This is a genomic window from Streptomyces sp. NPDC050704, assembly GCF_040654355.1.
Taxonomy (GTDB): domain Bacteria; phylum Actinomycetota; class Actinomycetes; order Streptomycetales; family Streptomycetaceae; genus Streptomyces.
Genome location: NZ_JBFAHW010000092.1, coordinates 1 through 41,906 on the forward strand (window position 1 = coordinate 1; position 41,906 = coordinate 41,906).

The window sequence follows — 41,906 nt, forward strand, 5'->3', positions numbered from 1 at the left end:
ATCACCGGCCTGCCGCTGCGCGAGGTCAGTGTCACCGAGCGCGGGGGCCTGCGCATCGGCGCGCTGGTACGGATGTCCGAGGCCGCCGCCCACCCCAAGGCGCGCACCCTGTACCCGGTCATTTCCGAGGCGCTGGAGCTGAGCGCGTCGGCTCAGTTGCGGAACATGGCCACCATCGGCGGCAACATCATGCAGCGCACCCGCTGCATCTACTTCCGTGACGTGAGCGCCGCCTGCAACAAGCGCGACCCCGGCTCGGGCTGCGCGGCGCGGGAAGGCTTCAACCGCACCCACGCGATCCTCGGCACCTCCGACGACTGCGTGGCCACCCACCCCTCCGACGTCGCCGTGGCCTTCGCCGCACTGGAGGCCACCGTGCACCTGCTGGGCCCGGACGGGGAGCGCCGAGTTGCCTTCGCCGATTTCCTGCTGCGGCCCGGCAGCACCCCGAACCGCGAACAGGCCCTCCGCAAGGGCGAGTTGATTTCCGCCGTGGAAATACCGGCCCTTCCACGCCCGCTCAAGTCGGGCTACCTGAAGGTGCGCGACCGGCAGTCGTACGAGTTCGCGCTGACCTCGGCGGCGATCGCGCTGCACATACGCGGCGGGGTGATCCGGGAGGCGAGGGTCGCCGCCGGAGGCGTCGGCACCGTGCCATGGAAGCTGCCCGCCGTCGAGCAGCACCTCATCGGCGAACGCCCCTCGCCGGCGCTGTGGGCCGAGGCGGCGAAGCATGCGGCGCAGAGGGCCCGCCCGCTGGAGCACAACCGTTTCAAGGTCGAACTCCTCAAACGCACCGTCGAGCGCCAGCTGCGCATCGTGGGAGGTACCAAGTGAGCCCGCAGCCACAGGCAGCCGTCGGCGCGCCGCTGTCCCGGGTGGACGGCCGCCTCAAGGTCACCGGCAGGGCGACGTACGCCGCTGAACACGACATCAAGGGCGTCGTCCACGCCGTCATCGTGGACAGCACCATCGGTCGCGGGCGCATCACCGGCATCGACACCCGTGCGGCCCTCGCCCAGCGCGGCGTCATCAAGGTCATCAGCCACCTCAACGCGCCCAGGCTGGCCTACCGCGGCAACCCGGAGAACGACTGGCCGGACAGCGAACAGCTGCGGATCTTCCAGGACGACAAGGTTCTCTTCCGCGGCCAGCCGGTCGCCGTCGTGGTGGCCACCACCCTGGAAGCCGCGGAGCACGCCGCGCACCTGGTCAAGGTCCGCTACGACGCCGAGAAGACGTCGACCGACATGGCCACCGCACCGGCTGGTGAACCCGTGAACTACGCGCGGGGCGACGCGGACACGGCGTACGAATCCGCCGCCGTACAGGTGGACGCGACCTATCAGCAGGCCCGTGCCCATCACAACGCGATGGAACCGCACGCCACCATCGCCCGCTGGGACGGCGATCAGCTCACTCTGTGGGACAAGACCCAGTGGCCGATCGGCACGCAGAAGGACGTCGCCGCCGTGTTCGGCATCCCGAACGAGTCGGTGCGCGTCATCTCGCCGTTCGTCGGCGGCGGGTTCGGCAACGCCATTCGCGCCTGGCCCCACATCGCCACCGCGGCGGTCGCCGCCCGCGAGACCGGCTGCCCGGTCAAGCTCGTGCTGTCCCGCAGGCAGCTGTACTTCGGGGTGGGCTACCGGCCCTCGTACGAGTACCGGGTGCGCCTGGGCAGCGACCGGCGCGGCCGGGTGAGCGCCATGGTCCAACACATCAAGTCGGAGACCTCGACGTACGAGAACTTCGTCGAAGGCGTCCTGCACGTGGGGCAGATGGTCTACAACGCGCCCCACGTCCGCCAGGACCACCGCACGGTGCCCCTGGACGTGAACACCCCGATCTGGATGCGCGGCCCCGGCTACGCCACCGCCGCCTTCGCCATCGAGTCGGCGATGGACGAACTCGCCCACAAGCTGGACATCGACCCCATCGAGCTGCGCCGGCACAACGAACCGGAACAGGACCCGTCCAGCGGGCTGCCGTTCTCCACCCGGCGACTGCGCGAGTGCTACACCGTCGGCGCCCGCGAGTTCGGCTGGAACCGGCGCGACCCCAAGCCCCGCTCCACCCGCGACGGCGACTGGCTGATCGGTACCGGCATGGCCGTCGGCACCTACGACGTGGTGCGGAGCGGGGCCCAGGCCCGGGTCAGGCTGAACGCCGACGGCACCGCCCTGATCCAGTCCGCGACCAGCGACATGGGCCCGGGCACCTACACCTCGCAGACCCAGGTCGCCGCTGACGCCCTCGGCCTGACGATGCGTAATGTGACCTTCCAGCTCGGCGACTCCACCATGCCGAAGGCACCGCCCCACGGCGGATCACAGACCATGATCAACATCGGCTCCGCCGTCCAGGACGGCTGCGACAAGGTACGCAAGCAGGCGATCAAGCTGGCCGTCGAGGACGAGGACTCGCCGCTGTACGGCGCCGATGCCGACGACATCGTGGTCCGCGCCGGACGGCTGCACGTGCCGGACAATCCGGCACGCGGCGAGACCTACCGGCAGCTGTTGACCCGCAACAACCGCACCCACCTCGAAGTCCTCGGCTCCTGGACCCCCGGCCAAGCACGGCACTCCATGTACACCTACGGTGCGCTCTTCGCCGAGGTCGCCGTCGACGCCCGTCTCGGACTGGTCCGGGTACGGCGGATGCTCGGCGTCTTCGACGCGGGCCGCATCATCAGCCCCAAGCTCGCCGACAGCCAGGCGCTGGGCGGGATGGTCGGCGGCATCGGCGCGGCGCTCCTTGAGCACACGGTCACCGACCACCGCGACGGCCGCATCGTCAACGCCGACCTCGCCAACTACATGGTCCCGGTCAACGCCGACATCCCCGACCTGCGGGGGATCTTCCTCGACGGCGGCGAAGACCTGGAAGCCGACCCCATCGGCGTCAAGGGACTCGGCGAGATCGTCTACATCGGCGTGGCACCCGCCATCGCCAACGCCGTCTTCCACGCCACCGGCCGCCGCGTCCGCGAACTGCCCATCACCGCCGAGGCGTTGCTCTGAGCCGAGGCCCGAGACGAGCCCCCGGGAAGCCGGTTTCGTGGTGAGACGGCCGCCCGGGGTGCTCACCCAACTGTCCGGCGGCCGACCCATGTCCGGCCGCCGGACCCCCGGGGCCGCCGCGGTGCCACTCCCCTCGACGACACGGCGGCGGCCCACCTCCCCAGAACCTGTCGTCCCACGTCGTCCGACGCCGCCTCACCCGGATCACACGGAGACCCGCCCATGCTGAACATCGCGGACACGCTGTACGACTGGTGCCGCGCGGCACGCCCCTTCGCCCTGGCCACCGTCGTCCAGGTCAGCGGCAGCGCACCCCTGCCGGTCGGCACCGCGGTCGGCAGCGTCTCCGGCGGCTGCGTCGAGGGAGCCGTCTACGAACTGTGCCAACAGATCGTGGCAGACCGCGGCACCCCCGTTCGGGCCCGCTTCGGCTACTCCGACGATGACGCCTTCGCCGTCGGTCTGACCTGCGGCGGCGAGATCGAAGTCCTCGTACAGCACGTCGACCCCGCCGACCAGCCGCACCTCACCGCAGCCCTGGAAACCGTCACGCAAGGCGGTCCCACCGCACTCGCCCAGATCATCGACGGCCCCGAGCACCTCCTCGGCCGCACCCTCACCCTCCTCGGCGACGGCAGCGCGTACGACGGAACCCTCGGCAGCCCGGACCAGGACCGGGCAGTGGCGGCCGAAGCCCGCGCCCTGCTGCGGGCCGGGCGAACCGCCCGGATCGAAGTCGGCGGTGACGCCGACACCTGCCCCGAACGGCTCTCCGTGCTCGTCCACACCCACGCACCCCGCCCGCGCATGGTCATCTTCGGCGCCGTCGACTTCGCGGGCGCACTGAGCCAGGCCGGCCGCTTCCTCGGCTACCACGTCACCGTCTGCGACGCCCGCCCCGTCTTCGCCACCCCCGCCCGCTTCCCGCACGCCGACGAGGTCGTCGTCGACTGGCCCCACCGCTACCTGGAGCGCACGGACGTGGATTCCCGCACCGCCGTCTGCGTACTGACCCACGACGCCAAGTTCGACATCCCCCTGCTGCGGCTGGCCCTCGGCCTTCCCGTCGGATACATCGGCGCCATGGGCTCCCGCCGCACCCACGAGCACCGTCTCCATGCCCTGCGCGAAACGGGCGTGCCCGAGGACCGGCTCGCCCGCCTGCACTCCCCCATCGGGCTCGACCTGGGCGCGTACACCCCCGAGGAAACCGCCATCTCCATCACCGCCGAGATCATCGCCCACACCCACCACGGCTCCGGCCTGCCCCTGACCCGCGGCACCGGACCGATTCACCAGCCCGCCCCGGACGCTCTTTCATCGGCCACACGAACGGCCGCGTGACGACAGGCCTGCCCACTGCGGCACGGCACAGCGATGCCTACCCGCAGGAAATCAGCCGGCGGCGTCAGCTGTCGGCTGACGGTTGGCGGACCAGCAGGCGAGGAAACGCAGCCCGTCGTGGGAGGCGGTACCGGGCTCCGCCGTGAAGATGACGAGGTGCTGATCGGGATCACTGGGGCAGGCGAGAGTCTCCCAGTCGAGGGTGAGGTCGCCGGCCACGGGGTGGCGGAACGCCTTCGTCCCCATGAAGTGGTGGGCCACCTGGTGAGCGGCCCACCACTCCCGGAACTGAGGATCCCCTTCGGACAACTCCTCGACGAGGGCAATCATGCCGGGGTCGTCCGGGTTGTCCGCCGCTTCCATCCTCAGAAATGCCACGCAAGTACGCGCGACGGTTTCCCAGTCCGCATACAGATCCCGCATAGCCGAATCAGTGAAAAGCATTCGCGCGGAATTGCGCTGCCCTTCCGGAACCTGGGAGAAGTCCGCGAGCAAGGCGGCAGCAAGACGATTCCAGGCGAGAATGTCCATGCAGGGGCCGAGAACGACAGCAGGGGTGTCGGTGAGATTGTCGAGGAGCCGCCGCGTCGACGGCCGGACCTTCAGCGTCGAGTGCCGACGTGGCCGCGCGTTCTCCTTCCCGGCCAGTTCGAGCATGTAGTCACACTGGTCGTCGTCCAGGCGCAACACCCGGGCCAGGGCCATCAGGACCGGAGCCGATGCTTCGATGCGGCCCTGCTCCAGGCGGGTGTAGTACACGGTGCTGATCGCGGCCAGCTGCGCCACTTCCTCCCGGCGCAGGCCCGGCACCCGACGCAGCGCCCCGCTCTCGGGCAGACCCATTGCACGGGGGCTCAGCTTTGCACGCCGGACCTTGAGGAATTCACCCAGCTCGCTGAGGTGTGCGTCCCTGCTCATGCCGGACACGGTACTGCGGATGCCGCTCCGGGAGAGCTCAGGTGGGGGGTAGAGATCTGTACCCGGAACGTGCCTTCCGGGCGGAGAGGGTTCACGTCGCTTTCACGATTAATGCTCGGATTTCTTACAGCGATAACCGAGCAAGGGCATGATCTGACGACTCGTCGTTTTCTCTTCGGTGATCGCCATCTGCTCCGGCGAAAGACGGTCGCTCGCATCAAGGACGGGCGCAGTTCGTGGCCGCACCGTCAGCCCCGCCGGACCGCCCCGAGCTGGGCCCGGTGCAGGCCCGGGGCGGTGAATCGCTGCGCCACCGTGCGCAGGACGCGGGCCATCGCCTGGGCGGGTGGGGTGGCGGGGCGTGCCGCGGCGCGTGCGAGGAGGATGCGGCGGGTGGGAGCCGGGACGTCGGAGGCGAACGGCAGGAGGCGCACGTCGCTGCGTCGGCTGGTGAGGGCCAGGCGGGGCGCGAGCGCGATGCCGAGACCGGCGGCGACCATGGCCTGCGCCTCCTGGTAGTCGTGCGACGAGTAGGCGATGTGCGGCTCGAATCCCGCCTGGCGACAGCTTCGGCGCAGGACGTCGGCGACGGGGTGGTTGTCGGCGCGGATGATCCACTCCTGGTCGGCGAGGTCACCGAGGCGCACGGAGGGATGTGTGCGCAGGGGTGAGTCGGCAGGCACGACCAGCACCGTGGGGTCGTCCAGCAGGTGAGTGAGGGCGAGCGCCGGATCGTCGAGGCGGTTCCATTCGTAGTCCCAGAGCAGCCCCTGCTCCACCTCGCCGGCGTGCAGCATCTCCCTGAGCTCCGCGAGGACTCCGGCGCGTACCTCGATGCGGATGCCTGCGTGGCGACGTCGGAAACGCGTGAGCGCCAGCGGCAGCAGGGACGCGCTCGCCGTGGGAAAGGAACCGAGCCGCAAGGTGCCCTGGTCGAGGGCGGTGAAGGAGTCCAGGTCGGCCTGGGCGGCACGGAGTTCCCGGCGGATGGCCTGACCGCGTTCGGCCAGCGCGGCACCCGCCGGGGTGGGGCGGATACCGCGTGGCAGCCGCTCGATGAGGGGCTGCCCTGCCTCCTGCTCCAGCAGGGACATCTGCTGGGAGGCGGCGGAGGTGGTCATGCCGAGGGCTGCCGCCGCGGCAGTGAGTGAACCGCGTTCGGTGGCCTCGGTGAGCAGCAGCAGGCGACGCACGTTGAGCATGCCGACGACTTTAGCTGAGCTAAACCCTGGTGAAGCGAACTGCGATTGTTCCGAAGTCGAGCCTCTGCGAAGGTCTCCGCAATCGCCGAGCGGTTCACCGGCCGCAATGCGCCCGTAACTGCTTCTCGGCCCTCTTTCCCGCCCCTCCGTTGACCCAGGAAGAGCCTCAGACGTGCACATTCCCGCGACCCTGGTACGTGGCGGCACAAGCAAGTGCTGGCTGTTCAACCAGGTCGATGTCCCTACCGACCGTGGCAACCTCGAAAGGCTGCTGGTCGCCGCGTACGGCGCCACCGATCCCGTGGAACTGGACGGGGTGGGCGGGGCGACCCCCACCACGTCGAAGGCGGCCGTGGTCAGCGCCTCGTCCCAGCCCGGCATCGACGTCGACTACCTGTTCGCCCAAGTCGGCATCGGGACGGGCTCGGTGGAGTGGACGAGCAACTGCGGCAACTGCGCCACCGGCGTCGCCCTGTACGCGGTGACCAAAGGAATGGTTCCGGTCACCGGCGACCGGACGCGCGTGGTGATGCGCAACACCAATACCGGCGCGGTCCTCGAAGGGATCGTCGACACCCCCGGAGGCGTGGTGCACCACTTCGGCCGCCAGACGGTACCCGGCACCCGTGCCGGCGGGGTCGCGGTCGGCCTCACCTTCCGCAACCCCGCCGGTACCACTGCCTTACTGATCCCCACCGGCCGGACCGCCCAGGACCTGCGGGTCGGCGCCGCCGAGCCGGTACGCGTGAGCATGGTGACCGCGGGAGCTCCGGTCGTCCTTGTCGACGCCGCCAGTGCCGGGCGTACCGGTGCCGAGTCACTGGAGCGGATGAGCGCGGACGTCCCCTGGCTGCGCACCGTCCGTCATACCGCCGCACCCCTGATGGGGCTGCTCCCGCCGGGCGAGGAACCGGGCGACGCGGTGCCCAAGGTGGGCCTGGTCGGCCCGCCGGTGCCGTACACCACCACCCTCGGTGAACCGATCGCTGCCGAGGACTACGACGTGTCGGTGCGCATGCTCACCATGAACGCCCCGCACCCCGCGATCGGCCTGACCTCTGCCGTAGCCGTCGCGGCGGCCGGGCTGCTGGAGGGGTCCGTGGTCTCCCGGACCACGGGCGGCCCGACCGACGAGTGGCTGCGCCTCGGTACGCCCGCCGGCGTCGTCGCGGTCCGCTGCACCGATGTGAGGGACGGCCTGCCGCACCGGGTCACCGTGCAACGCGCGGCCCGTCTGCTCGCCGACGCCCGAATCTACGTACCGGAAGCAGGCAGCCCGCAAGCCGCCTGAGCCCCGACGAACATCACCTCGGTCAGGCCGGCTACCGGCCGTCCGCACCGGGATACCCTCGCGCCCCTCGGGGCGCGCCCGCCGTTCCCTCGCCCCAAGGACAAAGATGTCTGCTGAAGTGATCTCCATAGGCGCGCTGCTGGTGATGTTCGTGGTCGGCACCGTGCTGCCGATCAACCTGGGCATCCTCGCCTTCGTCGCCACCTTCGTGGTCGGCACCGCCTCGCTCGGCCTCACCGAGGACGAGATCTTCGAGGGGTTCCCGGCGAAGCTCTTCGTCACCATCGTCGGAGTCACCTACCTGTTCTCCGTCGCCCGCCGCAACGGCACCATCGACTGGCTCGTCGCGGCCGGGGTGCGGCTGGTACGCGGCAAGGTAGGGCTCATCCCCTGGGTGCTGTTCCTTGTGGCCGCCCTGCTGACGGCGTTCGGTACGTTCACCCCGGCCGCGGTCGCGATCCTCGCGCCGATCGGCATGAACTTCGCCTACCGCTACAAGCTCAACCCGCTGGTCGTCGGCATGATGGTGATCAGCGGCGGGCACGCGGGCGCGTTCTCCCCGCTGGCCGTCTCCGGTGCGCTGGTGCTCGACCTCGTCGACAAGACCGATCTGCAGGTCTCCGCCGTGGCGCTGTTCAGCGCCAGCTTCGTGATCAACCTGGTTCTCTCGATCATCACCTACGCCCTGCTCGCCAAGCGTCCCGCCCCGCTGGCCGAGGGCACCGCGGAGGCAGCCGACGACGAGGACCTCGCCGTCTCCGAGAGGCCCGACTGGCGGCAGTGGCTCACCCTCACCTCTCTGGTCGCCCTCGTCGTCGGCGCGCTCGGCTTCCACTTGGAGATCGGCTTCCTCGCGCTGGCTGCCGGCGCCCTGCTGGCCCTGGTGGACATGAAGCGGCAGGAGAAGGCCGTGGACGGTGTCAGCTGGTCCACCCTGCTGCTGGTCGCGGGCATGATGACGTACATCGCCATGCTGGAGAAGGCCGGCATCATCGAGGAGATCTCCGAACACGCCGCCAACCTGGGCGCCCCAGTCGTCGTCGCCCTGCTGCTGTGCTTCACCGTGGCCATCACCTCCGCCTTCGCCTCCTCCACGGCGATCCTCACCGCGATCATCCCCATCGCCGTACCGCTGCTGCTCTCCAGCCACCTCAGCGCCGTCGGACTGATCGCCGCGCTCGCCGTCTCCACGACGATCGTCGACACCTCTCCCTTCTCGACCAACGGAGCACTCGTCCTCAGCAACGCCCGTGGGGTGGACACCCGCCGCTTCTACCGCCAGGTCCTCGGCTACACCGGCGGAATCGTCGCGCTCGGCCCCGTCGTCGCCTGGGGCGCCCTGGTCCTGCCCTGGTCATAGCGCAGAGACCGACGACGGACGGCGGAGCTCAGTAGCTGTCGCACTCGCTCGGCAGAGCGCGCAGTCGCCGCCGGCAGATGAGTGCGTGTCCAAGGGTGAGGATGGCTTGATGATCCGTCAGCCCGCACGCCGGCCTGACGGATCATCGGGGGCTGTAGAGCGGTTACTGCCAGGCGCTGGAGGTCTTGGTAGTCAGCTGCGTTGGTATCTGGCTGCCATCGTGTGGAATACCTTCTTCGGTTCCCAGCGCCTCTCGTCGAGCATCCGGACGACGCCGTAGGAACCAAGGTCTTGCTCCCCGGGCCTGCTGTAACCGGCGAAGGTGAACCAGAGCGCGGTGTCCACGCCTTCGTCCTCGAAGATGTCCAGCAATTCGGTGAAGTAGCGGGCCTGCTCGTCTTCGTCCGGGACCGCGCCGTGCGGCACCTGCCAGGCCATGCCGCCACGTTCTCCCGCGCCCTGGTAGGCGCAGGTTCCGTACTCGGTCACGGCGACGGGCTTGCCGTGGGCGAGGTGCCCACGCAGCTCGTCCCGGAAGCTGTCGGCGTTGTGGGCGGCCCGGTAGGCATCGATTCCGACGAGGTCGAACGCACCCCAGTCGACGAACTCCCAAGGAGCCGAGGCGTAGGTGACCTGGCCGCCGAAGTGCGAACGGACGGTCGCGGCGATCTGGGAGAGGAAGTCGTTGAGGCGTTCTTGCACCGGTCCGAGGGAGGACCACCACTCCATGTCGGCGGCAACCATGGCCCGTATACGGTCGCCATAGGTGTCGCCCGGGAGGAAACCGCCGCAGAACGCGCTGATCTCACAGCCGGCGACGAACACCACCTCGGCACCGGCCTCCCGTACGGCTTCGGCCCGAGCGGCGCAGTCGGCGAAGAACGGGAGCAACTGGTCGCGGGGAAGGTCCACGGGAAAAGGGGCGAACCAGACCTCAAGGCCCGCGTCCGCAGCGTGTCGGGCAGCGATGCTCAACCGTTCAGGCTCTCGTCCGGAGATACGAACGGCGTCACATTGGAGATCACCGGAGATCACCGCCATGTCGTGCCGGACCGTCTCAGGCGTGAAGCTTTTGCGGGAGAGTTCTTCCCCTGGGAGGAACCCTGTGTCGTAGTTGATGCCCCGTGCGCGCACGTCCATGTCCCTTCACTGCCGTCGCCGTGTTCCAGCAAGTCAAAGCCGCGCTCGGGTTCTTGGCCAGAGAGCGGAACGGCTACTCGGAGATGTTGTTTCCGCCGGCCGGTTTCCGTAGCCAGCCGCGGTCGACCATCCTGATCAGCTTTCCGCGCAGCGGCTCCAGCTTGGCCCGCCCGCTGACATCCACTCCCGCCATCCCGTAGACCTGGCGGGCCATGACCGGCAGCACGGGCCCCTGCCAAGAGTCTGGCAGAGGGCCCGTGGTGCAGAGAGCCGACGAGGGCCGGGACCTGTCCCTGGACGAGCGGCATCCTGGCCAACGCGGCTACCGTCTGCTGGTGGCCCGACGGCCCGGCGTCACTTCAGGTGTCGGGTGAAGAACTGGGCCGCGTCCTCCCCCGCGAACTGCGGGACACCGGTGTGCCCGCCCATATTGGCGTGCAGGGACTTCTCCTTGGAGCCGAAGGCGTCGAACAGGTCCAGAGCTGCCTGCCGGTCGTTGCCTTCGTCGTCCCACTGCAGCAGGACGTGCAGCGGAATGGTGACCTGGCGGGCCTCCTCGAACATGGCGCGAGGCACGAAACTCCCGGCGAACAGAACAGCGGCCGAGATGCGCGGCTCGACCACCGCCAGCCGGGTCCCGATGGAGATCACTCCCCCCGAGTACATGACCGGGCCGCCGATCTCGGGCAGCGCCAGGAGAGCGTCCAGGGCGGCCTGCCATTCCGGGACCGCCTTGTCGACCAGGGGGAGGATGAGGGCGTCGATGATCTCGTCGCTGACCGGCTCGCCGGCCTCCATCGCCCGGCGCAGGTCGGCGCGGGCCTGCTCGGCGGCGGCCCAACGGGGCCGGTCACCGCTCCCGGGAAGCTCGATGGTGGCTGCGGCGAAGCCATCCGCCGCGGCGTGCCGGGCCCGCGCCACCAGTCGGGGGTACATCTTGTGCAGTCCGAGCGGGGGGTGGCCGAGCAGGATCAGCGGCGCTGGTACGGATACGGATGCGGGCGTCCACAGGATGCCGGGGATCTCGCCGAGGGTGAATTCGCGCTCGAAGACGGCGTCGTCGAGCCGCTGTTCAGAAGTGAATTGCAAGGTCGTGCCTTTCGGGAGTGCCATTGAACGGCGCTCCCGGACGACCTATCGCCCGACCGTGACCCCGGAGGGGAGCACCCACGTCGAAACGTTCACGGGTACCACCTCCTCGCTCACTTGCACGGCCTCCGGAAACGTAGCAGTGGCTGCCGTGGTTCCGCCAACGGGTTTTCGCGGAGGCTCTGCGGCCGAACACCGCGGCGTCGGAGTCACGCCTGTCACTGGTCGGGAAGCGCACGTCCGCCGCCCTTTGACCTGTGACTTCAAGTTGGCGGAGGCCCATTGACGATGTAGGTGCCGCCCACCCGTGCGTCCCAGACTGCGGCTGGCTCCACTCGTCGGCGAGGCCGGCGCCGGAGGGCTGTCAGGGGTGTCCGCCGCAGCCGCAGCCCGTCATGGTCGCCCCCTCCTGGGGCGGCGGGGTCTGTGCGGCGGCCTCTTCCACCGCCGCGAGCAGCCGTCGGCGTTCCTCCGGCGGGATCCACCTGCCGTCGACGACCACGCCGTGGATGCGGCGGGTGTTGCGGATGTCGCGCAGCGGGTCGGCGTCGAGGACGAGCAGATCGGCGGCCTGTCCGCGGGCCACGGTGCCGACGGCGGGCAGGCCGAGGGTGCGGGCCGCGTCCCGCGTGGCCGCGCGCAGGGCCTCGGCCGGGGTGAGGCCGGCCGCCACGAGCAGCGCCAGCTCGTCGTGGAGGGCGAAGCCCGGGACGAGGAATCCCGTACCGGTGTCGGTGCCCGCCGCCAGCCGCACACCCGCGCCGCGCAGCTCGCTCACCAGCCGGAGCCGGTGCTCGAAGATCCGGCGGATCTGCCGGGCCTGCTCGGGGGTGCGCCCGCCGGTCAGGGCCGTCAGCTGGTCCGGCCAGCTCTCCGTCTGCCAGGCGGGCAGGTACTTCCACTCCTCGGCCCGGGACGGAACGTCGTCGGGCAGCTCCAGCGTGCGGTGCACGCTGAGCGTGGGGACGACGGCGGTCCCGTCGGCCGCCAGACTCCGGAAGAGGCCGTCCGCCCGGTTCCGGTCGTAGCCCTGCACCGCCCGCCATTCGAGGGGATGCACCTGCTGGAACCAACTGTGGTAGCGGGACAGGCTGCTGGGGTCGCGCGGGTCGATCCGTACGGCCGCCAGGCGGCGCCGTATCTCCTTCTCGTGCCGTGAGGTCGCCAGGAGCAGCGCGTGCAGGTGCTCGATGGTGCGGTGGCCGGTGGCGCTCGCCTCCGCGATCCGTACGGTGTCGGGGCAGTGCCCGAGGTGAGGAATGCCCTGGCGCCGTGCCTCGTCCGCGATGGCGAAGTAGGCCTCGCGGGACAGGCGGGAGTACACCTTGACGAAGTCCGCACCCTCGCGCTTGACCCGCCGTACGGCGCGCCGGGCCTCGGCCGCGTCGCGCACCTCGATGGTTGGGCCCACGTCGGCCGCCCACAGTGAGGGCGCGCCGTCGACGATGGGGCTGCCGACCAACCAGCGGGGGCCGAGCAGTGCACCGCCGCGGATCTTCTCGCGCCACTCGTGGTGGACCGGCTGGCCCCGCATCTCCCTCACCGTGGTGACGCCGGCGAGTGCGTACAGTGCCGGGATCACCGTCTCCGGGCCGTCGCTGTGGGTGTGCGCCTCGATCAGTCCCGGGATCAGGTACTTGCCGGTCAGGTCGACCGTGCGGGTGTCCGGGCTGAGCCGGGTGCGTGCGGTCGGGGCGAGTTTGGTGATGCGGCCGCCCTCGACGACGACCGTCATGTCGAGGGCCGGGGGTGCTCCCGATCCGTCGATCACGGTGACGTGGGTGAGCGCCAACGGGCCGGTGCCGGCGCCGTTTCCGGCCCTCGTCCCGGCCGCGCGTGCCGTGCCGGCGGGCGCCGTGCCCGTCAGGGCCGCACCCGTCACAGAGACGGCCCCGGCCAGGAACCCCCGTCGGGCCATGCCGCGATGTGCCCCAACTATTGCTTCGGACATGCCGTTTCCCCTCCCGCTTGTGATTCCGTCGGCCGTGTCCGCCGACCCCCACGACTCTGGCGGACACGGGGCGACAGGACAGTGCGGCCAGACGGTGGGTGTGGGGGTGTTGCTGGGACCACCGAGGGCCGTCCCCGGCGCTGGGGTTGCCCCGCCCGTGAACCGGCCGCCAGTCGGAGTGATCACGCCGCGTCGCGCCCCTGGCCAGGGCGGTCTGAGGGCACGGGGATCAGGAACACGTACTGAGCTTGTCTTCTGACGTCCGTGGTCGTGAGTTCGGTACGTCAGGGCGTCCGGCGGGACGCGTTCGCGGAAGTGTCAACGCCGTGCGCCAACATGACGGTCCGTCGACTCAGGCTACGAGGCCCCCAGGACGATCTTGCTCACCCCAGGAAGCTCAACCGCACGTGACGGTTGGCATTGGAGATGTTGGTGTCGACCAGGCACACCGACTGCCAGGTCCCCAGCTCCAGACGACCCCCCAGTACCGGCAACGTGGCATGCGGAGGCACGATCGCCGGGAGGACGTGGTCGCGGCCGTGGCCGGGGCTGCCGTGGCGGTGCTGCCAGCGGTCGTCCGCGGGGAGCAGGGAGTGGAGGGCGGTGAGAAGGTCGTCGTCGCTTCCGGCGCCCGTTTCGATGAGCGCGACACCGGCTGTGGCGTGGGGCACAAAGACATTGAGCAGGCCGTCACGGCCGCCCGCGGCCTCCAGGAGGAAGGCCTCGCAGTCACGGGTGAGGTCGACGACCGTTTCGCTGGATCCGGAGGCGATGTTCAGGACACGGGTGGTGAAGACATCGGACATGAGTCAATCCTCGCCCATCCCCGGGGTTGCACACCTGACCGGCCGGCCATGCCGTGATACGGCAGGTCCATTCCGCGAGACGCCATTGACCGTACGCGGCCCAGCTGGCTACTTTCAGCCGCATGTTGCGTTCAGTCCTGCTCACCACGCGCGGTCACATCGACCTGCTGCGGGTGGCCTCCGCCGCGTGTCGCCGCGGCCACTGACGCCTTCTCACCCGCCTCACCCGCTTTTCCTCTTCCGCGCCTCAGCATGCCCGCACGTCTGACCTGAACCGGAATCAGAGCCGGAATCAGACCTGGAACCGGCAGCGGAACCAGACATCGGCGCACTGACGCGCACCCTCCCCTCGCTCTCCAGCCGTGGAGCACTCATGAGCATCAGCCATGCCCCGCCGAACCCTCACGCATCCGAAATTTCGGGAATATCAGGTTCTGGCCGCGCCGAGCACGCCAAGTACACAGGTGCTGCCCTAGCGCCCGAACTCGAACCCATAGTCCCCACCTCGACCCGCCGCACCCGCGTGCCCCGCTGGCTGCGCCGCACCTCCGGGCCCGTCCTGCTGCTCGTCCTGTGGCAAGTCCTCAGCGGTACGGGTGTGTTGACCGCCGACGTCCTGGCCTCGCCCGGCGCCATCGCACGGGTCGCCGGCGATCTGATCTCCGACGGATCACTGCCGAACGCGATGGGCGTCTCGCTCCAGCGCGTCGCCGTGGGACTGCTGCTCGGCACCGTCGTCGGCACCGGACTCGCCCTGGTCTCCGGCCTGTTCCGGATCGGCGAGGACCTCGTCGACGCGAGCGTCCAGATGCTGCGGACCGTGCCGTTCGTCGGCCTGATCCCGCTGTTCATCATCTGGTTCGGCATCGGCGAGGCCCCGAAGGTCGCGATCATCACGCTCGGCGTGTCCTTCCCGCTCTACCTCAACGTGTACGCGGGCATCCGCGGCGTCGACTCCCAGCTGATCGAGGCCGGTGAGTCCCTCGGCCTGTCGCGCTGGGGGCTCGTACGGCACGTCGTCCTGCCGGGCGCCCTCCCCAGTGCGATGACCGGTCTGCGCTACTCACTGGGCATCGCCTGGCTGGCACTCGTCTTCGCCGAGCAGATCAACGCGGACGCCGGAATCGGCTTCCTGATGGTCCAGGCACGCGACTTCCTGCGCACCGACGTGATCGTGGTCTGCCTGATCGTCTACGCCTTCCTCGGCCTGCTCGCCGACTTCATCGTCCGCTCCCTCGAAAGGCTGCTCCTGCAATGGCGACCGACGTTCACGGGCCGGTGAGTCAGATGACCACTCCCCCGGATGCCCAGAAGTCCGCGCCGGCCCCCGCCTCGGCGGTACGCGTCGAGGGCCTGACGCGCGCCTTCGACGGCCGCGCCGTCATCGACAACCTCCAACTCGACGTGAAACCGGGTGAGTTCGTCGCGCTCCTCGGCCGCAGCGGCTGCGGCAAGTCCACTCTGCTGCGCATCCTCGCCGGGCTCGACCGCGACATCGAGGGCACCGTCCTCGTCCCGCGCCGCAAGGCCGTCGCGTTTCAGGCACCCCGGCTGATGCCGTGGAAGAAGGTGTGGCGCAACGTCCTGCTCGGCCTGCCGGGCAGGCCCGAACGCGCCGTGGCCGAACAGGCGTTGACCGAGGTCGGACTCGCCCAACGCGCCGACGCCTGGCCCAAGACGCTCTCCGGCGGCGAGGCCCAACGCGCCTCGCTGGCCCGCGCGTTGGTGCGCGAACCCGATCTGCTGCTGCTCGACGAACCGTTCGGCGCGCTGGACGCGCTGACCCGGATCAAGGCGCAGCGACTCGTCGGCGAGCTGTGGCAGCGCCGCGGCTGCGCCGTGCTGCTGGTCACGCACGACGTGGAGGAGGCGGTACTGCTCGCCGACCGCGTCCTCGTGATGGACGACGGCGTCATCGCGTACGAGACCACGGTCGATCTGGACCGTCCGCGCGACATCACCGATCCACGGTTCGCCGAGTTGCGCGCCGGACTGCTGGAACGGCTGGGCGTGGAGACGGCCGCCGAAGCAGCCTGAACCCTCCCCCTCTCTCCGCCCCCCTTTCCTCCGTACCGCCCAGTCAGATCTCACCCTCATCAGAAGCAACCGAACGGAATCGTCATGCCCCGACGCCTCGCCCCCGCCCTGCTGCTCCCCCTCGCTCTGCTGGTCGCCGCCTGCGGCGGGAACTCGGCGGCCAACACCTCGACAGGTGGCGGAACCGACGGCAAGGGCTCCCTCACGCTCAACGTCGGTGACCAGAAGGGCGGTTCGGAGGCGGTGCTGCGGGCCGCCGGAGAGCTCAAGAACCTCGACTACAAGATCAAGTGGTCGACCTTCACCTCCGGTCCACCGCTCCTGGAGGCCGTCAACGCCAAGGCCGTCGACATCGGCGGCGTCGGCAACACCCCGCCCATCTTCGCGGCCGGCGCCAACTCGAAAATCACCGTCGTGGCCGCCTATCGGGGCAACTCCAAGGGTGAGGCCCTCCTCGTGCCCAAGGACTCGAAGTTGACGAAGACCTCGGAACTCAAGGGCAAGTCGATCGCGGTGGCTCAGGGGTCGTCCGCGCACTACCAGCTGATCGCCTCCCTCAAGGAGGCCGGACTGAAGCTGAGCGACGTCAAGGTGAAGTACCTCCAGCCCGCCGACGCGCTGGCCGCGTTCACCGCCGGCAAGATCGACGCCTGGGCGGTCTGGGACCCGTACACCTCTCAGGTGCTGCAGGCCAAGCAGGGCCGGATCCTGACGGACGGCGAAGGTGTGGTCAACGGTCTCAACTTCCAGGTGGCGGCACCCGGAGCCCTCGACGACAAGAAGAGGGCCGCGGCGATCGGCGACTACCTGGAGCGGCTGCGGCGTGCGCAGGACTGGGTCTACGAGCACCCCGACGAGTGGGCCAAGGTCTGGGCGAAGGACACGGGGCTGCCGTACGAGGTGGCGCTGGCCTCGGTGAAGCGGTCCAACGCGACGCGGATCCCGGTGGCCCTCGACAAGCCGCTCATCGCCTCCGAGCAGGAGATCGCGGACACCTTCACCGACCTGAAGCTCATCCCCCGCAAGGTCGACTTCGCCGACTTCGTGGACGCCCGTTTCAACGGCGACCTGCCTCCGTCCACCACCACTCCCCGCGCCTCGAAGGAGTCGTGAACCGATGACCGTACATCTCCACTGGTTCCTGCCGACGGGCGGCGACGGCCGCACCCTCGTGGACCGGCACGCCTACGCCGCCAATCCCATCGACCGCACCAAGCCGGTCAGCGGAGTGCGCGCGCCCGACATCGAGTACCTGGCCCAGATCGCCAAGGCGGCCGAGCAGTTGGGCTTCGAGGCGGTGCTCACCCCGACCGGCACCTGGTGCGAGGACGCCTGGCTGACAACGGTGGCACTGGCCCAGCACACCGAGCGGCTGAAGTTCCTGGTCGCGTTCCGGCCCGGCGTCATCTCACCGACCCTCGCCGCCCAGATGGCGGCGACGTACCAGCGCATCACCCGCGGCCGACTGCTCCTGAACGTCGTCACCGGCGGTGACTCCACCGAGCAGCGCCGCTTCGGCGACCGGCTCGGCCACGAGCAGCGGTACGCGCGGACCGACGAGTTCCTGTCCGTCGTACGAGGAGTGTGGAGCGGGCAGCCGTACGACTTCGACGGCGCCCATTACCAGGTCGAGGGCGGGCTGACCGCTCTGCCGCCGGATCCGCTGCCGGAGATCTTCTTCGGTGGTTCCTCGGCGGCCGCGGGGCCGGTGGCGGCCCGGCACGCGGATGTGTATCTGACGTGGGGCGAGCCGCCGGCGCAGGTCAAGGAGAAGATCGACTGGATTCGCTCGCTCGCCGAGCTCGAAGGGCGTACGGTCCGCTTCGGCATCCGGCTGCACACCATCTCGCGGGACGCGTCGGCCGAGGCGTGGACGACGGCGCGACGCCTGCTCGACGACCTCGATCCGGAGTCCATCGCGGCCGCGCAGGCGGCGCTCGGCCGCAGCGAGTCGGTCGGCCAGCAGCGCATGCTCGCGCTGCACGGCGGTTCGCGCGACCGGGACCGGCTGGAAGTATCGCCGAACCTGTGGGCGGGCGTGGGTCTCGTGCGCGGCGGCGCGGGCACCGCGCTGGTCGGCAGCCACGCCGAGGTCGCCGACCGGATCGAGGAGTACCACGCGCTGGGCATCGAGCACTTCGTGCTCTCCGGGTATCCGCATCTGGAGGAGGCGTACTGGTTCGGGGAGGGCGTGATTCCCGAGCTGGCCGCACGCGGACTGCTGCCGGGCGTTCCCGCGTCCGGGGCACCGATCCTGGTGGCGAGCGGGCGTTGACTCCATGACTCCGGGAGACCCGCCTGTCCCGGAGATCCAGGTGCCCCGGGAAGATCCGGCCCGTCGGTGAAGTTAGTAGAAGCGTGAACAACACCGGGGTGCAGGCACGCGAAGTCGATGTCGTCGTCATAGGCGCCGGACAGGCCGGACTGGCCGGCGCCTATCACCTGCGGCGCACCGGCTTCGAGCCGGAGCGGGACTTCGTGGTCCTGGACCACGCGCCGCGAGCGGGCGGCGCGTGGCAGTTCCGGTGGCCGTCCCTCACGTACGGCAAGGTGCACGGAATGCACGCGCTGCCGGGCATGGAACTGACGGACGCGGACCCGGCGCGGCCGTCCGCCGAGGTCATCGCGGAGTACTTCGACACCTACGAGCGCACTTTCGAACTGCGGGTGCGGCGGCCGGTCGACGTGCAGGCCGTGCGCGAGGGCGAGGCGGGCCGACTGCTCGTCGAGACCTCCGACGGTACGTGGTCGGCGCGGGCGCTGATCAATGCGACGGGCACGTGGGACCGGCCGTTCTGGCCGCGCTATCCCGGTCAGGAGACTTTCCGGGGGCGGCAGTTGCACACTGCCCAGTACCCCGGTCCGGAGGAGTTCGCCGGGCAGCGGGTCGTCGTGGTGGGCGGCGGCGCGTCCGGTACCCAGCATCTGCTGGAGATCGCTCCGTACGCCGCCGCGACCACCTGGGTGACGCGGCGGGCCCCGGTCTTCCGGGAAGGGCCGTTCACCGAGGACGTGGGCCGGGAGGCGGTGGCGCTCGTGGAGGAGCGGGTCCGTCAGGGGCTGCCGCCGAAGAGTGTCGTGTCGGTGACCGGGCTGCCGCTCAACGACGCGACCCGGCAGGGCATCGAGGACGGTGTTCTGGACCGGCTGCCGATGTTCGACCGGATCACCCCGGACGGCGTGGAGTGGGACGACGGGCGCCGCGTGGACGCCGACGTCATCCTGTGGGCGACCGGTTTCCGCGCGGCGATCGACCATCTGGCACCGCTGCGGCTGCGTGAGCCCGGCGGCGGTATCCGTGTCGAGGGGACCCGTGCGGTCGCCGACCCGCGGATCCATCTGGTCGGGTACGGACCGTCTGCCAGCACGATCGGTGCGAACCGGGCCGGGCGCTCCGCGGTACGCGACATCAGGCGGCTCCTGGCTGCGCGGGTCGCTCCGCGGGGCGCGGCTGTCGGTAACGGTCGGTGAGGTAGTGCGGGTCCTGGTGGGCTGGTCGCGCAGTTCCTCGCGCCCCTGACGGGGCGGGGTCGGTGACCATGTGCGGGTTTGTGGGGGCTGGGCGCGCAGTTCCCCGCGCCCCTGACGGGACGGGGTCGGTGAGAATGTGCGGGTTTGTGGGGGCTGAGCGTGCAGTTCCCCGCGCCCCTGGCGGGGCGCGGTTCGTGGGCCTGTGCCGGAGGGCTCTGTGAGTAGGTGCTGTGCGGTGACCGGCGCTCGGCTCAGCCGGACGACGCCGACGCGCTCCGGCTGTTTCGGTTGAACTCCGCGACGTTTCTCTGGTGCTCCTCGTAGTTGGCGGTGAAGCGCGTGTCGCCCTGCTTGACCGTGACGAAGTACAGCCAGTCGCCCTGCGTCGGAGCGACCGCGGCGCGCATCGCCTCCTCGCCGGGGTTGGCGATCGGCGTGGGCGGCAGCCCCATCCGCGTGTACGTGTTGTACGGGCTGTTGAGCCTCGTGTCGTTCTGGCTGGTGCGGAGCGTGCTGCGGTTCAGCGCGTAGTTGATCGTGGAGTCCATCTGCAACGGCATGCCCCGGTCGAGCCGGTTGTAGATCACGCGGGCCACCTTGCCCATGTCCTCTTTGGTGGCTGCCTCGGCCTGGACCATGCTCGCGACCGTGACGGTCTGATAGACGTTCATCGCGTTCCGCTCGGCCCCCGCCGTGACCGTGCCGCCGCTGAACTTCTTGTTCGCCGTGTTGACCATGTACGACAGCAGGGTCTCCGGGGTCGACTGCTTGCCGATGGGATAGGTGGCCGGGAACAGGTACCCCTCGGGGTTGCCGCTCGCGTCGTTCGGCAGCTTGAGCTGGGCCTTGCCCAGAGACTTCTTGGCAGTGCCCACGGGCAGGGCGAGAACCTTGTCGACGGCCTCGTACACCTGGCCCGAGCGCCAGCCCTCCGGGATCACCAGGGAGACGGGGCCCGTCTTCTCGTCCGTGTTCAGCAGCGGCACCGCCACGGCGGTGGCCGCCACGACGGCTCCGGACGCGATGAGGGCGGTCCGGCCCCGGCGCGTCAGTCGAATCGTTCTCCGTGGCGGAGTGGGCGGAGTGTAGGTCTGCATGCGGGCACGATAACCCGCATATCGTCACAAACCAGACATATCTTCATTTTGTTGGCTCCAGTTGGGCGTCCCTGCGGACCAGGGCGGCATAGCGGCCCTCTCGCTCCAACAGCTCCTCGTGCGTGCCGCGTTCGGCCGTGCGACCCGAGTCCAGGACCACGATCTGGTCGGCACCCCTAATGGTGGACAGGCGGTGCGCGATGGTGAGCGTGGTCCGGTTGGCCGACACGGCGTCGATGGCCTCCTGCACGGCGCGCTCGGTGTGGGTGTCCAGGGCGCTGGTCGCCTCGTCGAGGATCAGGACCGGCGGGTCCCGCAGGATGGTGCGGGCGATGGCCAGACGCTGCTTCTCCCCGCCGGAGAACCGGTGTCCGCGCTCGCCCACCATCGTGTCGTACCCGTCGGGCAGCGAGGCGATGTGATCGTGGATCTGCGCGGCCCGCGCGGCTGCGCGCAGTTCCTCGTCGATGGCGTCCGGCTTGGCGAACCGCAGGTTGTCGGCCACGGTGGCATGGAAGAGGTACGTCTCCTGGGAGACGACGCCGATCCCGCGCGCGAGGGTGTCGAAGTCCAGGTCGCGCACGTCAACCCCGTCGAGCGTGACGCGGCCGCCCGTGACGTCGTACAGGCGCGGCACCAGGTAGCTGAGTGTGGACTTGCCGGCACCGGTCGGGCCTACGACGGCGAGGCTGCCGCCGGCGGGGACGGTGATGTCGATGCCGGCGAGTATCGGGCCGCTCTTGTCGTCGTAGCGGAACTCCACGTCCTCGAAGCGGACTTCGCCCTTGACCCGGTCGAGGTGGACCGGGTGCTCGGGCTCGGTGATGTCGATGGGCAGGTCGAGGTACTCGAAGATGCGCTGGAACAGAGCGAGCGAGGCCTGTATCTGGACGCCGGTGGACAGCAGGCTGACGGCCGGCCGGAACAGGCCCTGCTGGAGCGAGACGAAGGCGACGAGCGTGCCGATGGAGATGGCGGGCCCGCCGAACTGGAGGGCCATGCCCGCGGCCCAGTAGATGACGGCCGGCATGGCGCCCATGACGATCCCGATGACGGCCATCCGCCAACGGCCCGCCATGTTCGACCGCACCTCCAGGTCGACCAGGCCCTCGGACTCGTCGGCGAAGGAGCGGGTCAGCGAGTCGGAGCGGCCCATGGTGCGGCCGAGCAGGATGCCACTGACGGAGAGGGACTCGGTGACCGTGGCGGCCATGGCCGCCATCTGCTTCTGGCGCTGGGTGGTGATTCTCTTGCGTTCGTTGCCGACGCGGCGGCTGATCCACACGAACACCGGCAGCAGAAGCAGCGAGACGACGGTCAGCCGCCAGTCCAGGGCGACCATCGCGACGACCGTGGCGACGACGCTGGTGAGGTTGGAGACCAGTGAGGTGGCGGTCGAGGTGACTGTCGCCTGCATGCCGCCGATGTCGTTCGCGATGCGCGACTGGACCTCGCCCGTGCGCGTTCTGGTGAAGAAGGCGAGCGACATGCGCTGCAGTCGGTCGTAGACGGCGGTGCGCAGGTCGTGCATGACGCGCTGACCGACCGTGGTGGAGATGAGGGTCTGCAGGACACCGAAGACGCCGGTGAGGACGGCGCTGAGGATCATCCCGAGCGCGAGCAGGCCCAGCAGGCCGGTGCGGCCCTGCGGGATCGCCGTGTCGAGGATCTCCTTCAGCAGGAAGGGCGTGGCGACCGAGACCAGGGACGCGGCGCCGACGAGCAGGCCGACGACAGCGAGCCGGCCACGGTACGGACGGAAGAGCTTGAGGATGCGGCGCACCTGCCGCGGCTGTTCGGCCTCGGCCGGTGGCGGTTTCCGGGTGAATTCTTCGCGGGGCATGGGCTCCTACGGGAGGTGAGATGACGATGACTGACGGAGCATAGCTCATTGTTACCTATACTCACAATGCACAAGGTCCTGATATTGTTCCCGCTATGGACACCCCCGACGCCGACGGCCTGCTCGCCGAGCAGCTGCTCCGGTTGACCCGCCGTGTGCACCGCATCCAGAAGCGTCACCTGGAGCAGCGCGGGCTCGGTATCACTCCCGCCCAGTCACGGTTGCTCCGCACCCTCGCGCACTATGCCTCGCCACCGCGCATGGCTGATCTGGCCGCGCGTCTGGAAGTAGTACCCCGAGCCGTGACGACACTCGTCGACGGTCTGGAGGCGAGCGGCAAGGTGCGCCGCGTGCCCGACCCCACCAACCGCCGGGTGATCCGCATAGAGCTGACGGACGACGGGCGGCTGGCCCTGCGGGAGCTGCGCGGCGCGCGCCGGACCGCGGCGGAGGACATCCTCGCTCCCCTCACGGACGAGCAGCGCAAGGTGCTCGGCGGCCTGCTGGACACGCTGGTCGACGGGATGGGCCCGGTCGAGGAGCCGAAGCGCGACTGCTGACGCGGCGGCAGGGAGTCTCCGCTCCACCTGCTCACACGCGTGCACGAAAGCCCGAAGGCCGGGCACGGGAAGTCCAACTCCCCGGCCACTTCTGCCCCTCGCCCTCCCGACCCGCCCCGCGGGCAAGGCGGGACGGCGGGACGGACTACATCAGGGGACTACACCGCCACCTGGACCTCGCCGGGGACAGGAGTGACGAGGCGGAGGCGAGGGAGGGTGCGGGCCCGGCGCCGAGCGGCGCGCCGGGCCCTCTTGCTCAACTCGATTCGCCCGCGGGTTCCTTGGTGAGCGCGGGCTTGCTCTCGGAGTCGGCCGGCTCGGCAGCGGAATCCTCAGCGGCCGGAGCCCCGGACTCGGAAGCGGGCGCGGGAGCGGGCTCCTCGGCCTTGCCCCCGCCACCGGCCTGCGCGGGCACCTTCACGAGCGCCTCCGCCTTCGGCGCGCTCTCGCTGTCCTCTTCCACGAAGGCGATCTCGCCGTCGAGCATCTTCCTAGCCCGCTCCAGGTCCAGCGCGCCCTCCCAGCGGGACACCGCGAAGACGGCGACGCAATTGCCGAGCAGGTTGGTGACGACGCGCATCGAGTCCATGATCCGGTCCACACCGAGCAGCAGGGCGACGGCACCGGCCGGGATGACACCGAGCGCGGAGGCGGTCGCCGACAGCGCGAGGAACGCCGAACCCGGCACGCCCGCCATGCCCTTGCTGGTCAGCATGAGCACCAGGATCACGGTGATCTGCTGCCCCAGGCTGAGGTCCACGCCCACGGCCTGGGCGATGAACAGCGTGCCGATGGAGAGGTAGATGGAGGCGCCGTCGAGGTTGAAGGAGTATCCGGTCGGCAGCACGAGGCCCACGGCGTCGTCGCGGGCGCCCGCCTGGCGCAGCTTCTGCATCATGCGGGGCATGACCGACTCGCTGGACGCCGTACCGAGCGCGAGCAGCAGCTCCTCGCGCGTATAGCGCACGAACTTCCACAGGCTCAGCCCGGTGACCATCTTCAGGGCGACGGCGAGCAGCGCCAGGAAGAGTGCCGCGACCGCGTAGCACAGGATGATGAGCTTGCCGTAGGTCTTGATCACACCGAGGCCGTACTCCCCCACCAGGTGGACCATCGCGCCGAACACGGCGAGCGGCGCGAGCTTCATCACGAAGCCGACGATCGCGAAGATGATCTCCTGCGCCTGCTCGATGGCCGGCAGGATCGCGGGCACCTTGGTCTGGCCGAGGTGCAGCAGTGCGGCACCGACGAGGCAGGCCAGCACCAGCACCTGGAGCAGCGAGTTCTCGGCGAACGCGCCGACCGCGCTCTGCGGGAGGGCCTCCAGGATGAAGTCGCTGGTCGACGGCAGCGAGCCGCCGCCGGTCTTGCCGTCGACAGCCGAGGCGTCCAGCTTCGACGGGTCGACGTTCATGCCGCTGCCGGGGCTGAAGACGTTGGCGGCGACCAGGCCGATGAGCAGCGCGGCCGTGGTGGCGACCTCGAACCAGATCAGGGACTTGAGCCCGATCCGCCCGAAGGCCTTCAGGTTGCCGGCCTTGGCGATGCCGACGACGACCACGCAGAACACGAGCGGCGAGATCACCGTCTTGATGAGGCGGATGAAACCGTCGCCGAGCGGTTGGAAGGTTGTGGCCGTGTCCGGCCACAACTTCCCGACGAGGATTCCGAGCACAAGCGCGCAGGCGACCTGTGCGAACAGTGAGGTACGCAATATGCGTGCGACGCGTCGCGGGGACGGTACAGACGGCGGCACGGGCACTCCTCCGAGGGGACTTCTGTGATGCGGAAAGTGGATTCCGCGGTGATCACTATCGGGGGAGTTTGCTACCGCCGACAACCTCTATGTCACATGCATGTAAATCATCGGGTGATGTGTCACGTCCCACACGCGACGGATCAGCACCTGTCGCGGTCCTCGGTGAGCGTCCCCTGCACGGTCACCAGGCTCCGGTCGTAGCACCCGCCCGACCCGTACAGCCGGTAGCGCTCGCTCGTCGTGCCGACCGCGTGCCGCTGGTCGCGCGGCACGTTCGCCGTATACGTCGCGTCGCCGGCGTAGGTGTCGTCGAGCCGGGACCACGCGGTACGCCGCCCGCCCCGCGTCTCCACGACGGCGGCCCGGTCACCCAGCGACAGGAGGGTCCGCAGCCGGTCGCCCGCACCGAGTGTCGTGGTGCCGTCCATCGAGTACGTGCGGTCCGTACGGGTCGCCTTGGCCGGTCCACGCCCGTCCACGGTGATCGTCTCGTCGTCGGTCCAGGTCGCTTTCAGCGCGTCCGTGTTCTCGCCGTCGGTCCAACGGTGCACGGAGGTGTTGGCCAGCGCGCGGCTCACCGTGGTCGTCACGCGGCCGTGCGAGGTGTCGACGTACCCGGACACGGTCAGCCGGTGTCCGGCCTCGGTGTCCAGCCGGTGCTCCGAACCGGGGGTGTACGTCGAGGAGTTGGCGAGGTCGCCCGCCTTGTGACCGGTGAGCTTTCCGGTGACGTGCCTGCTCTTCGCGTCCTGCCAGACGAGAACGTTCACCGGGGCGCTCCAGCCGCTCTGCCCCTCGGGAACGCCCACTACGGAGACGTCGATCCGGTGCGGACGGCCGTCGTTGAGCAGCCCCGCGAACGGCGTCAGGTCGTACTGGACGGGCTTGATGTCGAAGGCGCGCGGGCCCGGAACCACGTACCAGAGGAAGGGATTGGACCAGCCTCCGGTCCAGACGGTCGGGAACGGCGCGGCGATTCCGGCGAGTTGGCCGTCGACCTTGATCTGCACTTCCCGGTAGGGCCCGTTGTCCGCCTTGCAGGAGTACGGGGCGGCGTCGGGCACCGTCATATACCAGTACTCCTCGCAGCCGCCGCCGGACCCTGTCGCGTACACCTCGGCGACGATGCGTTCACTGTTGCGGGGCGTGGAGAGGGTGCCGTCCTGGAGGGTGAGAACGCGGTCGGGGGTCGCGGTCGGCTTGTCGGTCCCGTGCTTGTCGGTCACGTGCTTGTCGGCGGCGTAGAACGTCAGCGTCACCTTGACGTCGATGATCCCTGTGTACGTGTCGTCGACGACGTTGCCGATGAGCATCTCGACGTCGTGGCCGCCCTTGAACGTGTCGCTGTAGCGCGTGACGTCCTTCTCCACCGACCACTCGATGCCGTCGGGCGAGGGCTGCGGAGTGGACGTACGGAAGACCTCGACGCCGCCGATGTGCAGATAGCCGAGCCGGTCGTACTGCCGTCCCTTGACCTCGCCGTCGAGTCGCAGCACGACCTTGCTCCAGCGGTCACCGCAACCGCGCGGAGGGGCGTACGTCCCCGTGTAGGGCGTGAAGTCGCGGAACCGCGCCTCGGCGACGGTCACTTCGCAGGCCTTGCCGGCGGGCTTGGTGACCGGCGGGGCGGCGGTCAGGGGGTCGTGCCAGTCGGTGCCGAACTCGGCGGGCGGGGCAGCCGTGGCCGGGCTCGCGCCGAGGAGGGTGCTCGCCACGAGGGTCACTCCGGCAAGCATGGACATGATGATCCGTCTTCTCATGGCGGTGTTCTACGGGGAGTTGGCGCCGACCGCAATGCGCCCTCGGGCCATGACGGGCCCCGGGCACCGTCAGTACGGTGGTGGGACCGGTTGGCGATGGGGGCACGATGGATCGGGAACGGGGCGACGCACCACGCGAGTCACCTGGCGACGTACCGCGCGGATTACCTCCTTTCGCCCTCGCTCCTGTGGCGTGCTCGGCGGCCGCCTTCGCCGTCGTACTGACCGCTCTCTCCGGCCGATACGGGTACCACCGCGACGAGTTGTACTTCCTCGCCGCGGGCGATCACCTGGCATGGGGATATGTCGACCAGCCGCCGCTCACGCCGCTCCTGGCGCGGGCGGCCACCGCGCTGTTCGGGGACTCGACCGTCGCGCTGCGCGTCCCGGCAACGCTCGCCTTCGTGGCCGCCGTCTTCGTGGTCGCCCTCATCGCACGGGAGTTGGGCGGCGACCGGAGGACCCAGGTGCTCGCCGCGGGGCTCGCGGGCGTCGGCGGGCAGCCGTTGGCGGTCGGGCACATGGTGTCGACCGCCACCTTCGACCTGCTCGCGTGGCTGGTGGTCTGCTGGCTGGTGCTGCGGCTGCTGCGCACCGGCGACGGACGGTGGTGGCTGCCGATCGGCCTGTGCGTCGGGGTCGGTCTGCTGAACAAGTACCTCGTGGCGCTGCTGATCGTCGTGCTGCTCGCGGCCGTGCTCGCCGTGGGGCCGCGGCGGGTGCTGCGCAGTCCATGGCTGCTCGCCGGTGCGGTCGCCGCCCTCGCGGTGGCGGCACCCAACCTGTGGTGGCAGGCCGACCACGACTGGCCGCAGCTCACCGTCGCGGACGGGATCAGCACGGACGACGGCACCGAGAACCGGATCCTGTTCGTGCCCGAGCAACTCATCTACCTCACCCCGTTGTTCGTGCCCGTGTGGATCGCGGGCTGGCTGCGGCTGTGGCGGGATCCGACGCTGCGGTGGGCCCGGGCGACGGCAGTGGCGTACCCCCTGCTGTGCGTGCTGGTCCTCGGGCTCGGCGGCAAGGGCTACTACGCGGTTCCGCTGCTGATCGTGCTGCTCGCGGCAGGCTGCGAGCCGGCTCTCGCCTGGACGCGGCGCCATGGCCGTACCTGGCCCGTGGCGGCCGTCGTGCTGACCGTCGCGATCAACACGATGGTGACCCTGCCGGTGCTGCCGCCGAGCGCGCTCGCCGTACCGATGGCCCTCAACAAGGAGCAAGGGGAGCAAGTGGGTTGGCCCGCGCTGGCCGACGCGGTGCGGGAGGGCTGGACCACGATTCCCGAGCGGGAGCGGGAGCGTGTGGTGGTCTTCACACAGAACTATGGCGAGGCGGGCGCCCTCGACCGCTACGGCCCCGCGCGCGGGCTGCCCCGGCCCTACTCCGGCCATATGAGCTACGCCGACTGGGGCCCGCCGCCGGACACGGCCGACGGACCCGTACTCCTTGTCCGGCAGGAGGACGCGGACGGCATCGAGCGGTACTTCACCGGCTGCCGTCGGATTGCCCGCGTCGACAACGGGCACGGTGTGGACAACGAGGAGCAGGGCGCGGCGGTCGTGCTGTGTTCGGGGACGACGGAGCGGTGGTCCCGTCTGTGGCCATCACTCCAGCACTACTACTGAGCACTGGCAGGACTGGCCGGTGCAGCACTGGCAGGACTTGCCGGAGAGCCGTTGGAGGGGCGTTTGGAGGGATGGCCGTCAGGCCTTGAGGTCCGCCTTGTCGCCCATCACCACGACCGGATGCCGGTCCGGGTCGAGGGTGCGCAGCAGGTACTCCATGCCCGACTTGGACAGGCTCACGCAGGCCGACGTACCGCTGCCGTGGTCCATGTGGAACCAGATGCTGCCGCCCTTGGACTGCCCCTGGGGGCGGGTCGGGTCGTTCGGCGAGGTGCCCTTGACGCGGTTGTAGTCGATGGCGATGACGTAGTCGAAGTCGTGCCAGTGCGACTTGGCCCAGTAGTGCGGGGCCTGGAAGCCCTCGGACTGCGTGTACGGGAGCTCGGCGCCGGGATCCGCGAGGACGCCGCCCGCGTCGCTGAGCGTGAACACGCCGACGGGGCTGCGCTTGTCGCCCTCCCGGTGGTTGGTGGTCCAGCCCTTCTTGCCGTTGTGGCCCTTCCAGCTGCGGGTCTTGTCCCAGGTGGAGCCGGACTTGGTGTAGAGGACGATCGTGGAGTCCGCCGAGTCCTTGCCCTCTCCGTAGACCGCCACGACCTGGCGGGATTCGGCGGGTATCTGCTTCCGCAGCTTGTCGCCGACATCGGGGATTCGCTTGAGGTCGACGGTGCGCGCCTGCGCCTGCCCGGCCCGGTCGCTCGATGGCGCGTCGCTCGCGCGACCACTGCCGCCGTCCGAACCGCCGCAGGCCGCCAGGGAGATCAGAAGGGCACCGCCGACCGCAGTCGCGGCCGTCGTACGCATCGCACCGCCTGTTCGCATGCGCTCCATGGTCGCACCACGATCCGGACGTTTGCGTCCGGCCCCACGGCTTCCAGGCCATATCCGGGCAGTCGGGGCCGAATCTTTACCCTGCGGCGAAAAATCGTTTGCCCTTGGACACGCTGTGACGCGAACCTTTCACGGTTTGTTGCCTCCCCCACTCCGTTCTACGAGCTCCCCTGGGACGTCATGCAGATTCAAGACCTTCCGTATCCCGACCCGGGTGTGCCGGACGCGCGCTCGGGTCCCCGGTTCCTGGTGTGGCTCGGCCGGAATCAACTCCGTGGACAGCTGAAGTCCCTGGCCTGGGGTCTGCTGCACTTCATGTCCGTGTCCGGACTGCCCTTCTGCGTCGGCTTCGCCGTCCAGGCCGTCGTGGACCGCTCCGGCGCGCGGCTCGGCCTGGCGGGCGGGCTGCTCGCGCTGTGCGGGTTCGGCATCGCGCTGGGCGACACCATGCTGCACCGCACCGCGATCACCAACTGGATCACCGCGGCCGCGCGCGTCCAGCAGTTGCTGGCGCGCAGGACCGCTCTGCTCGGCTCCGCGCTGACGCGGCGCGTGGCGGCCGGTGAGGTCGTCGCCGTCTCTACGGGTGACGTGGAGAAGATCGGCTGGTTCGTGGAGGCCGTGTCGCGGTTCACCGCCGCCGCGGTGACGATCGTGCTCGTCTGCGTCGCCCTGGTCGTGTACGAGCCGGCGCTCGGGACGATCGTCGCCGTGGGCGTGCCCATCCTGGCCCTGACGGTGCTGCCGCTGCTGCCCCGCGCGACCCGGCGCGCCGACGTCCAGCGCGAGAAGGCGGGACGCGCCACCGAGCTCGCCTCGGACACCGTCGCGGGCCTGCGCGTGCTGCGCGGCATCGGCGGCGAGGAGCTGTTCCTGGACCGCTACCGCCGCGCCTCGCAGGAGGTCAGGCAGGCAGCCGTGCGCAGCGCCCGTATGTGGTCGCTGATCTCCGCGATCCAGGTGCTGCTGCCCGGACTGCTGCTGATCGTGGTCGTCTGGCACGGCGTGAACCTGGCCCGGGAGGGCCGGATCACCGTCGGCGAACTGGTCACCGTGTACAGCGCCGTCATGCTCCTCACCTATCCGCTCCGTCACTTCGAGGAGATCGCGATGGCCTACTCCTTCTCCCGGCCGTCCGCGAAACGCGCGGCCCGGGTGCTGTCCCTGGAGCGGGCGATGGACGGCGAGGGAACGCGCGAGGCCGTCGTGCCGGACGGGGATCTGTACGACCCCGCGACCGGTCTGCTCGCGCCCGCCGGACGGCTCACCGCCGTGGTGTGCGGCGACCCGGACGCCGCGGGCCTGCTGGCGGAGCGACTCGGAGGTCATGCGGCGGACTCCTCGGAGCTGCCGTCGGCACTGGTCGGCGGCGTGCCGTTGGACGAACTGCCGCTCGACTCCGCCCGCACCGCCGTCCTGGTCCAGGACAAGGACCCTGTCCTGCTCTCCGGCAGCCTCCGCGAGTTGCTCGACGTGCCCGCGTCGGGCCACGTCAGCGCCGAGGAGGCACTGGCCGCCGCACAGTGCGGCGACGTCCTGGACGCGCTCGCCCAGGGGTCCCTGGACACCGAGGACCCGATGGACGCCCGGATCACCGAACGCGGCCGCTCGCTGTCGGGCGGCCAGCGCCAGCGTCTCGCGCTGGCCCGGTCCCTGATCACGGACCCGGAGGTACTCGTCCTGGACGAGCCGACGTCCGCCGTCGACTCGCACACCGAGGCACGGATCGCCGACGGTGTCCGGTCCCTCCGGCAGGGCCGTACGACGGTGCTCTTCACCTCGTCGCCGCTGCTCCTGGACCACGCGGACCGGGTCGTACTCGTCCACGAGGGCGAGGTCACGGCCGTCGGCGTGCACCGCGAACTGCTGCACAGCGAGCCCCGGTACCGGGCCGTGGTGACCCGGGAGACCGACGCCGAGGCCGCCACGCACGAGCTGGACCACCTGCAGGACCTGGAAGAAATCGAGGAGACCGCATGATCGGCGTGGCGCCACCGGCCTACGACCCGGCGGCCCCGACGACCGCAGAGACCCTGCCCGTCGGCGCTCCGGAGACCGTACGCGCCTACGTGGCCGAACTGTTCCAACGGCACCGGCGGGCCTTCCTGCTGCTCATCACCGTCAACACGGTCGCGGTCGTCGCCTCGATGGTGGGCCCGTATCTGCTGGGCTCCCTCGTCGAGCGCGTCTCCGACGGCACGGCGGCGGCCCGGGAACTGCATCTGGAACGCACCGCCGCGCTCTTCGTCCTCGCCCTGGTCCTCCAGGCCGTGTTCGTACACCAGGTACGGCTGCGGGGCGCCATGCTCGGCGAGCGGATGCTGGCCGACCTGCGCGAGGACTTCCTGGTGCGGTCGGTGGGGCTGCCGCCGGGCGTCCTGGAGCGGGCCGGGACGGGCGATCTGCTGTCCCGGATCACCACCGACATCGACCGGCTGGCCAACGCCATGCGCGAGGCCGTGCCGCAGCTGGCCATCGGTGTGGTGTGGGTGCTGCTGCTGCTCGGCGGGCTCGCCGTGACCGCGCCGCCACTCGCGCCCGTCGTACTGATCGCCGTCCCGCTCCTGGTGGCCGGCTGCCGCTGGTACTTCAAGCGCGCACCCTCCGCCTACCGCTCGGAGGCCGCCGGTTACGCCGCCGTGGCCGCCGTGCTCGCCGAGACCGTGGACGCCGGGCGCACCGTCGAGGCCCACCGGCTGAGCAGGCGGCGCATCGATCTGTCGGACCAGCGCGTCAAGGAGTGGACCGCCTGGGAGCGGTACACCCTCTGGCTGCGCTCGGTGCTCTTCCCGGTCATCAACCTCACGCACGTCACAGTCCTCGGCTCGGTCCTGATGATCGGCGGGTTCTTCGTGCTGCAGGGCTGGATCGGGGTGGGCCAGCTGACGACCGGCGCCCTGATCGCGCAGATGCTGGTCGACCCGATCGGCCTGATCCTGCGCTGGTACGACGAGCTTCAGGTGGCGCAAGTCTCGCTGGCCCGGCTGGTCGGCGTCCGGGACATCGAGCCGGACGCCGGTGACGGGTCGCTGGCCCCTGACGGGCGTGACGTGCATGCCGACCGGGTGCACTTCGGCTACCGGGAGGGCGTCGACGTCCTGCGCAAGGTCTCCCTGGAGGTCGCGCCGGGCACCCGGCTGGCCCTGGTCGGCCCGTCCGGCGCGGGCAAGTCCACGCTGGGCCGGCTGCTCGCCGGGATCTACGCTCCCCGCACCGGCCGGATCACCCTGGGCGGCGCCGAACTGTCGCAGATGTCCGCCGAACGAGTCCGCACCCATGTGGCGCTGGTCAACCAGGAGCACCACGTGTTCGTGGGCGCCCTGCGCGACAACCTGCTCCTCGCCCGCACGGGAGCCGACGACGCCGAGCTGTGGGCCGCCCTCGGCGCGGTCGACGCCGACGGCTGGGCACGGGCGCTGGACGACGGCCTGGACACCGAGGTCGGCTCGGGCGGGCTCGCCCTCACTCCGGCCCAGGCCCAGCAGATCGCCCTCGCCCGGCTGGTGCTCGCCGATCCGCACACGCTGGTCCTGGACGAGGCCACCTCGCTCCTCGACCCGCGCGCGGCCCGGCATCTGGAGCGCTCGCTGGCCCGCGTCCTCGACGGCCGCACCGTGGTCGCCATCGCCCACCGGCTGCACACCGCCCACGACGCGGACGTCATCGCCGTCGTCGAGAACGGCCGCATCAGCGAACTCGGCAGCCACGACCAGCTGGTCGCCGCGGACGGCGCGTACGCGGCACTGTGGAGGTCGTGGCACGGGTGAGCGGGTACCGCCGCGCGACCCCGTCCGCCCTGGATTCGGACGGACGGGGTCGCGCGGCGGTCCGCCCGTGCGCGGGTGGGGGCGAGCCGCGGATGCGGGCGGGAAGGCGAGGGCCGGGGGCTTCGACGGTCCGCCTGTGCTCGCGGCACGGGAGCCTCGCGGCAGCCCGTCTCTGCTGCGGCAGACGAGTTTCGAGCACCCGGGTCCAGGCGGCGGGAGGCAGCGCGACGATTGGCCCGTGCTCCGGCCGGAGCCGCGTCCCCGTCCGCCAGTTTTCAGGCGGGTCGAAGCCCCGCCGTGCCGGGGTCGCGGCCATGGCCTGCGCCCGCTGCTGACGAGCGGGCCGGGCCGACGGCCGGGCTCCGTGGCGTTGCGAGGTGCCGAAGAGGGATGGAAGGCTGGGTGTCGGCACCCGCGCGGACAATGCCCGGGACCCGGGTCCCGCACGTTCCATACGGGCGAGGCCAGGGCCCACTGGCCCGCGCACCCGCCGCCGAACGTGGTGGCAGGAGGCCGGCCCGGACCACCTGGAGGTAGTCGTGGACAGCGCCGAAGGATGGGGAGACGACGTCTACCAGCCCGACGGATCCGAGGTGCAGGACGACGCGGGCCTGCTCGACGCCGAGGACACTCTGGAATCCGACGGTGTGAACGACCCTCTGGACCGGGGCTGGTCACCTCCGGAGCGCCCGTGGGCGGTGGAGCGCCGGGATGTGACCGCGGCCGAACGGCATCGCGGCGAAACACTGGACGAACGCCTCGCGGAAGAACTGCCCGACATCGCGGCCCCCGACGGAGACGGCATCGGCGACTCCCCGGACTCGGACGGCGAACCCCTGGACAACGAAGTCGGCACCCTCCGTTCCGGACGTCTCGTGGCCCCCGACGAAGGCGCGCACGAGGACGAGGAGAGCGGCCTGATCGCCACGGACGTGGGCATCGACGGCGCCGCGGCGTCGGCGGAGGAAGCCGCCATGCACATCGTCGACGAGGACTCCCTGTCCGGCTGACGCGACCGGTACCCCCGCCTCCCTGTCCGAGCACCCACTCCCCACGCAAGGAGCACTCATGCAGCAGGACAAGCAGCCCGACTACCACTCCGTCGTCTTCCGCGACCGCGCCGCCGGGTACGCCTTCCTGACCCGGTCCACCGCGACGAGTGACCGCACGATCGAGTGGGACGACGGCCAGACGTACCCCGTCGTGGACGTGGAGATCTCCTCGGAGAGCCACCCCTTCTACACCGGTAAGGCACGAACCGTGGACACGGAGGGACGGATCGCCCAGTTCGAGAAGCGCTACGGCGGTGGGGGCCAGGCATCCGGCGGGGGCGACGCGGCGTGATCCGGCCCGCCCGGGCACGTCCTGCCGGGCGGAACCAGGGAGCTGTCGGCCGGAGACCGGCGCGTTCGCACTCCTCCGGCCGGCGTTCGCACCTCTCCGGGTGACGGCCGCGTGGCCTGTCCGACGTGCGCGGTCGCTCAGATGAAGTTGAGCGCGGCCGCGCACCCCACTCCGCCGAGCACCATGAACGCCGGCATCAGTACCTTCAGCTCGACCCAGCTGCCGGCCCTGAACCGCATCACCTTGGGCGGCCCGATCGGGTACCAGCGCTTGCGGCCGACCGGGATCGGCCACAGGATCGGGCAGCCCGACACCGTCAGCGCGTCCCCGATGTCGTGCACCAGCGCGCCGAGGACAACCGCCAGCCCGAGCCAGAGGTACTCCTGCCCCGGCTCCGTGAACAGCCAGTCGGAACCGTTGCCCGGCTTGTCCAGTACTCCCGCCAGGATCCAGGCACTCGTCGCGGCGAGCAGCCACACCAGCACGTCGGCGCTGGAGCCACGCGTCGCCCGCCACAGCAGCCCCTCGATGGCGAGCACTATGTGCACGAAGAGGATGGCCAGGACTCCCCAGCGGTCTCCCGTGACCGCGATGGCCGACGTCCCCGCACCGATCAGCACCGCCCACAGCCAGGTGTGCGTCAGGGTGCGGTGACCGCCGGAGCGGCGCGGGTCGCCGGCCTTCCTGGTGCCCTTGTAGACGGCGTACGAGAGCTTGTCGACGATCTCGCACAGGCCCCGTGAGAGAGGTCCGAAGGCCCGCGAGATCGTGGCCGCCTTGTGGTCCAGGTCCGGGGCCAGCGCGGCGCCCGCGCAGATCAGCGCGCCGACCAGCAGGACCGGCCAGGGCATCGTGTGCCCGGCGGCGGCCGCCGCGGCTCCTACGCCCAGCCAGGCCGCCGCCCCCGACAGTGAGTGTGCTGGTCCCATCATCGCCGTACCCCGCCCCATTCCTCTTGTCCTGAAAGCCAGTTGCCCGTGTGCGCTGACGCTCCGTAGGCGCCACAGCGTAGCGTTCGTGATCTTCGGTCCCGCAGCCGATTCCCTCATCGAGTGGGATCACAGGCAAGATGGGAGCGTGACCCTTATCGATCAGCTGCCGCAGACCGCAGATCCCGACGCCCTCTACGAAGCCTTCGAGTCGTGGGCCGTGGAACGCGGTCTCACGCTCTATCCCCACCAGGAGGAGTCGCTGATCGAGGTGGTCTCGGGTGCGAACGTGATCGTGTCGACCCCCACCGGCTCGGGCAAGAGCATGATCGCCGCCGGTGCGCACTTCGCGGCGCTCGCCCGTGACGAGGTCACCTTCTACACGGCGCCGATCAAGGCCCTCGTCTCGGAGAAGTTCTTCGAGCTGTGCAAGATCTTCGGCACCGAGAACGTCGGCATGCTGACCGGCGACGCGTCCGTGAACGCCGACGCCCCCGTCATCTGCTGCACCGCCGAGGTCCTCGCGTCCATCGCGCTGCGCGACGGCAAGCGGGCCGACGTCGGCCAGGTCGTGATGGACGAGTTCCACTTCTACGCCGAGGCCGACCGCGGCTGGGCCTGGCAGATCCCGATCCTGGAGCTTCCGCAGGCCCAGTTCATCCTGATGTCGGCGACGCTGGGCGACGTCTCGATGTTCGAGGAGGACCTGACCCGGCGGACCGGCCGTCCCACCTCGGTGGTCCGCTCGGTGACCCGGCCCGTGCCCCTCTCCTACGAGTACCGGCTGAGCCCTCTCACGGAGACGCTCACCGAACTGCTCGAGACCAGGCAGGCGCCCGTCTACATCGTGCACTTCACCCAGGCCCAGGCCGTGGAGCGGGCCCAGGCGCTGATGAGCATCAACATGTGCACGCGCGAGGAGAAGGACCAGATCGCCGAGCTGATCGGCAATTTCCGCTTCACCACCAAGTTCGGCCGCAACCTCTCCCGTTACGTACGCCATGGCATCGGTGTGCACCATGCCGGAATGCTGCCCAAGTACCGGCGCCTGGTGGAGAAGCTGGCCCAGGCCGGTCTGCTGAAGGTCATCTGCGGCACGGACACCCTCGGTGTCGGCGTCAACGTCCCCATCCGCACGGTGCTGTTCACGGCCCTGGCGAAGTACGACGGCAACCGGGTGCGGACGCTGCGCGCGCGGGAGTTCCACCAGATCGCGGGCCGTGCCGGGCGGGCCGGCTTCGACACGGCGGGCTTCGTCGTGGCGCAGGCCCCCGAGCATGTCGTCGAGAACGAGAAGGCCCTCGCCAAGGCGGGCGACGATCCGAAGAAGCGTCGCAAGGTGGTCCGCAAGAAGGCTCCTGAAGGCTTCGTCGGCTGGACGGAGGGCACGTTCGAGAAGCTCATCTCCTCCGATCCGGAGCCGTTGACCTCGCGCTTCCGGGTCACGCACACGATGCTGCTGTCGGTGATCGCCCGCCCCGGCAACGCCTTCGACGCCATGCGGCATCTGCTGGAGGACAACCACGAGCCGCGCAAGCAGCAGCTGCGGCACATCCGCCGGGCGATCGCCATCTACCGCTCGCTCCTCGACGGCGGCGTCGTGGAGAAGCTCGACAAGCCGGACGCCGATGGCCGCATCGTGCGCCTCACCGTCGATCTGCAGCAGGACTTCGCCCTCAACCAGCCGCTGTCGACCTTCGCGCTCGCTTCGTTCGAGCTTCTCGACCCCGAATCCCCTTCGTACGCCCTGGACATGGTGTCCGTCGTCGAGTCCACGCTGGACGACCCCCGGCAGATCCTCGCCGCCCAGCAGAACAAGGCCCGCGGTGAGGCCGTCGCGGCGATGAAGGCGGACGGCGTCGAGTACGAGGACCGGATGGAGCGGCTCCAGGACGTGTCGTACCCCAAACCGCTGGAGGAACTGCTCTTCCACGCGTACGACACTTACCGCAAGAGCCATCCGTGGGTCGGCGACCATCCGCTGTCCCCGAAGTCCGTCATCCGCGACATGTACGAACGCGCCATGTCGTTCACGGAGTTCGTCTCCCACTACGAGCTCGCCCGCACCGAGGGAATCGTGCTGCGCTACCTGGCGAGTGCGTTCAAGGCCCTCGACCACACCGTCCCGGACGACCTCAAGTCCGAGGACCTGGAGGACCTGATCGCCTGGCTCGGCGAGATGGTGCGCCAGGTCGACTCCAGTCTCCTCGACGAGTGGGAACAGCTCGCCAACCCGGAGGTGATGACGGCCGAGGAGGCCCAGGAGAGGGCCGACCAGGTCAAGCCGGTCACCGCCAACGCGCGCGCCTTCCGCGTCCTCGTCCGCAACGCCATGTTCCGGCGCGTCGAGCTCGCCGCCTTGGACCACGTCAACGAACTGGGCGAGATGGACGCCGAGTCCGGCTGGGACGCCGATGCCTGGGGCGAGGCGATGGACAAGTACTGGGACGAGTACGACGACCTCGGAACCGGCCCCGACGCGCGCGGCCCCAAGCTCCTCCAGATCGAGGAGCAGCCGCAGAACGGCCTGTGGCGCGTCCGTCAGACCTTCGCGGACCCGAACGGCGATCACGACTGGGGCATCAGCGCGGAGATCGACCTCACGGCCTCCGACGCCGAGGGACGTGCCATCGTCAAGGTCACCGACGTCGGCCAGCTGTGAGCACAGGAGAACGCGACAGATGACGAACCCAGCGGAACGACTCGTCGACCTGCTCGATCTGGAGCAGATCGAGGTCAACATCTTCCGTGGCCGCAGCCCGCAGGAGTCCCTGCAGCGGGTCTTCGGCGGGCAGGTGGCGGGCCAGGCCCTGGTGGCCGCGGGCCGCACCACGGACGGGGAACGGCCCGTGCACTCGCTGCACGCGTACTTCCTGCGCCCGGGTCGGCCGGGCGTGCCGATCGTGTACCAGGTCGAACGGGTCCGCGACGGGCGGTCGTTCACCACGCGCCGCGTCACCGCCGTGCAGCAGGGCCGCACGATCTTCAATCTGACCGCCTCCTTCCACAAGCCTGAGGTAGGGAGCTTCGAGCACCAGCTGCCTCCGGCCCGTGAGGTGCCGGATCCTGAGTCGCTCCCGACCGTCACTCAGGAGATCAAGGAGCATCTGGGCGCGCTCCCCGAGACGCTGGAGCGTATGGCCCGGCGCCAGCCCTTCGACATCCGCTACGCGGACCGGCTGCGCTGGACCCCCGAGGAGATCGAGCACGCCGAGCCGCGCAGCGCCGTGTGGATGCGCGCGGTCGGGCCCCTGGGCGACGACCCCCTCGTCCACACGTGCGCGCTCACGTACGCGAGCGACATGACCCTCCTGGATGCCGTCCGCATCCCGGTGGAACCCCTCTGGGGACCCCGCGGTTACGACATGGCTTCCCTGGACCACGCCATGTGGTTCCACCGGCCGTTCCGCGCCGACGAGTGGTTCCTCTACGACCAGGAGTCGCCGATCGCGACGGGGGGCCGAGGGCTCGCCCGGGGCCGGATCTACGACCTGGAGGGACGCCTGCTCGTTTCGGTCGTCCAGGAGGGGTTGTTCCGCAAGCTCGAGGCCTGACGGCTCAGGGGTTTCTGCGGCGCAGCCAGCTGAGGAGACCCCGCGGTCGGTCTGGCTCCTCACCGGATCGCCGTTCCCCGCTCGTCGATCGCCGTTCCTCGACCGTCGATTGTCGTTCCTCGACGGTCTGCCGATTGTCGATGGAGGGCCACTCCTCGACGGGTCGTGGTCGCCGGCTCGTGGCCGGAGGCTCGGGCTTCGGTGTCGGTCGCGGCGCGGGCCGGTGCTCGCGTGCCTCCTCGACCAGGTTCGCCAGGTCGGACCGCAGCCAGCTGATCTCGTCCGGGTCCTGCGCCGACATGATGCGCGCGGCGACGTGGGCGGCGGGCGAGTCGGGCGCGCCATGGGTGGTCTGTTCGGGCCGGAAGCGGTTCATGTAGGCGCGTTCGTACGGATCCGCGACGATCTCCGCGACCTGCGCGGGATCGAGCAGGGACGCCACCGCCGCGGCCCGCGCCCAGGGGTCCTCGGTCTGCCGGAGCAGAAAACCCATGTGCCGTCCCCGCCAGTTCCGCGCCCGCAGGTCCAGGCCCGCGTCCAACTGGTCACGCAACCCCTCGGGCGTACGGCCGCTCAGCAGTGGGGCGTTGTCCTCGCTCGCCGCGAACTGCCGCAGCTCCTCGGCGAGGTACAGCCAGACCACCACCCGGTAGCGATTCAGATAGAATCTATTGTGGGGGTGGGCTCAGCATGAGGTTCGTCCGGTCACTCTCGCGTCTGGTCGCTGACCTGCATCCCGTGAACTCCTTTCAGTGCCCGTGACTTGAGATTCTCGCACTCCCTGACCGCTCTCCAGAGTGCCCTGCTCCCCAGATTCTCCCCAGCGAGAACCTCTTCAACTACCCTGCGGCCTGCAGGGACGCCCTATCCCAGCGCCTCGCCGGCGTGTCCCGGGATGTATTCGCTCCCCGCCCGTCGCGCAGCCTGCTCTCTTATGGTCTCCATAGCGAGGACGCAGTCGCGGCAGGCGCGGATCTCGTGCTCGCCGTCGAGCCGGGGGTGGAGTCGTTTCACGACGGTGGTGTCGACGGTGCCTCTGCCGGGATGCCTGAAGCAGACCCCTTCGCTCCACTGATAGAGGTCGAGGATCTCGTCGGTGTCCATGTCCGGGCTCCTGTGGGTGGGCGGCTGGGTTGTGGGGGTGGAGATCGAGTTCCCGCCTTGTTCAACGGAATGCGCTGGTCAGGGGTGGTTCACTCGATCGGGTGAACAAACTTTCGATTCGCTGAAACTACCTGAAGCCCTGCGGCATATGCCACACCGCAGGGCTGTCTATGATCCATCACGGTCGGACAGTGGCGACCATTTGGGTACTGACACAAGATCGTCTCAGCCACAGCGTTTGGTGGATGTCCCGCCGCCGCACCCCCCGACCCGACTGGGTCATCACCCGTCGAGTCACCCTCGGTCACCGCATCGCCGACCTCAGACGGCAAGCCGAGCTGTCACAGGAGCAACTGGCCCACCTCGCCGGCATGGAACGGCGCAGCATCCAGAGGTACGAGAACGCCCAGCGTGATCCCCAGTATTCGGACCTGCTGCTCATTGCCCACGCTCTTCGCGTTCACGTCACCGACCTCCTCGACGGCTAGCCGGTAGCGCGGCAAGGTCTGGGCGGCGCTACCGAATTCGAGTCAACACGCCTGCCACCGGCAGGGGAAGTGTGCCGGATGCATATATCTGCGTACATTCGGTGCGCCCCGCGTGAAGGTCTGACCTGCAGTGGAGCCGTGGCCAAACGTTCCTGCCGGTAACCCGATAACCCGTCCGCCGCGAGGTCTGGGCGGCGGCCGGGGGTTAGCGCGGTTCTATCGCCGCAGTGCGCGGCCAGGCGTTGCCGGTGTAGGCGTTGCGGTGGTCGCCGTCCTGGTGCGGGGGTTCGGTGCAGTGCACGCCGGTGTCAGGGTGTGCGACCCAGCAGACTCCGCGGGCTATTTCGTCGCGCCACCGGTCCGCCTTGGGGAGCTCGCGGTGGGGGCAGCGGAGGAGGCTGCCGTCGCGGATCGGCTGGTGGTCGGGCTTGCCGCACAGGCAGGGCTGTGGTGCGGGCTGTTCGCCTCTACGCTCATCCATGTCGACGCTCCGGTCTTCGTCGGCCACGCCCCCGGGCCGCTGTCGGGCGGCTGCGGGGGTCCTTCTGGTCTGGTCACCATACTCCGGCGGTATAGGGGGTATAGGCCGTCTAGGTCGTCTCGTCTCGCCTGTCGGGGTAGGCCCGCCTAGCGTTTGGATCATGAGGTGGGAGCCGGAGGTACCAAGGTGGCGGCAGGTGTACGCCGTGATGTCGGAGCGGATCCTAGACGGCACCTACACGCCCGGCGGCAGGCTCCCGTCCGGGATGGCGATCTGTGACGAGTTCGGGATTAGCCCGGTCACGGCGAAGCGCGTGTTGACGGAGCTGCGGAAGGCAGGACTCGCGTACATGCAGCCGGGGATTGGCACGTTCGTCACCGAGCTGCCGCAGCCGCCTTCGCCGTAGCCCGCTGTCCGAGCCCCGTCTTAGACTGATCGACATGCCCCCCACTCCCTCAACTCCGGCTCCGGTGCGGCCTGCTGCCGTGGTGGATGCCGAGATTCGGGCGTTGCTGGTGGCGGAGGGCGGCTGGTTGTGGGGGCCGACTCGGGCCCGGTATGAGCAGTTGCGGGATGAGTGGGTGGAAGCCGTCCGGGCCGAGGTCGTCGAGGCGGCCTAGCTCGTCTCGCCGGGCGGCCAGATGAAGTTGAGGACGCTGACGTGGCGCCGCGCGTCTAGGAGCCGGTCGATGTCGGGGTGGTCGGGTCGGGCGCGCATGCTGTCGAGGTTGGCGTCGATCGACTCGACGGTATCGACGTTGTACGTCACCCCGTAGACGCCATCCATGACGAGCTTCCCGTTGAGCATTCTGATGTGATCGGCCATCTCGCGACCCCCTCCTTGGTGCGCTGTCGTCTTGTCTGACGACACACCGCAGGGATCGTCCGGTGGGCTGGGTCGCGAGTTGCCGTCCGGGTCCCGCCGTCGGACGGCCACCGCTGCGCCCCTGGCGTGGAGGCTAGGCGGCTACCTGTGGGCGCACGCTGGCCAGCCATGCACGGGACGCCCTTGCGGGTGAGGGTACGCAGTCAGGCCCTGAGCAGAGAGAACGAGAACGAAGTAGAGGACAAACCAAACAAAACAACAGAAGCGGTAGCACCGAGGCGCGAGAAAAAAAAAAACAGA

At 69.9% G+C, this 41,906-nt stretch carries 38 protein-coding genes and 1 pseudogene; 22 read left to right on the forward strand and 17 right to left on the reverse strand.

Features of this window, described 5'->3' with window-relative positions:
- The 3 genes from AB0I18_RS37785 to AB0I18_RS37795 form a co-directional block, all read left to right on the forward strand.
- Window positions 1-837 (forward strand): FAD binding domain-containing protein (locus AB0I18_RS37785; protein WP_363110231.1); only part of this gene is annotated, 837 nt, incomplete at its 5' end.
- Window positions 834-3,026: a xanthine dehydrogenase family protein molybdopterin-binding subunit gene (locus tag AB0I18_RS37790; RefSeq protein WP_363110232.1), complete on the forward strand. Its 2,193-nt coding sequence runs from the start codon at window positions 834-836 to the stop codon at window positions 3,024-3,026. The genes AB0I18_RS37785 and AB0I18_RS37790, both read left to right, overlap by 4 nt.
- 222 nt (window positions 3,027-3,248) lie before the next feature.
- The gene (locus AB0I18_RS37795) at window positions 3,249-4,370 is read left to right on the forward strand and encodes an XdhC/CoxI family protein (RefSeq protein WP_363110233.1); all 1,122 of its coding nucleotides are present in this window, start codon (window positions 3,249-3,251) and stop codon (window positions 4,368-4,370) included.
- Between the two features lie 51 nt (window positions 4,371-4,421).
- Here the strand turns inward: AB0I18_RS37795 and AB0I18_RS37800 are convergent, their stop codons facing one another.
- Complete coding sequence (locus tag AB0I18_RS37800; RefSeq protein WP_363110267.1) at window positions 4,422-5,288, reverse strand: helix-turn-helix transcriptional regulator; 867 nt, start codon at window positions 5,286-5,288, stop codon at window positions 4,422-4,424.
- Between the two features lie 248 nt (window positions 5,289-5,536).
- Window positions 5,537-6,490, reverse strand: coding sequence for a LysR family transcriptional regulator (locus AB0I18_RS37805; RefSeq protein WP_363110234.1), 954 nt, complete (start codon window positions 6,488-6,490; stop codon window positions 5,537-5,539).
- Window positions 6,491-6,662: 172 nt separating this feature from the next.
- Here AB0I18_RS37805 and AB0I18_RS37810 point away from each other — a divergent pair, with 172 nt between their 5' ends.
- Entirely contained in the window at window positions 6,663-7,781 is a 1,119-nt protein-coding gene (locus AB0I18_RS37810) for a PrpF domain-containing protein (RefSeq protein WP_363110235.1), read from the forward strand.
- Between the two features lie 106 nt (window positions 7,782-7,887).
- Window positions 7,888-9,141 carry an SLC13 family permease gene (locus AB0I18_RS37815; protein WP_363110236.1) on the forward strand — a complete coding sequence of 418 codons (1,254 nt, stop codon included), beginning with the start codon at window positions 7,888-7,890 and terminating at the stop codon, window positions 9,139-9,141.
- A 192-nt stretch (window positions 9,142-9,333) separates the two neighbouring features.
- Here AB0I18_RS37815 and AB0I18_RS37820 read toward each other — a convergent pair whose 3' ends face one another.
- The 5 genes from AB0I18_RS37820 to AB0I18_RS37840 all read right to left on the reverse strand — a co-directional run bounded on the left by AB0I18_RS37820 (window position 9,334) and on the right by AB0I18_RS37840 (window position 14,127).
- A complete protein-coding gene (locus tag AB0I18_RS37820) occupies window positions 9,334-10,116 on the reverse strand; it encodes a hypothetical protein (protein WP_363110237.1) in 783 nt (260 codons plus the stop codon).
- 238 nt (window positions 10,117-10,354) lie between these two features.
- Window positions 10,355-10,495: a hypothetical protein gene (locus AB0I18_RS37825; RefSeq protein WP_363110238.1), complete on the reverse strand. Its 141-nt coding sequence runs from the start codon at window positions 10,493-10,495 to the stop codon at window positions 10,355-10,357.
- A gap of 140 nt (window positions 10,496-10,635) precedes the next feature.
- The gene (locus AB0I18_RS37830) at window positions 10,636-11,370 is read right to left on the reverse strand and encodes an alpha/beta hydrolase (protein ID WP_363110239.1); all 735 of its coding nucleotides are present in this window, start codon (window positions 11,368-11,370) and stop codon (window positions 10,636-10,638) included.
- A gap of 364 nt (window positions 11,371-11,734) precedes the next feature.
- A complete protein-coding gene (locus AB0I18_RS37835) occupies window positions 11,735-13,321 on the reverse strand; it encodes an amidohydrolase family protein (protein WP_363110240.1) in 1,587 nt (528 codons plus the stop codon).
- 383 nt (window positions 13,322-13,704) lie between these two features.
- On the reverse strand, window positions 13,705-14,127 hold the full coding sequence (locus AB0I18_RS37840) for a YjbQ family protein (protein ID WP_363110241.1): 423 nt from the start codon (window positions 14,125-14,127) through the stop codon (window positions 13,705-13,707).
- A 122-nt stretch (window positions 14,128-14,249) separates the two neighbouring features.
- On the opposite strand from AB0I18_RS37840, the gene AB0I18_RS37845 reads away from it, so the two are divergent.
- The 6 genes from AB0I18_RS37845 (at window position 14,250) to AB0I18_RS37870 (ending at window position 19,635) form a co-directional block, all read left to right on the forward strand.
- The gene (locus AB0I18_RS37845; protein ID WP_351373514.1) at window positions 14,250-14,333 is read left to right on the forward strand and encodes a putative leader peptide; all 84 of its coding nucleotides are present in this window, start codon (window positions 14,250-14,252) and stop codon (window positions 14,331-14,333) included.
- A gap of 167 nt (window positions 14,334-14,500) precedes the next feature.
- Window positions 14,501-15,409, forward strand: a complete 909-nt coding sequence (locus AB0I18_RS37850; protein ID WP_363110242.1) for an ABC transporter permease — start codon at window positions 14,501-14,503, stop codon at window positions 15,407-15,409.
- Window positions 15,382-16,164 carry an ABC transporter ATP-binding protein gene (locus AB0I18_RS37855; RefSeq protein ID WP_363110243.1) on the forward strand — a complete coding sequence of 261 codons (783 nt, stop codon included), beginning with the start codon at window positions 15,382-15,384 and terminating at the stop codon, window positions 16,162-16,164. The genes AB0I18_RS37850 and AB0I18_RS37855 overlap by 28 nt, the downstream gene beginning before the upstream one ends.
- 84 nt (window positions 16,165-16,248) lie before the next feature.
- Entirely contained in the window at window positions 16,249-17,277 is a 1,029-nt protein-coding gene (locus AB0I18_RS37860) for an ABC transporter substrate-binding protein (RefSeq protein ID WP_363110244.1), read from the forward strand.
- A 4-nt stretch (window positions 17,278-17,281) separates the two neighbouring features.
- Window positions 17,282-18,439, forward strand: coding sequence for an LLM class flavin-dependent oxidoreductase (locus AB0I18_RS37865; protein WP_363110245.1), 1,158 nt, complete (start codon window positions 17,282-17,284; stop codon window positions 18,437-18,439).
- Window positions 18,440-18,522: 83 nt separating this feature from the next.
- Window positions 18,523-19,635 (forward strand): NAD(P)-binding domain-containing protein, encoded by a 1,113-nt coding sequence (locus AB0I18_RS37870; RefSeq protein WP_363110246.1) that lies wholly within the window; start codon window positions 18,523-18,525, stop codon window positions 19,633-19,635.
- A gap of 251 nt (window positions 19,636-19,886) precedes the next feature.
- Here AB0I18_RS37870 and mltG read toward each other — a convergent pair whose 3' ends face one another.
- Window positions 19,887-20,732 carry an endolytic transglycosylase MltG gene (mltG, locus tag AB0I18_RS37875; RefSeq protein WP_363110247.1) on the reverse strand — a complete coding sequence of 282 codons (846 nt, stop codon included), beginning with the start codon at window positions 20,730-20,732 and terminating at the stop codon, window positions 19,887-19,889.
- 43 nt (window positions 20,733-20,775) lie between these two features.
- Window positions 20,776-22,575: an ABC transporter ATP-binding protein gene (locus AB0I18_RS37880; protein ID WP_363110248.1), complete on the reverse strand. Its 1,800-nt coding sequence runs from the start codon at window positions 22,573-22,575 to the stop codon at window positions 20,776-20,778.
- Between the two features lie 95 nt (window positions 22,576-22,670).
- On the opposite strand from AB0I18_RS37880, the gene AB0I18_RS37885 reads away from it, so the two are divergent.
- Window positions 22,671-23,135 carry a MarR family transcriptional regulator gene (locus tag AB0I18_RS37885; RefSeq protein ID WP_363110249.1) on the forward strand — a complete coding sequence of 155 codons (465 nt, stop codon included), beginning with the start codon at window positions 22,671-22,673 and terminating at the stop codon, window positions 23,133-23,135.
- Window positions 23,136-23,391: 256 nt separating this feature from the next.
- On the opposite strand, the gene AB0I18_RS37890 is transcribed toward AB0I18_RS37885, so the two are convergent.
- Window positions 23,392-24,891, reverse strand: a complete 1,500-nt coding sequence (locus AB0I18_RS37890; protein ID WP_363110250.1) for a cation:dicarboxylase symporter family transporter — start codon at window positions 24,889-24,891, stop codon at window positions 23,392-23,394.
- 143 nt (window positions 24,892-25,034) lie between these two features.
- Window positions 25,035-26,654, reverse strand: a complete 1,620-nt coding sequence (locus AB0I18_RS37895; protein WP_363110251.1) for a peptide-N4-asparagine amidase — start codon at window positions 26,652-26,654, stop codon at window positions 25,035-25,037.
- Window positions 26,655-26,842: 188 nt separating this feature from the next.
- On the opposite strand from AB0I18_RS37895, the gene AB0I18_RS37900 reads away from it, so the two are divergent.
- A complete protein-coding gene (locus AB0I18_RS37900) occupies window positions 26,843-28,282 on the forward strand; it encodes a glycosyltransferase family 39 protein (protein WP_363110252.1) in 1,440 nt (479 codons plus the stop codon).
- Window positions 28,283-28,360: 78 nt separating this feature from the next.
- On the opposite strand, the gene AB0I18_RS37905 is transcribed toward AB0I18_RS37900, so the two are convergent.
- Window positions 28,361-29,104 (reverse strand): hypothetical protein, encoded by a 744-nt coding sequence (locus AB0I18_RS37905; protein WP_363110253.1) that lies wholly within the window; start codon window positions 29,102-29,104, stop codon window positions 28,361-28,363.
- A 189-nt stretch (window positions 29,105-29,293) separates the two neighbouring features.
- Between AB0I18_RS37905 and AB0I18_RS37910 the strand changes: the two genes are divergently transcribed.
- From AB0I18_RS37910 to AB0I18_RS37925, 4 genes are all read left to right on the forward strand, one after another.
- The gene (locus tag AB0I18_RS37910; protein ID WP_363110254.1) at window positions 29,294-31,093 is read left to right on the forward strand and encodes an ABC transporter ATP-binding protein; all 1,800 of its coding nucleotides are present in this window, start codon (window positions 29,294-29,296) and stop codon (window positions 31,091-31,093) included.
- Complete coding sequence (locus AB0I18_RS37915) at window positions 31,090-32,880, forward strand: ABC transporter ATP-binding protein (RefSeq protein ID WP_363110255.1); 1,791 nt, start codon at window positions 31,090-31,092, stop codon at window positions 32,878-32,880. The genes AB0I18_RS37910 and AB0I18_RS37915 overlap by 4 nt, the downstream gene beginning before the upstream one ends.
- A 539-nt stretch (window positions 32,881-33,419) precedes the next feature.
- The gene (locus AB0I18_RS37920) at window positions 33,420-33,890 is read left to right on the forward strand and encodes a DUF5709 domain-containing protein (protein WP_363110256.1); all 471 of its coding nucleotides are present in this window, start codon (window positions 33,420-33,422) and stop codon (window positions 33,888-33,890) included.
- A 58-nt stretch (window positions 33,891-33,948) separates the two neighbouring features.
- Window positions 33,949-34,224: a type B 50S ribosomal protein L31 gene (locus AB0I18_RS37925; RefSeq protein ID WP_363110257.1), complete on the forward strand. Its 276-nt coding sequence runs from the start codon at window positions 33,949-33,951 to the stop codon at window positions 34,222-34,224.
- 137 nt (window positions 34,225-34,361) lie between these two features.
- On the opposite strand, the gene AB0I18_RS37930 is transcribed toward AB0I18_RS37925, so the two are convergent.
- Window positions 34,362-35,156, reverse strand: coding sequence for a metal-dependent hydrolase (locus AB0I18_RS37930; protein WP_363110258.1), 795 nt, complete (start codon window positions 35,154-35,156; stop codon window positions 34,362-34,364).
- Between the two features lie 145 nt (window positions 35,157-35,301).
- Between AB0I18_RS37930 and AB0I18_RS37935 the strand changes: the two genes are divergently transcribed.
- Both AB0I18_RS37935 and AB0I18_RS37940 read left to right on the forward strand, forming a co-directional pair.
- A complete protein-coding gene (locus AB0I18_RS37935) occupies window positions 35,302-37,815 on the forward strand; it encodes a DUF3516 domain-containing protein (protein WP_363110259.1) in 2,514 nt (837 codons plus the stop codon).
- Between the two features lie 19 nt (window positions 37,816-37,834).
- Window positions 37,835-38,707 carry an acyl-CoA thioesterase II gene (locus AB0I18_RS37940; protein ID WP_363110260.1) on the forward strand — a complete coding sequence of 291 codons (873 nt, stop codon included), beginning with the start codon at window positions 37,835-37,837 and terminating at the stop codon, window positions 38,705-38,707.
- A 4-nt stretch (window positions 38,708-38,711) separates the two neighbouring features.
- On the opposite strand, the pseudogene AB0I18_RS37945 reads toward AB0I18_RS37940, so the two are convergent.
- Together AB0I18_RS37945 and AB0I18_RS37950 are read right to left on the reverse strand one after the other, a co-directional pair.
- Window positions 38,712-39,377 (reverse strand): annotated as a pseudogene (locus AB0I18_RS37945) (DUF6397 family protein); the annotation flags it as partial.
- A gap of 194 nt (window positions 39,378-39,571) precedes the next feature.
- Window positions 39,572-39,811 carry a hypothetical protein gene (locus AB0I18_RS37950; RefSeq protein WP_363110261.1) on the reverse strand — a complete coding sequence of 80 codons (240 nt, stop codon included), beginning with the start codon at window positions 39,809-39,811 and terminating at the stop codon, window positions 39,572-39,574.
- 245 nt (window positions 39,812-40,056) lie between these two features.
- Between AB0I18_RS37950 and AB0I18_RS37955 the strand changes: the two genes are divergently transcribed.
- On the forward strand, window positions 40,057-40,299 hold the full coding sequence (locus AB0I18_RS37955) for a helix-turn-helix transcriptional regulator (RefSeq protein WP_363110262.1): 243 nt from the start codon (window positions 40,057-40,059) through the stop codon (window positions 40,297-40,299).
- A 205-nt stretch (window positions 40,300-40,504) separates the two neighbouring features.
- On the opposite strand, the gene AB0I18_RS37960 is transcribed toward AB0I18_RS37955, so the two are convergent.
- Window positions 40,505-40,780: a hypothetical protein gene (locus tag AB0I18_RS37960; protein ID WP_363110263.1), complete on the reverse strand. Its 276-nt coding sequence runs from the start codon at window positions 40,778-40,780 to the stop codon at window positions 40,505-40,507.
- 160 nt (window positions 40,781-40,940) lie between these two features.
- On the opposite strand from AB0I18_RS37960, the gene AB0I18_RS37965 reads away from it, so the two are divergent.
- Together AB0I18_RS37965 and AB0I18_RS37970 are read left to right on the forward strand one after the other, a co-directional pair.
- Window positions 40,941-41,186 (forward strand): winged helix-turn-helix domain-containing protein, encoded by a 246-nt coding sequence (locus AB0I18_RS37965; protein WP_363110264.1) that lies wholly within the window; start codon window positions 40,941-40,943, stop codon window positions 41,184-41,186.
- 34 nt (window positions 41,187-41,220) lie between these two features.
- The gene (locus tag AB0I18_RS37970; RefSeq protein ID WP_363110265.1) at window positions 41,221-41,400 is read left to right on the forward strand and encodes a hypothetical protein; all 180 of its coding nucleotides are present in this window, start codon (window positions 41,221-41,223) and stop codon (window positions 41,398-41,400) included.
- Here the strand turns inward: AB0I18_RS37970 and AB0I18_RS37975 are convergent.
- Window positions 41,397-41,606, reverse strand: coding sequence for a hypothetical protein (locus AB0I18_RS37975; RefSeq protein ID WP_363110266.1), 210 nt, complete (start codon window positions 41,604-41,606; stop codon window positions 41,397-41,399). The two genes, AB0I18_RS37970 and AB0I18_RS37975, sit on opposite strands and share 4 nt — an antisense overlap.
- Between the last annotated feature and the right edge of the window lie 300 nt (window positions 41,607-41,906).

Excerpts from the sequence above, each read along its gene's own strand:
- AB0I18_RS37795 (WP_363110233.1), top strand. The coding sequence starts at position 3,249 with ATGCTGAACATCGCGGACACGCTGTACGACTGGTGCCGCGCGGCACGC.
- AB0I18_RS37800 (WP_363110267.1), bottom strand. The coding sequence starts at position 5,288 with ATGAGCAGGGACGCACACCTCAGCGAGCTGGGTGAATTCCTCAAGGTC.
- AB0I18_RS37805 (WP_363110234.1), bottom strand. The coding sequence starts at position 6,490 with ATGCTCAACGTGCGTCGCCTGCTGCTGCTCACCGAGGCCACCGAACGC.
- AB0I18_RS37815 (WP_363110236.1), top strand. The coding sequence starts at position 7,888 with ATGTCTGCTGAAGTGATCTCCATAGGCGCGCTGCTGGTGATGTTCGTG.
- AB0I18_RS37825 (WP_363110238.1), bottom strand. The coding sequence starts at position 10,495 with ATGGCCCGCCAGGTCTACGGGATGGCGGGAGTGGATGTCAGCGGGCGG.
- AB0I18_RS37835 (WP_363110240.1), bottom strand. The coding sequence starts at position 13,321 with ATGTCCGAAGCAATAGTTGGGGCACATCGCGGCATGGCCCGACGGGGG.
- AB0I18_RS37840 (WP_363110241.1), bottom strand. The coding sequence starts at position 14,127 with ATGTCCGATGTCTTCACCACCCGTGTCCTGAACATCGCCTCCGGATCC.
- AB0I18_RS37845 (WP_351373514.1), top strand. The coding sequence starts at position 14,250 with ATGTTGCGTTCAGTCCTGCTCACCACGCGCGGTCACATCGACCTGCTG.
- AB0I18_RS37850 (WP_363110242.1), top strand. The coding sequence starts at position 14,501 with ATGAGCATCAGCCATGCCCCGCCGAACCCTCACGCATCCGAAATTTCG.
- AB0I18_RS37855 (WP_363110243.1), top strand. The coding sequence starts at position 15,382 with ATGGCGACCGACGTTCACGGGCCGGTGAGTCAGATGACCACTCCCCCG.
- AB0I18_RS37860 (WP_363110244.1), top strand. The coding sequence starts at position 16,249 with ATGCCCCGACGCCTCGCCCCCGCCCTGCTGCTCCCCCTCGCTCTGCTG.
- AB0I18_RS37865 (WP_363110245.1), top strand. The coding sequence starts at position 17,282 with ATGACCGTACATCTCCACTGGTTCCTGCCGACGGGCGGCGACGGCCGC.
- mltG (WP_363110247.1), bottom strand. The coding sequence starts at position 20,732 with ATGCAGACCTACACTCCGCCCACTCCGCCACGGAGAACGATTCGACTG.
- AB0I18_RS37880 (WP_363110248.1), bottom strand. The coding sequence starts at position 22,575 with ATGCCCCGCGAAGAATTCACCCGGAAACCGCCACCGGCCGAGGCCGAA.
- AB0I18_RS37885 (WP_363110249.1), top strand. The coding sequence starts at position 22,671 with ATGGACACCCCCGACGCCGACGGCCTGCTCGCCGAGCAGCTGCTCCGG.
- AB0I18_RS37895 (WP_363110251.1), bottom strand. The coding sequence starts at position 26,654 with ATGAGAAGACGGATCATCATGTCCATGCTTGCCGGAGTGACCCTCGTG.
- AB0I18_RS37905 (WP_363110253.1), bottom strand. The coding sequence starts at position 29,104 with ATGCGAACAGGCGGTGCGATGCGTACGACGGCCGCGACTGCGGTCGGC.
- AB0I18_RS37910 (WP_363110254.1), top strand. The coding sequence starts at position 29,294 with ATGCAGATTCAAGACCTTCCGTATCCCGACCCGGGTGTGCCGGACGCG.
- AB0I18_RS37915 (WP_363110255.1), top strand. The coding sequence starts at position 31,090 with ATGATCGGCGTGGCGCCACCGGCCTACGACCCGGCGGCCCCGACGACC.
- AB0I18_RS37925 (WP_363110257.1), top strand. The coding sequence starts at position 33,949 with ATGCAGCAGGACAAGCAGCCCGACTACCACTCCGTCGTCTTCCGCGAC.
- AB0I18_RS37930 (WP_363110258.1), bottom strand. The coding sequence starts at position 35,156 with ATGATGGGACCAGCACACTCACTGTCGGGGGCGGCGGCCTGGCTGGGC.
- AB0I18_RS37940 (WP_363110260.1), top strand. The coding sequence starts at position 37,835 with ATGACGAACCCAGCGGAACGACTCGTCGACCTGCTCGATCTGGAGCAG.
- AB0I18_RS37950 (WP_363110261.1), bottom strand. The coding sequence starts at position 39,811 with ATGGACACCGACGAGATCCTCGACCTCTATCAGTGGAGCGAAGGGGTC.
- AB0I18_RS37955 (WP_363110262.1), top strand. The coding sequence starts at position 40,057 with ATGTCCCGCCGCCGCACCCCCCGACCCGACTGGGTCATCACCCGTCGA.
- AB0I18_RS37960 (WP_363110263.1), bottom strand. The coding sequence starts at position 40,780 with ATGGATGAGCGTAGAGGCGAACAGCCCGCACCACAGCCCTGCCTGTGC.
- AB0I18_RS37965 (WP_363110264.1), top strand. The coding sequence starts at position 40,941 with ATGAGGTGGGAGCCGGAGGTACCAAGGTGGCGGCAGGTGTACGCCGTG.
- AB0I18_RS37970 (WP_363110265.1), top strand. The coding sequence starts at position 41,221 with ATGCCCCCCACTCCCTCAACTCCGGCTCCGGTGCGGCCTGCTGCCGTG.
- AB0I18_RS37975 (WP_363110266.1), bottom strand. The coding sequence starts at position 41,606 with ATGGCCGATCACATCAGAATGCTCAACGGGAAGCTCGTCATGGATGGC.